Here is a 57671-nt window from a genome sequence, read left to right as displayed (position 1 = left end):
TCGTCGAGGACACCGCGGGCGAGCAGTACGAAAAGCTCCTCACCGGCGGCGACTTCGGCTTCGTCCCGAAGAACTGCCCCCACGCCTACCGCATCGAGCGCCACGGCAGCCGGATCGTCGGCGTCGCCGCCGGCCCGGGCGGCACGTTCGAGCGCTTCTTCGAGAACCTCGGCACGCCCGTCGAGGGCCCCGGCCTGCCCGCGTCGCCGTACGTCCCGGAACGGAGCAAGTTCGCCACCGTGCCCCAGCAGTACGACGTGCGGTTCCTGCCCGGCCACCAGTGGCGCACCCCGTGACCGCGCGTCCCGGCCTGCTCGCCGTCATCGCCGCCCCCCACCCGGACCGGGCCCCGCTGCCGCCGGCCGCACACCTGGAGGGCGGGGTCCGCCTCCTGCGCGGCGTCCCCTACGCGGACGTGCCGGGGACGCGGCCGCTCGAACTCGACCTGTGGCTTCCGGAGCACCGCCCCGGCGGGCCGTGCGTCCCGCTCGTGCTGTTCGTGCACGGCGGGGCCTGGCGCCGGGGGAGACGCGAGGACATGGGGTACCGGACACGGGACTGGGAGCCCGGCCCCTTCGCCCGGATCGCCGCCGCCGGACTGGCCGTCGCCTCCGTCGACTACCGGCTCAGCGGCGAGGCCGTCTTCCCCGCCCCGCTGGACGACCTGCGCGCCGCCCTGCGCTGGCTCGCCCTGCGCGCCCCCGAACTCGGCACGGACGCCGGCCGGACGGCCGTGTGGGGCGAATCGGCCGGCGGGCATCTCGCCGCCCTGCTCGCCCTGTCCGAAGGGGCGTCCCGGCTGAAGGGCGCCGTCGCCTGGTACGCGCCCAGCGACCTGACCCGGCAGGGCGCGGACTCGCCGGAGGCGCTGCTCCTCGGGGCGGCCCCCGCCGACGTGCCGCAACTCGCCCGCGAGGCGAGTCCCTTGGCCCGGGTCCGGCCCGGTGCGCCGCCCTTCCTGCTGGTCCACGGCGAGGACGACTCCATGGTCGACTGCGACCACAGCCGCGCCCTGGCCGCCCGGCTGGCGGAGGCGGGCGTCCCGGTCGACCTGTGGACGGTCCCCGGTGCCGACCACGTCTGGCACGGCCTGCCCGACGAGCGGGTCGACGACCTCTTCGTCCGCACGCTGAACTGGGTTCGGACGGTGACCCGGTAGCGCCCCGGCGGAGGACCGCGCCCGAGGGTCCCCGGGGCAGCCGGCCGTGTCCGACCTCTTGACCTGGTCCGAACGGCCGGTTTAGCGTTCCCGCGTCGATCACGATTGAAACGATTCAATCGTGAGTTGTTCTCCCGGACTCGAGGCGCACCATGGATGAAAGCATGACGCAGAGCGGCGGCATACCCCGGCGGACGGCCCTGGCCGCGGGACTGGCGGCGGGGGCCGGGGCGACGGTCCTCGGCGCCCTGCCCGGCGTGGCGGCCGCCGCCCCCGCGGCTGCGGTCCCCGCGACCGAAGCCACGGGGACCGCGGCCGCGGAGGCCGGCCCCGGTGCCGACTGGTTCGCCAGGCCCCCGCGGTCCGTGCGCCCCAAGTTCCGCTGGTGGTGGCCGGACGGACTGGTCGACCCCGACGAGATCGCCCGCGAGATCGACCAGATCGCGGACGCCGGCTTCGGCGGCATGGAGATCGCCGCCGTCCACCACAGCATCAAGGACAAGTCCGTCCTGGACACCGCCCGGCACGGCTGGGGCGGCGGAGCCTGGCGGGACGGCGTCGAGGCGGCCCTGAGCAGAGCCGCCAGACGCGGCGTCACCATCGACCTCACCCTGGGCCCCAGCTGGCCCGTCGCGGTCCCCGGCGTCACTCCCGACGACGGGGCGGCCGCGCAGGAACTCGCCCACGGCCGGGCCGCGGTGGCCGGCGGAGCGGTGTACGAGGGCCCGGTGCCCCCGCCCGTCCACGCGCCCGCCTCCGGCGTCACCCGGCAGCGGCTCCTCGCCGTGCAGGCGGCCCGCGTCGACATCGCCAACTCCACCCGCAAGGAGACCGGCCTCGACCCCGCCAGCGTCCGCGACCTGACCTCCCTGGTCACCGACGGCGCCCTGTCCTGGACGGCGCCGGGGGGCGGCGACTGGGTGCTGATCTCCTACTGGCAGCGCGGCTCGGGACAGCAGCCCGAGTCCGGGCCGCACTCCGCGCCGGCGGCCTACGTCGTCGACCACTTCAGTGCCGCGGGCACGGCGGCCGTCACCGGCCACTGGGACCGCGAGATCCTGACGCCCCAGCTGCGCAGGCTGCTGAAGGCGGCCGGCGGCGCCTTCTTCGAGGACTCCGTGGAACTGGAGACCGACGGCCTGTGCTGGACCTCCGCGCTGCCGGAGGCCTTCGAGAAGCGCACCGGACGGCCGCTCCTGCCGTACCTGCCGGCGGTCGTGCTCGACAACAGCAACCAGGTCTTCGCGTTCGAGGCCCAGCTCACCCGGCAGATCCGGCACGACTTCTGGGCGACCGTGTCCGACCTGTTCAACCGGCACCACATCCGCGCCCTGCGGGACTGGGCGCACTCCCTCGGCATGGAACTGCGCTCACAGCCCTACGGCCTGCAGACCGACGCCATCGCCTCGGCCGCCCTGCTCGACATCGCCGAGGGCGAGTCCCTCGGCTTCAAGAACCTCGACGACTACCGCTGCCTGGCCGGCGGCCGGGACATGGCCGGGCACACCGTCCTGTCCTGCGAGGCGGGCGCCTACAACGGGTCCGCGTACAGCACCACCTGGGACCGCTTCCTGCGCACCATGGGCGGCGCCTACGCGGCGGGCGTCAACCAGACGGTCCTGCACGGCTTCTCCTACGCCACCGCGCCCCAGGTGAGCTGGCCCGGCTTCGCCGCGTTCAGCCCGTACAACGGCGCCTCCGGCTACGGCGAGTCCTGGGGTCCGCGGCAGCCGACCTGGCGGCACGTGGCCGACATCGCCGGCTACCTCGGCCGGGTGCACCGGGTGCTCCAGTCGGGCACCGTCCGGGCCGACGTGGCGATCCTGCGGCAGACCGGCTACACCGCCACCGGCATCGGCGCCTCCTGGTTCACCGCGACGGGCGTCCCGCTCGGCTGGACCCACCAGTTCCTCAGCGGCCCGCTGCTCGACCTGCCCTCCGCCACCGTGCGCGACGGCCGCCTGGCGCCCGACGGCCCGGCGTACAAGGCCCTCTTCGTCGAGGGCGACTTCTTCTACGGCTCCACGCCCACTCTCGCCGTCGACGACGCCGGCAAGGTGCTCGCCCTCGCCGAGGCCGGGCTGCCCGTGGTGCTGCTCGGCGCCTTCGACCAGGCCCTGACGCCGGGTGTGCCCGCGGACGGCGAGACCGACCGGCTGCGGGACGTCCTCGCCCGGCTGCTCGCCCTGCCGAACGTCGTCCGCGTCACCGACAAGGCCCTCGTGGGCGACGCCCTGAACCGGCTCGGCGTCACACCGGACGTCCGCCACAGCACCCCCTCCACCCTCCTCAACGCCCACCGGGCGACCTCCGAGGCGGACTTCTACTACCTCTGCAACGGCAAGCACGCGGAGACCGTCAAGCCGGCCGTCGCGGCGATCGACCACGAGGTGACGCTGCGCCGCACCGGGTCCGGCCAGGCGGTGCCCTACCTCCTGGACGCCTGGTCGGGCGAGGCCGTCCGGCTCGCCCGGTACACCCGCGACGGCGACGACTTCACCCTGCGGATCACCCTCCAGCCGGGGGAGACGGCCGTCGTGGCGCTGGGCCGGCCCGGACTCTTCGGGGACCGCCACGGCTCCCGCCCCCACGTCGTCGCCACCGACGCCGACGAGGCCCTGTTCACCGGCGAGGGGCTCGTCGTACGGGCGAGCGCACCCGGCACGTACACGACCCGGACGGACCGGGGGCGGCCGGTCACCACGACGGTCCGTGCCGTCCCCGCGGTGATCACCCCGGGCAGCTGGCGGCTCGACGTCGAGGACTGGCGGCCCGGCACCGGTGCGACGCGCACCGAACGCGTCGAGGTCACCGTGACGCTGGACACGCTGCTGCCCTGGTCGCGCATCCCCGAACTGGCGGACAGCGCGGGGATCGGCCGCTACCGCACGACTCTCGACCTGCCCGCCGACTGGACCGCCTCCCACGGCGCCCGTCTGGAGCTCGGCCGGGTCAGCGACACGTGCCGGGTGAGCGTCAACGGCGTACGGCTCGACCCGGTGGACCGGCTGCACCCCGTCGTCGACCTCGGCACCGCGCTGCTGCGACCCGGTGCCAACGTCGTGGAGGTGGAGGTGGCGACCCCGCTGATCAACCGTCTCCGGGTGGCGCAGCCCACCGTGTTCGGCGGCGTCGCCCGCCAGGACCACGGCCTGGTCGGACCGGTACGCCTGGTGCCGTACGTGCAGGCACGCGTGTCCTGACCCGGTTCCGGGACGGCGGGCTCCGGCACCGCCGTCCCGGCCTCCCGGGCGGGGGCCGGCCTCACGCCTGCCCGGTCGTCTCCCGTCAGTTCGTACGGACCAGGTGGACGGCCGTGCTCGACCAGTCGCCGCGCGGCAGGTCGAGGTGGAGGCCGTACTCGGCGAGGACGGCGGCGTGGTGCACGGTGCCGGTGCGGGTGTCCCGGTAGCGGGCGCCGGGCGTGAGCGCCGGCAGGCGCACGGGCAGGCGCGGGCTGCCGTGCCGGGGCCCGCGCTGCCAGGCCAGCACGAGCAGCTCGGCGGCGTCCTCGGCGACGTACTGCACCACCGTCGGACGGTCGCCCAGCGGCTCGGACAGCCGGTACAGCGCACCGTGCTGCACGAGGTGGCGCACCTTCTTGTACTCGGCCACCAGCGCCGCGCCCTCGGCCAGTTCCTCCTCCGACCAGTGGGTCAGGTCGCCGCCGATGCCCAGCAGCCCGGCCATGGCGGAGTGGAAGCGGAACCGCAACGGCACCGTGCGGCCGGTGACCTGGTTCGGCACGTCGGTCACCCAGGCGGACATCGTGCGGGCGGGGTAGACCTGGCCGAAGCCGTGCTGGATGGCCAGGCGGTCGACGGCGTCGGTGTTGTCCGACGCCCAGGCCTGGTCGGTGCGCGCGAGGATACCGAGGTCGACGCGCCCGCCGCCCCCGCTGCACGTCTCGATCCGCAGTCCCGGATGGTCGGCGCGCAGCCGGTCCAGGACGCCGTACAGGTTGGTGACGTACGCGCTCCACAGCCGGTCGCCGTCCGGGGCGGCGCCGGGCCAGCCCGCCTCGCTGAAGGCGCGGTTCATGTCCCACTTCAGGAAGTCGACGGCGTGGTCGCCGACCAGCCGGGTCAGCCACCGGTACGCCCAGTCGGCCACGTCGTCGCGGGCGAAGTTGAGGACGAGCTGGTTGCGCAGCTCGCTGCGGACCCGGCCGGGGATGTGCAGGACCCAGTCGGGGTGTTCGCGGTACAGGTCGCTGTCGGGGTTGACCATCTCCGGCTCCACCCAGATGCCGAACCGCATGCCGAGCCCGCGCACGGCGTCGGACAGCGGGCCGAGGCCGCCGGGGAAGCGGTCGGGTGCCGGCGTCCAGTCGCCGAGACCGGCGCGGTCGCTGCGGCGCGAGCCGAACCAGCCGTCGTCGACGACGTACAGTTCGACGCCCAGTGCGGCGGCCCGTTCGGCGAGGGCCTTCTGGCTCGCCTCGTCGACGTCGAAGCCGGTGGCCTCCCACGAGTTGTAGAGCACCGGCGCGGTCTCCCGGCCGTGCGGCAGGACGTGGGCGAGCGTGTACGCGTGCCAGGCGCGGCTCGCGGCGCCGAACCCGCCGTCGGTGCACAGGCCGGCGAACACGGGGGTGGCGTGCTCCTCGCCGGGAGCGAGCGGCAGGCTCGTGCCCTCGTGACCGGCGCCGCCGGTCCAGCCGGCCCGCCCGTCGGGGGTGCGCTGCACGGTGACGCGCCAGGTTCCGGACCAGGCGAGGGCGGCGCTCCACACCCGTCCGTGGTCCTCGGTGGCGTCGCCCGCGTCGAGCATCACCCACGGGTTGGCGTGGTGGCTGGTGATGCCGCGCCTGCTGGTCAGCACGGTCTCGCCGTACGGAAGGGTGTCCCGGCGCAGCTGGCTCTCGGCGGACCACTGCCCGGTGACGTGGCTGAGCCGGTAGTCGGGCAGCACGGGCAGCGTCCAGGCGGCGGAGTCGGCCCGCACGAGTTCGACGCGCCGGTCCCCGGCGTTGCGCAGCACGGTCCGGCGTTCGATGACGTCGGTGTCCTCGTGCACCCGGTAGTGGAGCGCCACGTGCAGGGGGTAGAGGCGGTCGCGGAACTCCAGGACGAGTTCGGTGCTGCCGGGCGCGGGCTCGTGCACCCGGTGTCCGACGGGCTCCCACTCGAAGGCGCGGGAGCCGTCGGCGTGGCGGACCTGGAGGGAGGGCGGGCCGAAGCGGGTGCCGCCGTCGACGGGGAGTTCCTCGCCCACCGCCGGTCGCCCCTCGAAGCTGTCGCCCGCCGACCCGGCGGGGACGAGGAGCCCCGCCGCCTCCGGGAGGGTCAGCCGCGGCCCCCACGCCAGATGGCAGGGAGCGCCCGTCTCGTCGACCCGCAGGGCGTACGACGTCCGCGGGGTGGTCAGCAGCCAGATCCCGGTGTCCGGGGAGAAGGAGATCATCGGTGTCGGGCCTCACGTGGATGAACGGACGAAGGAGTGGCGAAGTGACGCAAAGCCAAACGTGACCTTCGATCACATGTCAAGACTCCACCCTCATCGGGGCTTCCAAAGGAGATCACAGGTCCTGGTGGCCTTTCAAGGGTTACCGGGTTCTTTCATTGACAGCAGAAAATAAGAGCCCTAGGTTCCCGGCCATGCCCTCGCCCACCGACGCCGAGACGTTCCCCGCCGCCACCCCGGCCGCCTCGCACGTCTTCACCACCGTCCTCTCCCACGGCCCCCTCACCCGGCGGGAGGTGGCCCGGCGGGCCGGTCTGTCCCCGGCCGCGGTCACCAAGGCCGTCCGTCCCCTGATCGCGTCGGGCTATCTGGTGGAGGACACGGACACAGAGGCCCGTCCGGCGCTCGGACGGCCCGCCAACCCGGTGCGCGTCGACGGTGGCCGCGCGCTCTTCATCGGCGTGAAGCTCACCGCTGACGAGATCATCGGCGTGCTCACCGACCTGCGCTGCCGCAGCCTCGTCGACCGTCGCGTACCGCTGGCCGGCCGCGCTCCCGAGGCGGTCCTCGCCGCGACCGCGGACCTCGTGCAGGAACTGCTCACCGAGGCCGAGGGCTACGGCGTCCGGGTGGCCGGCCTCGGCATCGCCGTCTCCGGTGACGTCGACCGCGCCGAGGGCGTGGTGCGGTACTCGCCGTTCCTGGAGTGGCGCGAGATCCCGCTGGCCGAACTCGCCGCCGCCGTCACCGGGTTGCCGGTGACGGTCGACAACGACGTACGGGCCCTCACCGTCGCCGAGCAGTGGTTCGGCGCCGGCGTGGGCCTGTCGGACTTCGCGGTGGTCACCGTCGGCGCGGGCATCGGGTGCGGCCTGGTCGTGCACGGCCGGGTGGTCGCGGGAGCACACGGCGTGGCCGGCGAGATCGGCCACGTGACCGTCGACCCGGACGGGCCGCCCTGCCACTGCGGCAACCGCGGCTGTGTGGAGGCCATCGCCGCGGACGCGGCGATCCTCGCCCGCATCCGCGAGACGGGCGGAACCGAGATCGCGGGCACCGCCGAGGCCGTGGACCGGGCGCGGCACGGGGACACCGGGGCGCGCGAGGCCTACGCCAGGGCCGGCAACGCCATCGGCCGCGGCATCGCCACCGTCGCCAACCTGCTCGGACCCTCCCGCGTGATCATCTCCGGCGAGGGCCTGGCCGCCTACGACCTGTTCGCCGAGCACATCCGTGAGGCGTTCACGGCTGCCGCGTTCGGCTCGGCCGCGCGGTGCGACGTACGCACCAGGCCGCTGCCCTTCGAGGAGTGGGCGCGTGGCGCGGCGGCCACGGCGATCCAGTCCTTCATCACCGCACGCAATTGACAGGAAGTCGTTCCAAGCCTCAGGAATCGGTTGTGAACATTCCAAACCGGTCGAAGCCGGGCGGATTCGATCGAGGGTCGGAGTGCGTGACCGAAGGCCGGGTACCCGGAGCCGCGTGATACCTCCGACCTCCTGCATCCCCGCGACAGGGGAGCGCGTGTCCGTACAGCCCCGGCCGCCGGTGGCGGAACGCTCCCGCGAGGGGCGGGTGCTGGCGGGTCGTTACCGGCTGGGCTCCCTGGTCGGGCGGGGCGGCGCCGCCGACGTCCACGCGGGCTTCGACCTCCGGCTCAGGCGGCGGGTCGCGGTCAAGGTGTTCCGGGGCGGTGCGGCACAGTCGGAGAAGGGTTTCACCGACGAGGCCGTACTGCTCGCCGGACTCCAGCACCCCGGCCTCGTCACCGTCTACGACTCCGGCCGGGACGAAGACCTGCCCTTCCTGGTCATGCAGTTCCTCGACGGGCTGACGTTGCGCGCACGGATAGGGGCCGGGGCCTTGCCCCCGGCCACCGTTCGCGAACTCGGCTCCGCCCTCGCCGAAGCACTCGCGTACGTGCACGCCGCGGGCGTGGTGCACCGCGACGTCAAACCGTCCAACATCCTCCTGGACACCGCCGGCGCGCCCCACTTGTCCGACTTCGGCATCTCGCGCCCGGCCGACGGCACCGGGCAGACGGCCCCCGACGTGCTGGAGGGCACCGCGGCCTACCTGGCACCCGAACAGGTCATGTCCCGTCAGGCCGGGCCCGCCGCCGACGTCTACGCCCTCGGCCTGACCCTGCTGGAGTGCGTCAAGGGCGAACTGGAGTACCCGGGCGCCCCGCTGCAGGCGGCGATCGCCCGGCTGCACCGTCCGCCGGTCCTGCCCCGCTTCCTCGACGACGAACTGACCGGCCTGCTGGCGGCCATGACGGCCGAGGACCCGGAGGCCCGCCCCGGCGCCGCCTCGTGCGCCCGTGCGCTGGCCGCCATGAGCGGGCGCGACCTCACCGGCGCGGCCGGGACGCCCGGCATCAGGGGCGCGTTCTTCGGCCGCACCGGAGAGTCCCGCGCCGCCGCGCGCCGGGCGGCGGGCCCCGCCGCTCCCCGCCGGCCGGGCGGGCGCACCCTGGCGGTGGCGGGTGCCGCGCTGGCCGCCGTGCTCGGCGTCACCCTGACCGGGTCGATCGGAGCGGCGCCCGACGACAGCGCCTCGCGGGCGAAGGACTCCGGTGCCGGTGCGCCGCCCGCCACCGGGCCGGTGAACCCGCCCGCGACCACTGCGGACACGCCGGCCGGTCCGGCCTCCGACGCCCCCTCCGCAGCCGCGGACGGGACCGTGGCCGCGGACGGGACCGTGGCCGCGACCCCCGCGACCCGTGCCCCGTCGTCCGGGCGGGACGGCGAGGCCGGCGACCGGGCGCAGGAACCCCCGGCGGCCGACGGTCCCCGCACGCGCGGCAAGCCCGACAAGACCCGGGCACCGGCCGGGGCGGCCAAGGGCAAGGAACAGGCCACGGGCAAACAGAACCGGGCCGCGGGCCGGTGACGGCCGACCGGCCCCTCACCGAGCGGCCGGCACGACGTGAGCGTCCCCTGCCCCGAGGGCACCGTCGACGGTTTGTCGCGGCACCACGTTCTTCCAGCCTTCCAGCCCGTCGATCCCCTTCCGAGCCGGTACGGGCCGACCCCGAAGACCGCGGGCGAGGCCGTGACGCCCGCTCCGCAGCCGGGCGCCTCCACCGACACCTGGGCCCCGGCCGGGTCCACGAGGTCTGGATCGCGCCGGTCCGGCGGCGGAACGGATTCCGCCGCCGGACCCGCCCGTCTCGTCCCCGCCCGTCCCGTCCCCGCGCGTCTCGTCCCTGCGCGTCTCGTCCCTGCGCGTCGTCTCCGCGCGAGGAGCGCGTGGGCGGCGGCCACGAACGGGCCGTGGGCCGGAACCGGAGGGTGCACGACCCCACCAGCGCCGTGCCCGTGCCCGTGCCCGTGCCCGTGCCCGGGCCCGGGCCGGGAGCCCGGGAAGCCTGCCGGCCCGGTCTCGCCCCGCCGGGGAGGCACATCGACCCCCGGTCGGTGGGGTGACGGAGCCGGCCCGCCGTGTGCACGTGCCGGTGGACGGGGCCGCGTCGCAGGACGGGGCGCGGCCGTCCTTGCCCCGGGCGTCGAGGCGGTGGGCGGTCGAGCGCCGGAGGGCCTGGACGTCGACAGGTGCACCGGGCCGGCACGGGACAGCGGTCCGACGATCCGCCGCCCAGGAAGACGATGCGTCCCTCGGCGTCGAGGACCACCGCCGCCACGCTCAGCATGTCCAGCAGGCCGGTGGTGCGGGGCGGCTCGAGGCCGTACGGGTCGTTGCCGGACCGGAAGGAATCGGACGTCGTCCCCGAGCCTCCTCCACCGGTCGGCGGAACGGGGCGGCGACGGCCGGTACCGCCGCACGTCCGGGTCGCGGGCACCGGCCCCTCCATGCTTCCTCCGCACGGCGGATCCGGGAAGCCTGGTCGCCGTCGGCACCGGCCGACCCGGCCGGTGCCGTGCGCATCGGCCGGACTAGCAGGACCATGGTCGTGAAGAGGATGGCAGCCATGGAATCTGCTCGAGGTACTCCCAAGGGTCCGCCGCCCGACGGACCCGGACGCTTCCCCGGCGGGCCGACGCCCGGCGGCCCCGACGACGTGCCCGGCCGCCTGCTGCGCGGCGGGGCCGGGGAGGTCTCCGGCGGCCCGCCGGCCGCGGGACCGGCGGAGGTTCCCGACGGGCCGCTGCGCGACGAATCCGGGAAGGTCTCCGGCGCGCCGCTGCACGGTGGACCGGCGGAGGCCCCCGGTGGGCCGGCGTTCGGCGAACCGGGCGCGGTTCAGGACGGGGCGGTGCCCGGTGCGCCCGGTGACGTGCCGGGCGGGCCGCTGCACGGCGGGACCGGGGAGGTCTCCGGCGCGTCGCTGCCCGCCGAGCCGGGCCGGAGCCCTGGTGGGCCGGCACCCGGTCGCGCCGACGGCGGTCCCGGTGTGCCGGCGGCCGGTGAGCGCGATCGTCTTCCCGGTGGACCGGCGGGCGGTGCGCCCGGTGGCGGTCCGGGCGGGGCGCCGGCCGGGGGATCCGGTGAGCCGGCGGCCGACGGGGCCGACGGGGTTCTCGACGCGTCCACCGACGCGGCGGCCGTCGTCACCGTCGGTGGCGTCGTCGTGGGCTGGACCCGGGCGGCCGAAGCGCTGCTCGGCCGCCCGGCGGGCGAGGTGGTCGGCGGTTCCGCCGCGCGTCTGGTGGCGATGCCCGCGGACCCGGCGCGGGTGGCCGGCGTCGCCGAGCGCTGCCGCGCCGGAATGGGGTGGAACGGACGCATCTCCGTACGCCATCACGACGGCCGGCCCCTGGACGTGGACCTGCGCGTCTCCGCGTCCTTCCGCCTGGGCGACGAGGAGTGCTTCCTGCTCTCTGCCCGTGAGCGGCGGACGCGGTGGACGGTCGGCCAGTCCGTCCTCGACGGGTTCCTGACCCGCTCGCCGATCGGCATGGCGGTGATGGACCTGGACCTGCGCTACGTGTGGCTGAACGACACCCTGGAGCGCTTCGGCGGCGTCCCCCGCGAGCAGCGGCTGGGACACCGGCTGAGCGAGTTGCTCCCCGGCCTCCAGGCGGAGACGCTCGAAGGCCTGATGCGCAAGGTCCTGGAGACGGGCGCCCCGGTCACCGACTACGAGTACGTGGGATGGAGCTGGGCCGACCCGCACCGGCAGCACGCCTACTCGACCTCGTTCTTCCCGCTGGTGGACGCCCACGACGCCGTCGCCGGGGTCTGCTACATGGTCCTGGACGTCACCGAGCGGTGGAACGCGCGCCGCCTGCTGTCGATGGTCAACGAGGCCGGAACCTGCGTCGGCACCACCCTGGACGTGATGCGGACGGCCCAGGAACTCGCCGACTTCGCCGTTCCGGGCTTCGCCGACTTCGTCATCGTCGATCTCCTGGAGCCGGTCCTCAGCACCGAGGGGCACGGCGCCTGGCTGACCGACGCGGGCCCGGCGCCCGCCAGACCGGTGATGCGCCGCGCCGCGCTGAGGTCGGTGCGCGAGGGCTGCCCGGAGGCGGTGGCGCAGATCGGTGACCGTGTGGGCTTCCTCCCGCCCCCGCACGGTATGCGTCTGCTCATGGCGGGGGACGCGATCCTCATCCCGGTCCTCGACCCCTCCGAGGGCCTGTGGGTGGCGGAGGAGCCCGCGCGCGCGGAGCGGATCCGGGAGTTCGGACTGCACTCGCTGATCTCCGTGCCGATGCGGGCGCGGAACACCGTCCTGGGGGTCACCACGTTCATCCGCTCGCTCAACCCGGTCTCCTTCCAGTCCGACGACGTGCTGCTGGCCCGGGAACTGGTCGCGCGGGCGGCCCTGTGCGTCGACAACGCGCGGCGCTACACGCGGGAGCACACGGCCGCCGTCACCTTGCAGCGCAGCCTGCTGCCGGACGTCCTGACCGGCGGTTCGGCGCTGGAGGTCGCCTCCAGCTATCTGCCGGCCGACCCGACGGACGGCGTGGGCGGCGACTGGTTCGACGTCATCCCGCTCTCCGGGGCCCGCGTGGGCCTGGTGGTCGGGGACGTGGTGGGGCACGGCATCACCGCCGCGGCGACGATGGGCCGGCTGCGCACCGCCGTGCAGACCCTCGCCGACATGGAGATGCCCCCCGACGAACTGCTGGCCCACCTGGACGACCTCGTGCTCCGGCTGAGCGCGGAGGACAGCGACGACGAGGCGGCCCGCACCACGGCGGCCACCTTCCTCGGCGCAACGTGTCTCTACGCCGTCTACGATCCCGTCACCCGGCGGTGCTCGATCGCCCGGGCCGGGCATCCGCCCCCCGTCGTGGTCTCGCCCGACGGGCGGGTCACCTTCCCGGAGGTTCCCGCCGGGCCTCCGCTCGGGCTCGGCGGCATGGGCTTCGAGACCACCGAGATCGAACTCGCCGAGAACAGCCTTCTGGGCCTCTACACCGACGGTCTCATCGAGGGGGCCGACCGCGACATGGAACGGGGCATGGCCCGGCTCGGCGAACTGCTGGCCCACCCGGACGGCGATCTCGACACGCTGTGCTCGACGGCGGTACGGCACCTCGTGCCCGCGCCCCGGCCCGACGACGTCGCCCTGCTCCTGGTCCGCACCCGCGCCCTGGACGCCGACGACGTCGTGTCCTGGGAGGTCCCCGTGGATCCGGCCGCCGTCGCCGACGCACGGGCCCGCGCGATCCGCCAGGTGGAGGCCTGGGGGCTGGGGGACCTCGCGATGACGACCGAACTCGTCGTGAGCGAGCTGGTCACCAACGCGATCCGGCACGCCGTTCCCCCCATCCGGCTCCGCCTGCTCCGCGACGCCCGGCTGACCTGCGAGGTCTGCGACGCCAGCAGTACGGCCCCCCGGCTCCGGCACGCCCGCAGCACGGACGAGGGGGGCCGGGGCCTGTTCCTCGTCGCCCAGCTCGCGCATCGCTGGGGAGCGCGCTACACGCCCGACGGCAAGATCATCTGGGCCGAGCAGGAGATCCCGGTGCCCCCGTAGAAGGGGGCACCGGGAGGTTCACGCGGCGGCGTTCACGCACAGCCCCAGGCGTTCATGCCCTGCATCGCCGCGAGCCTGCGGGCGACGGCGATCTGCGACCTCCTGCTCGCCAGGTCGGCTCGCGGCGCGTGTCTGAGTCCGCCCGCGGCGACCCAGCTGCGCTGTGAGAACTGGAGGCCGCCGTAGTAGCCGTTTCCGGTGTTGGCCCGCCAGTTGCCGCCGGACTCACAGCGGGCGATGGCGTCCCAGTCGGCTCCCGCGGGGAGGCCCGGGGCCGCCCCGGCGGCGGGGGTCATGACGGTCAGGAGGGCGGCGACGGGCAGGCCGAGCCACAGGGCGGGGCGGGCCGACCGGAGCGGTCCGCGCGCATGACGGCGCATCAGGTGTTTCTGAAGTGAAAACATGACAAGTGACATTAAGCGTATGAATTCGCCACCGCCTGTCGTCACGCCCGCGCGCGGCCTCTTGTACGGCCTTCCGGGTGACGGGCCGTCACCCCCACCCGCCTGCGGCGGCCGGTCCTCGCCGCCCGCCCCGACGGCAGCACCGGCGGCAGCACCGGCGGGTGCACCGGCGGGTACACATCGGCCTCACCGTCGTCCCCGCCGTGCGCGCGTTGCGCGGGTGCCGGGCCGACGCCGCCGTGCGCACGCTCCACCTCGCGTGGAACGACGCCCCCGTGGCGCTGCTCGAACACCGGGTGGACGCGGTGGCGACCCGGTGCCCGACCGCCCCGCGCCGCCCGCGGGCGGTCCCCCGGAACGACACCTGCCGATCGGGGAGGGCGGCGCAAGCTCTCCCCCCGCACCCGTCTACGATGTCCTGGCCCCTGCCCGACCGGCGTGGGAGCGAGTCGGCGCCCGGTGACCCGGTCCGACTCGGTGGACAGGGGTCGACACCGGCGTTGACCCGCCTCGTCGACCGTGCCTGTCCGCCGGCCCAACTGGCCCTGTCGTGGCCGCCGTCTGCCGAAAGTGACGTCCGTACGTGTTCCAGGAAACGCCGATCTTCCATCGTCTCGTCGCCGAGCGGGGCGACATCCCGACCCAGGTGCGGGGCGAGGCCGAGCGGATCCAGCGCGATCTCGCCTCGGTCATCCCGTCCCCGTCCGCCGCCGGCAACCTGCCCGCGCAGCACTTCCTCGCCGTGCGGGGCCGCCCCGAGTGAACCGCTCCCGCCGGCCGCACCGCCGGACCGGCTGACAGAACGTGCAGACCTCGTGCCCGCGCCGAGCAGTCACTTTGCTCGACGTCCGGACGGCGTCTGAGAACACCTTCGTCTCTTTGCGCAAGAGGTGAGGGGCCGTGGGACGGCGCGTCAGGACGCCCCACCGCCGGCCGTCCGTCCGCCCTCACCTCTTGAGGAAGAGCAGTGCCGCGTCTCCTTGCACGGGCCGCGGCCATGACCGCCGCCGCGCCCGCCGTCCTGCTGACGAGCCCGGCGGCTTCCCGCGCCGCGATCGCCGGCCCGCCCGCGACACCGGCCCCCGACCGTGCGCACCGCGACACCGGCCCCCGACCGTGCGCACCACTACGCCTGCCGGCGCTGCACCACCGTCGTCAACGACCGCGACACCACCGTGAGCGTGACCGTCGACCACGCCGACGGCCGGTGGGCCCCGTGCCGCACCCTCGCACCGCACGACATCGCCGCCTCCGCCGGACGCGGCTCCGGCGAGAATCGTGTCATCTGTTTCAGCACCTGCCTGGCCGAGGCCGCCCGACCGCACCCGCGCCGCCCGACCGCACCCGCGCCGCCCGACCGGTCCGCGCCACCTGACCGGTCCGCGGCGCGCTCCCGGCCGTGCTCCCGGCCGTGCTCCCCGGCCCCGCAGCCCGCCGAGCGCGAGGCCGGGGAGCGCCGTGCCCGCGCCGATCACGGCGGGCCTCCGCTTCGCCCGGGGCCCCGTGGCCGGCTCCGGCCGGTGCGGGCTGCCGCAGCGGCGCACCCACCGCCGAGCGGACGGACGGATGGGCGACCGGGTGGACCAGTGGCACCGTCCACGACGGCGGCTCCCGGCGGACGCCCGGCGGTGGCCGGAAGCCGCCGTGTGTGCGTCGCGGGCATCGGGTACTCGGCCCGCGATCTGTTCGACGTGCGCGGAAGGGACGGCCGTGATGACGGTGCCGGAAGAGAACCGGAAGAGAACCGGGAGAAGACCGACACGACCGACGAGGTGACCGGCGCGGGCACCGGCTCCGGGGGCTCCTCCCGTCCGGGTGCGGCGTCGGGCCGCACGATGCGCGAGGCGGGGGAGGAGGCCGGTGTCCGCTCCGAGGGCCACCGGGCCTCCGCGGGACCGAAGGGGTCGCGGCGCCGCGCCCGCCCGGTTCGTCCGGCCGCGGCGCGCGACCCGTTCCGGGTCTGCCCGGATCCCGCTGCCGCCGGTCACCCGGCTGGTGGACGAGCCACTGCGACGGACTCCCGACCGTGCCAGATTGATGCACGGAACCACCTTTTCGTAGGCCTTTGTGTGCCTTTGACGCCGTGGTCCCCGCGGCCCCCCGCCACCCGCGAGCAGGTGCGGAGGAGGCCGTACGCCCTCCGCTGCCGTCGGCAGCCGGACCGCCACGCGGCCCCGGCACACATCCGCGCCACGAGTGAGAAGCGAAGGAAGCGATGAGCGAGAGCAATCCCATCAAGCGGGCGGCGGAGAAGGTCGTCGACACCTTGCGCGCCGACGGAGCGGGGCCGGAGGACGGGATCCCCGGGAAGCCGGGCACCCAGTCCCCTCCGGTCGCCGAGCCGACCCGGCCGACGGACCCCCTGCCGCCCAAGCCGGACCAGAGCGGGCCCGACACCGTGTCCCCGACGGGACAGCCCACGGGAGCCGACCAGGCCCGCGTCGCGCAGTCCGGCAGCTACCTGACGAACGCCCAGGGGACCCGCCTCCACGACACCGACCACTCGCTCAAGGCCGGACCCCGCGGCCCCGTACTGCTCCAGGACCACCATCTGCGCGAGAAGGTCATGCACTTCGACCACGAGCGCATCCCGGAGCGGGTGGTGCACGCCCGGGGCGCGGCGGCCCACGGGGTGTTCCAGAGCTACGGCACGGCGGCCTCCGTGACCAGGGCCGACTTCCTCGCGGAGGACGAGGAGACACCCGTCTTCGTGCGGTTCTCCACGGTGCTGGGCTCGCGCGGTTCGTCCGACACCGTGCGGGACACCCGCGGTTTCGCGACGAAGTTCTACACCAGCGAGGGCGTCTTCGACCTGGTCGGGAACAACATGCCCGTCTTCTTCATCCAGGACGCCATCAAGTTCCCGGACGTCATCCACGCGGGCAAACCGCACCCGGACCGCGAGATCCCGCAGGCCCAGAGCGCGCACGACACCTTCTGGGACTTCGTCACCCTGCACACCGAGGCCACCCACCACACCCTGTGGAACATGTCCGACCGGGGCATCCCGCGCTCGTACCGCACGATGGAGGGCTTCGGCGTCCACACCTTCCGCCTGGTCGACGCCGACGGCGGCACGACGCTGGTGAAGTTCCACTGGAAGCCCAGGCTGGGTGTGCACTCCCTGGTGTGGGAGGAGGCGCAGATCATCAACGGCGTCGACCCGGACTTCCACCGCCGGGACCTCGCCGACGCCATCGAGGCGGGCGCGTACCCTCAGTGGGAGCTGGGCATCCAGACCTTCCCCGACACCCCGGACCAGACCTTCGAGGGCATCGACCTGCTGGATCCGACCAACCTCGTCCCCGAGGAACTGGCCCCCGTGCGGCCGGTCGGGCTGCTGACCCTCACCCGCAACCCCTCGAACTTCTTCGCCGAGACCGAGCAGGTCGCCTTCCACGTCGGCCACCTCGTGCCGGGCATCGACATCACCGACGACCCGCTGCTGGCCGGGCGCCTGTTCTCCTACCTCGACACCCAGATCACCCGGCTCGGCGGCCCCAACTTCCCCCAGCTGCCCATCAACCGGCCGCACGCGCCGGTCAACGACATGCTGCGCGACGGCATGCACCAGACGGCCGTGCACCGGGGTGTCGCCCCCTACCGGCCCAACTCCCTCGACGGCGGCTGCCCGTTCACCGCCGGCGCGGACACCGGTGCCTACATCGAGTCGCCGGTGCCGGTGCCCGAGGCCACCAAGGTGCGTGAGGCACCCGAGTCGTTCGCGGACCACTTCAGCCAGCCGCGCCGGTTCTGGCTCAGCATGAGCCCGGTGGAGCGCGAGCACATCATCGGCGCCTACACCTTCGAACTCTCCAAGTGCTACGAACAGGCCATCAGGGAGCGGGCGTTGCAGGTCCTGGCCAACATCGACCCGGAGCTGTGCGGCGAGGTGGCGACGGGCCTCGGCCTGCCGGCGCCGCAGCCGACCGTGCCGCTCGCGGACGTCGAGCCCAGTCCGGCCCTGTCGCAGGTGGGCCGCACCTGGCCCACGGACGGCCGGGTCATCGGCATCGTCGCGGGCCCGGACGGCGACCTCGACGGGGTACGCGCCGTACGCGACGCCGTCCTCGAAGGCGGCATGGTCCCCCTGGTGATCGGCCCGGTCGGCGGCACCCTGGGCTCCCTGACGGTGCAGCGCACCTACGCAGGCGCGCGGTCCGTCGAGTTCGACGCGCTGCTGCTGGCGGGAACCCCCGCCGTGGGCGGCGACGCCTACGGCGCCCGTGACGCCAAGGGGCTCCCCGCCGCCGTGGGCCCGGCGCCCGTGGACCCGCGCGTCAGCCTGCTGGTGTCGGAGGCCTTCCGGCACGGCAAGGCCCTCGGCGCCTGGGCGGGCGGCGAGGCCGTCCTCGACGCGTCCGGGGTGCCCGCCGGCGCACCGGGCGTCGTCGCCGGCGCCTCGGGTACGGCCGTCCTGGAGCAGCTCACCCGTCTCCTGGGCGGGCACCGCGCGTGGGACAGGTTCGCCGCGGCCTGACCGGCCGAGCCGCGGCCTGACCGGCCGAGCCGCGGCCTGACCGGCCGAGCCGCGGCCTGACCGGCCTGCCGGTCCACGACGGCCCGCCCATCCGCCCATCCGCCCGGCCGCCGGCCGCGCACTTCCGCAGCGTGCGGCCGGCGGCTCCCCGTTCTCCCGCCGGGGGCGGCCCGTGCGGACCTTCCTTCCCCGCGCCGGCTTCACCGGCAGCCGCGGCGAAACCGGCGTCCGCACCCGGCGGGAGCCGGCCGACGCCGGTGAACTGCCGCCGTGGCCGGGCGACCCGGAATCCCACCGCGGCCACCGGTCCGCGCTCGTGCGCAAGGGCCCGGACCTCTACGGCCGTCTCTTCCCGGACGTGCCCGACGACCTGCCCCACGTGCGGCCCGCCTCGGACCGGACGCCCGACGGCGCCACGCCCGACGTGGTGTCGGGCGTGGCGCCGGGGCATCATCGGTCGCACGGCGGACGTGCCCGACGCGGTACGTCAGTTGTTCACGTCCCGGTCGAAGTCCTTGGCGCACTGATCGCGTTCGGCCTGCGTCTCGGCGTGCTCGACACAGTCGGAGTAGCTCTTGAACTCGTCCGAGTCGAGCAGCGACACGCCCGCAGCGAGGATGACCGACGAACCGATCAGGCCGAGGGCTCCCGTCACCGCGCCGACGATGGCCATGACGCCGTTGGTGGCGACGCCACGCCTCGCGCGGCGGTGTCCCAGGACGCCGAAGACCAGGGCGAGCAGCCCGAGGACGATGCCGCCGAAGACGGTCCAGAAGAGCACGACGGCCACGATGCCCAGCACGAGCGCCGCGATCCCGAATCCGTTGCGGTGCTCGGGCGTCGTGCCGTACGGGGGCCGGGGCTGTCCGTACGGGCCTTGGGCCGAGGTCATGGTGGTGACTCCCTCCGGTACGGGGATCGCGGGTGCGGTGCCGGCGGCCTCCGCGAAGTCGCGGACCGCGGTGCAGGTCGGTTGCCCCCTCCTCCCCGGCCCATGCCCGCGGCCGGCGCGCCACCTCGCGACGGCCGAACTCGCCGGACGATCAAGGATTTTGGGCCTGATCGGCGCCCGGCCGGGTAGGCGGACGAGGACAGCGACCGATCCGACCCGAGGAGGACGACGATGGCCACCGTCATCCAGCGCATCAAGGAGTTCAGCAGGAGCCCTCAGGGCCGCCGCACCATGGAGCAGGTGCGCCGTACGGCGTCCGATCCGCGCCGGCGGGCCCAGGCGCGCCGGCTGCTGGACCGGCTGCGCACGCGGCGGTAGCCGGGCGAGCGCGCCGGTGACCGACTGTTCTAAAGTGACTGCCGTCAGTCAGTTCCGGATGACCTGGGACGGAGAGGTAGTCGCCCATCATGCCGACCGAAACGTTTGAGTTCCGCGTAGAGGCCCGTCAGCTCCTGCAGCTGATGATCCACTCGATCTACTCGAACAAGGATGTCTTCCTGCGTGAACTCGTCTCCAACGCCTCGGACGCGTTGGACAAGCTGCGCCTGGCGGCGCTGCGCGACGACACGTTGGACGCCGACGTGTCCGACCTGCACATCGGCATCGAGGCCGACGGCGAGGCCCGCACCCTGACCGTGCGGGACAACGGCATCGGCATGTCGTACGACGAGGTGGCGGAGCTGATCGGCACCATCGCCAACTCCGGCACGGCGAAGTTCCTCGAGCAGTTGCGGCAGGCCGACGACGAGGCCGGCGCCGAGAACCTCATCGGGCAGTTCGGCGTCGGCTTCTACTCCAGCTTCATGGTGGCCGACGAGGTCACCCTGGTGACCCGGCGGGCCGGCGAGGCGCAGGGCACGCGCTGGTCGTCGCGCGGCGAGGGCACCTACACGCTGGAGACCGTCGACGGGGCGCCGCAGGGCACCACCATCACCCTCCACCTCAAGCCGGCCGACCCGGAGAACCAGCTCCACGACTACACCTCGCCGTGGAAGCTCCGGGAGATCGTCAAGCGGTACTCGGACTTCATCACCTGGCCGATCCGGATGACCCCGCAGGCCCCGGCCGGCGACGGCGGGGAGAGCGACGGCGCCGCGCCCGAACCCGAGACGCTGAACTCGATGAAGGCGCTCTGGGCGCGGTCGCGCGACGAGGTCGAGGACGCGGAGTACCACGAGCTCTACAAGCACATCAGCCACGACTGGAACGACCCGCTGGAGACCATCCGGCTCCAGGCCGAAGGCACCTTCGAGTACCAGGCGCTGCTGTTCATCCCCTCGCACGCCCCGCACGACCTGTTCACCCAGGGCCACAAGCGCGGCGTCCAGCTCTACGTCAAGCGCGTCTTCATCATGGACGACTGCGAGGCCCTCCTCCCGCCGTACCTGCGGTTCGTCAAGGGCGTCGTCGACGCCCAGGACCTCTCGCTCAACGTGTCCCGTGAGATCCTCCAGCAGGACCGCCACATCCAGCTGATGCACCGGCGGCTGGCGAAGAAGGTCCTGTCCTCGGTGAAGGACATGGCGAACGCCGCCCCCGACCGGTACGCCACGTTCTGGCGGGAGTTCGGCCCCGTCCTGAAGGAGGGGCTGGTGACCGACGCGGACAACCGTGAGGCCCTCCTCGCCGTCTCGTCGTTCGCCACCACGCACGACGCCTCGGAGCCGACGACGCTCAAGCAGTACGTGGAGCGGATGAAGGACGGGCAGGACGCCGTCTACTACATGACCGGCGACTCCCGCGACGCCATCGAGAACTCGCCGCACATGGAGGCCTTCCGGGACCGCGGCATCGAGGTCCTGCTGCTGACCGACCCGGTCGACGAGGTGTGGACCGACGCGGTCGCCGAGTTCGACGGCAAGCCGCTGCGGTCCGTGGCCAAGGGCGAGCTCCCCCTCGACGGCGACGGTGACGAGGAGAAGCCCGAGGAGAGCCGGGAGAAGCAGAACGAGGAGTACGCCGACCTGCTCGCCTGGATGAAGGAGCAGCTCGGGGAGGACGTCAAGGAGGTCCGGCTGTCCTCCCGGCTCACGGTCTCCCCGGCCTGCCTGGTCTCCGACACCGACGACCTGACCCCGGCGCTGGAGAACCTCTACCGCGCGATGGGCCAGGACGTCCCCCGCGCCCGGCGCATCCTCGAACTCAACCCCGACCACACCCTCGTGAAGGGCCTCAACCGGGCCCTGCGCGACCGGGCGGACCGGGCCGCGCTCGCCGAGGACGCACAACTCCTCCACGGCCTCGCGGTACTCGCGGAAGGCGGTCGGCCGAAGGAGCCCGCCCGCTTCACACAACTCCTCGCCGAACGCCTGGAACGCGCCCTTTAGCAGGATTTCCGAAGGGGTGGCGCCGCGCCCAAGGTGCCACCCCTCGACGAATTGTCAGCGGTGTGCTGAAGAATACGCGGAAGCGAGATCAACTCCGGGCAAGACGGGGTAGGCGGTCTCGAGTCCCTGCCCTGAAAGAGGTCACCGCTGATGCCGCTCACCGCGATCCGGCCGCAGTCCGCCGACACGCCTCGAACCCCGGCCACGGCCGACATCCTGCGCATCGTCTCGGACGCCCGCACCCCGGTCTTCGTCACCGTGCACGCCAACGGCCGCCGCAGGTACAGCTATTGGCGCCCGCTGGACTCCACCACCGGCAGAGGCGGCTGCTACGTCGCCCTCCCCACCGCCGAGTGCGACGAACTGCAGGCCGCCGGCCGCATCACCCTCGGCGACCCCCTCACCGACCCCACGAAGACCACCTACCGGGTCCGGCCGCTGCGCACCGCCCCGGCCCCCACCCGCATACCCCCGGCCCCCCACCGCCCCTATGCGGCCCCGGTCCCGGCCCGCACCCGGGACCGCATCCGGGCGGCGTGAGGCGGCACGCGCGGCACCACCCCGTCAGACCGGCGGCGCGACCACCGCACGCCGGGTCGGCATCATCGCCCAGCGGATCGCCGCCGTCATCGCGGCCCCCAGCGGCCGCACGCACAGGGTGTCGACGACGGCGAACCGGGGGAGGCGCAGCTCGGCGGCGGCCCAGCCGGGGAGCAGCGACACGGCGTTGGCGGCCAGTACGCCGTAGGGCAGGCGAGCCACGAGGGGGACCGGCGGGTTCAGCAGGAGGAAGCGGGCGGTGTCCCGGGCCTCGGGTGTGGCGCGCAGCTCCGGGCGGTACGCCGACAACCGCGCCGCGAGCGACTCCCTGCTGCGCGGCGGATCGGGGATGCCGAGGGCGACGGCGATCCGGGCCGTGTCCTCGACGTACCCGTCGCACTCCTCGTCCGACAGGGGGCGCAGGCCGTAGCGCTGGTGCGCGCGGAGGAAGCTGTCGACCTCGGCGACGTGCACCCAGGCCAGCAGGTGCGGGTCCGACGCGCGGTACGGCTCCCCGCTCGCGGTGACCCCGCGGACGCGTTCGTGGACGGTGCGGACCTGGTCGCAGGCCTGCTGGGCGTGCTCGGCGGTGCCGTACGTCGTCGTCGCGAGAAAGGTGCTGGTGCGCTGGAGCCGGCCCCACGGGTCGCCCCGGAAACCCGAGTGCGCGGCCACGGCGGCCATGGCGAGCGGATGCAGCGACTGGAGCAGCAGGGCGGACAGGCCGCCGACGAACATCGAGGCGTCGCCGTGCACCTGGCGGACGGGACGCTCCGGTCCGAACCAGCGCGGGCCCGGCGTGCCGTGGATGCGGGCGCGGTTGCGCACCCCGTCGGGCCCGGCGACGCGCGCGAAGAGGCCCTGCCCCAGCCGCTCGCGCGGACTCGGGCCGTTCGTTCCGATCGTCCTCATGGCTGCCGTGGCCTCCTCTCGGCCCACCGGGAAGCGCAGGCTCGCGGCGTCCGTCCTTTTCTGCCGCTCCTGCGGGCCGAGCAGGAGTGACACCTCTCAGTCGTGCGTCCCGAACGATTCCGGGAGGCCGTTCCCTCACGGCCTGGCCGGACGGGTACGGCCGGAGGCCACGGGGAGGGCCCGGACCACCACTGCGGTGGAGCGGGGCCCCGCACGCCGATGCCGTACCCGGCGTCGCAGGTTGCACCATCACCGTAGCCCGAACGGCCCAGGACGCCACAAGTCCGGGAGCCGACCATCACACGATCGAGTCAGACCGACCCCGTGCACACTCCTCGGCGAGCAGCCGGCCCCCCCCAGGGGCGCGCGAGGCGACGCGCCGACGGCGGCAGCGGTGGCGGACGGATGTCAGGAGCAGGCGGTCAGGAGCAGTCGTACACGAACCGTGCCTCGGCCGACCGCCGCTCGGGCGACAGCACCCGCAGCTCCGCCACCGCCTCGTGCCGGCCGGGCCCCCGGAAGGTCCACAGCAACTGGAGCCGCACGTGCCGCTGTCCCCGCGCGACCGTGGCGTGCCGTACGGCGGAGGAGGTGCCGTCGCTGCGCACCCACCGGTAGGAGAGCGTGCCCGGCCGGCCGTCGGTGCGGATGACCCCGACCACGCCGGCGGTCGTGTCACAGCCCTGGAGCTCCCGCGCGACCGACACCGACACCTCGCGCACACCCACCGTGGATGCCGTGTGCTGACGCCAGAACAGGAACAGGACGGCGGCGACCAGCACCAGCGCGGGCAGCGCGTGGCGCCGCAGCCGGCGGTGCGCCGGCGTGGGCGGCACGGGCGTGGGCGGCGTCGGACGTGGCTGCCGGGTCAGGGCCGCCGTCACGCCGGGACCGAAGCGCAGGACGGTCCCGTCACCGGGAACGGCCACCGTGCCGGCCACGAGGGTCGGAGCGGGTTCCGCGGCGGGGCCGGAATCGGGGTCGGGGCCGGGGTCGGGCAGCTGGACCCAGTGGCTGGCCAGCACGGTCGCGCTGTAGTCGTCGTCCCCGGCCCCGGGTTTCGCCGGGGGGAGGGAACCGGGTGCGGGCGTCGCGCCGTCGGGGATGGTCATCGGAGTTCACACTGCCTGGTCAGGAGCTGCTGGGAGGCGTCGCCGCCGGCGGCGACGGGGCTGGTGCCGACCTGGACCGTCCAGTAGCAGCCGCTGCCCTGGAAGGCGTGGTCGACGGTGAAGGAGTACTGCGTGGCACCGCTGCGCTGCTGCGTCGTCGGTGCCCCGTCGCCGGTCCCCGGCCGGCCGCTGACGTTCCCGGTGAACCAGCCGACGGTGACGGAGAACGGGCCGGTGCCGTCCGTCGTGACGGTGACCGTCGCCGTGGCCGTGCCGGGCCCGGTCTGCCGGAACCCGGTCACGGTGACGTCCTTGACCGCGGGCGGGCCCGGGGGAGCGGAGGTGCCGGCCGTGGAGCCGGGAGACGCCGGCAGCGAGGGCTCCGCGGTGGTCGGCCCCGCGCTCGGGGTGGCCGGCGCCGCGGAGGGCGAGGGGGCCAGGGACGCGGACGGGGGAGCCGGGCTGCCGGACGAGGCGGTGGCGGACGGCGCTTCGGAGGGCGTCGTCGTCGGCGTCGGCGACGCGGCGCTCGGCGCGACCGTGCCCGTGGGCGCGGCGGGCACGGCGGGCACGGCGCTCGTGGTGGCCAGGGCCTGCGCGGCCTGCCGGGAGTCGGCGACGGTGTCCGCGCCGACGCCGCGCGCCGCCAGGATCGCCACGAGCACGACGGCCACGGACACCGCGAGCCCCGGCCAGGTGGGCCGCCACGGGCGCAGCCCGCTGCCCGCTCCCCGGCCGAACACCGTACGGGCCGTGTCGGTGGCGGTCGTCGGCATCTCCTGGCCGGTCGGACGGGGGAACAGGAACAGCGCGACCAGCGCGGCCAGCCGGCCGCGTCCCCGCTCCTCCCAGTCGCTCCCGTACGCCGCCGCGGCGACCCCTTCCAGCTCCGCGACGAACGCCGCCGCGTCCGAGGGCCGGTGCTCCGGAGACTTGGCCAGACCCCGGCCGACCAGCGACCGCACCGCCTCGGGCACCTCCGCGACCGGGACGGTGCCCTCGACGTGCTGCAGCGCCAGTTCGGCCAGGTTGTCGCCCGTGTAGGGCCGGTGCCCGGTGAGGCACTCGAAGAAGGTGGCCGTGGCGGCGTACACGTCACCGGCGGGCGAGGCCGGGGCGCCGGTCCACTGCTCCGGGGCCATGTAGGCGGGCGTTCCCGCGGCACCGGCCCGCACACCGGCGTCCACGGCGATGCCGAAGTCGACCAGCTTGGACACGCCCTCGGGGGAGACCAGGACGTTCTCCGGTTTGTAGTCGCGGTGGACCACGCCGACCCGGTGCGCGTCGGCGAGACCGAGCAGCGAGCCCTTGAGGACGACCAGCGCGGCCTCGGGCGACAGCGGGCCCTGCCTGGCCAGCGCGGCCCGCAGGGAGACGCCGTCCACCAGTTCCATCACGATGGCGGCGCCGTTCGTGGCCTCGACGTACTCGTAGAGACCGGCCACGTGCGGGCTGCTCAGTCCGGCGAGCAGCTGCGCCTCCGCGCGGAACCCGTGCACGAAGCCCGGCCGCGTCCGCAGCGACTCGCTGAGGTACTTCACCGCGACCGGCACACCCGTCGGCTCGTGGACGGCCAGCACCACCCGCCCGCTCGCCCCGGACCCGAGTTCGAGCGACTCGGAGTACCCCGGTACCGCCCATGTGTTCATCGCCGTCCCCCAAGCCCGCACTACGCCCGTGACACCCGCGCCCGGCACATCGGGCCACGCGGACGAAGACACGTTTTCGGCCAGAACGGTTGCGGTCCGGCCGATGGTGCCACGCCCGGCCGCAGACGTCACGCCCGGCCGCGGACGTCGGGCGGCGGACGTCAGGCCGCGGCGGCCAGCTGCCAGAAGTCACGCATCAGGGCGGGCGGGGTCGGCCCGGTCATCGCCATCTGGGTGAGCAGGACGGTCACCGTCCCGTCGGCGGGGACCAGATGTGCCGACGTGCCGGAGCCGCCGACCCAGCCGTAGCGGCCGGGCACGTTCCACGGGCGGACCCGTTCGACGTCCACCGAACCGCCGTAACCCCAGCCCTGGCCCTCCAGGAACAGTCCGCACGAGGCACGCTGTCCGGGGGTGAGGTGGTCGGTCGTCATCCGGCGCACGGACTCCTCCGACAGCACCCGCCGGCCCTCCGCCGTGCCGCCGGCCAGCAGCATCCGGGCGAAGGCGAGCCAGTCCCGCGCGGTGGACACGAGTCCGCCGGCGCCCGAGGGGAAGGCGGGCGGCCCGCTCCACTGGCCGCCGGGCGGGTCCATCACCTCGGGCACGCCTTCCGCGCCCGGCCGGTAGAAGGTGGGCAGCCGGGCGAGCCGGTCGGCCGGCACCCAGAAGGCGGTGTCGGTCATCCTGAGCGGTTCGAGGACGCGTTCCGCCAGGAACTCCGGCAGCGGCTGCCCCGACACGCGCGCCGCCAGCACCCCCTGGACGTCGGAGGCGGTGTTGTACAGCCATGCCTCGCCCGGCTGGCGCACCATCGGGATGCGGGAGAGGCGGTCCATCCACTCGTCGGGCGCGGGCGTGTACCGCGGGTCCAGGCCGGACTTCTGGAGCGTCCCGAAGAGCTGCCGGACGGCCGGGAGCGAGAAGTCCTCGGGGAAGCCGTGGCCGGCCCGGAAGGTGAGCAGGTCCTCCACGGTGACGTCCCGCCGCGCCGGGACCACGTCGTCGAGAACCGCGTCCGGGGTGCGCACCACCCGGGGGGCGGCGAGTTCCGGCAGCCAGCCCTTCACCGGTTCGTCCAGCGCCAGCCGGCCCTCGTCGACCAGCGTCAGCAGCGCCGCGGCCATCACCGGTTTGGTGATCGAGGCGAGGCGGAACAGGGTGTCCTCCCGCATCGGGGAGCCGCCGCCGAACTCGAACGTCCCGGCGGCCACCGTCTCGGTCCGGCCGCCCCGCGCCACGAGGGCCACCGCCCCGGGGACCGTGCCGTCGTCGACGTACCGCCGCAGGAGGTCGTACAGGCCGCTCATGGTGTTCCGCCTTCCGTCCGCCGGCCCGCCGGTGCGCGGGGCGGCCGTGCACAGGGGAGACCGGGCCGTCCGCCGGAACTCATCGGTCCTCGCCGGAACGCGCGGCGGGGACCGGTCGGTGGTACGCCGGCCGGGCGTCTCGGCGCCGGCGCCGCGTCCCCGGGGTCAGCGGGGCCGCAGGGCGGCCGGCCGGCGCCGGTCCTCTCCGGTGCCCCTCTCCTGACGGGGTCCTGCGCGGCGCGCGGCGGCGAGCCCGCCGGCGACGAGGAGGGCGCTCAGGGCGGTGAGGATCGTGCCCCGCCAGCCGAGCAGGTCGAGGAGGGGCCCGGTGACGGCCGCGCCCAGCGCGCCGACGGCGAAGTAGAGCACGAGGTAGACGCCGGTGAGGCTGCCGGCGCGGTGGGGGTCGACGGCGACGACGACGCTCTGGTTGGCGGCCTGCGCGGCGAAACAGCCCGCGTCGAACAGGGCCAGCCCCGCCACGGTCGCCGCCGGGTGCGGGAAACCGGCGGCCAGGACCGCCGTGCCGAGGGCGGCGGCCGTCACGGCCCCGACGGTGACCCGGCCCGGCGTGTACCGGTCGACCAGGCGGCCGGTGAACGGCAGCGCCACGAACCCGAGGAGACCGGCCAGGCTGTACAGACCGATGGCGGTGGCGTCGAGCGAGTGGGGCGGACGCGCCAGCGTGAGGGTGAGGGCCACCCAGACGACGTTGAAGGCGAAGTACCACAGGCCGCCCAGGGTCACGGCGCGGCGCAGCGGGCGGTGCCGGAGCAGCAGTGGCCCCATGGCCGCGAGCGCGGCGGGATAACCCTCCTCGGGACGCGGGCGTTCGCGGGGCAGGAGCCGCGAGGTGGCGAGCGCGCCGAGGAGGGCGAGACCGGCGAAGACGAGCAGCATGCGGCGCCAGCCGAGCAGGTCGGCCAGGCTTCCGCCGGCCCAGCGGCTCAGCAGGATGCCGGCGGACAGGCCGGTGGCGACCGTGGCCATGGCCCTGCCGCGCCGGCCGGGTGCGGCGTACCGGCCCGCGATGGCACCGGCCTGCGCCGCGACCCCGGCCATCGCGCCGATGAGCAGACAGGCGGTCAGCAGGACCGGCGCGTTCGGTGCGGCGGCGGCCAGCACGAGCCCCGCGGCCAGCCCGCACAGCTGGACGCCGACCAGCCGGTGCGGGGCGACCCGGTCGGTGAGGGGAAGCAGCAGCGCGAACCCCGTCGTGCAGCCGGCGAGGGTGGCCGTCGGGACCAGCCCCGCCGTGGCGGAGGACAGCCCGAGGTCGGCGGCCACGTCGGTGAGGGAGGGCTGGAGGACGTAGTTGTCGGCGATCGCCGTCGCCGCGGTGCCCGCGAGCAGCAGGGTGCCGTGCCGGGGGAGGGCCGGGCCGCTCACGGCCGGTCGGCCTGGGCGCGGATGACGACGTACCGGCACTCGGCGTCGCCGTCGTTGGCGAAGGTGCAGGGTGCGGGCTCGCCGAGTTCCACGGTGTCGCCGGGGCCGAGGTCGTGGACGGTGCTCCCCTCGTGGAAGGTCAGCCGTCCGTCCAGCACCCACACCACCTGCCGGGCGAACGCGAAGGACGCCGCCGGGTACGACACCGCCGCCCCGGCGGGCAGCCGGATCTCCGCCGTCTCCACGGGGAAGCGCGGTCCGGTGATCTGACGGCGCCGGTAGCCGGTGTCCGGATCACGCCACTCGGTCGCGTCGCCGTGCCGCCGCACCCCGGCCGTGCCGTCGGGCCCGTGCGCCTCGGCCTCGGCGAGCGCCAGGAGCGAGGAGACGCTGAGCCGGAAGGCGGCGGACAGCTTGCCGAGCACGACGGCCGTGGGACTGCTCTCGCCCCGTTCGATCCGGTGGATCATCGCGCGGGAGACCCCTGAGGCCCCGGCCAGCTCGTTGAGGGTCCAGCCGCGTCGCTCGCGCTCGGCGCGGACACGGACGGCGATCCGCTCCACCAGGGGATCTACTATGTTGGACATGGTGACAATATATGAGAAGCGTGAGGTGGTGCGGGTCCGTCCGGCGACCGCGGCCGACGGCGAGGCCATCCGCGTCATCCGCAACCACGCCGTCGCCACCTCGACGGCCCTGTGGACCGACACCCGGCAGTCGCCGGCCGACGCCGCGGTCTGGCTCGCCGCGCACCTCGCGCGGGGCTCGGCGCTCGTCGCGGAGTCCGGCGGCGAGGTCGTCGGGTTCGCGGTCTACGGCCCCTGGCGCGACCTCGACGGCTACCGCCACACCGTGGAGAACTCCGTCTACGTCCGTGAGGGCAGCCAGGGCCTGGGGGTCGGCGGCGCGCTGCTGGGCGCCCTTGTCGAGGCGGCGCGCGGGGCCGGGCACCACAGCATGATCGCCGGGATCGAGTCGGGCAACGCCACGTCGATCCGGCTGCACCGGCGGTTCGGGTTCACGGAGGTGGGCACGGTGCGCGAGGCGGGACTGAAGTTCGGCCGGTGGTTCGACCTCACGATCATGCGGCTGGCGCTGGAGGACTGACCCCGCGGCGACCGGGGCGAGCGCCGCAATGCCGCGGTGCGGACCCGGGACGCGGACCCGGGGTACGACCGGCCCGCCGGCCGGGGCTCCCGGGTCCGCCGCGGATCAGGCCGTGTGCAGGGTCAGCCCGTAGCGGTTGAGGATCTCGTTGACCGGCTGGAACCAGGTCTCCCCGCCGCTGCCGCAGTTGCCCCAGCCGCCCGAGGTGACGCCCTGCGCCTGGTCACCGCTGAGGAACGAACCGCCCGAGTCGCCGGGTTCCGCGCACACGCTGGTCTTCGTCATCTGGTGCACCGCGCCCTGGCTGTAGTTCACCGTCTCGTTCTTGGCCAGCACGCTGCCGCAGTGCCAGTGCGTCGTGGAGCCCGACCGGCAGATCGAGCTGCCGACCGGCGCCTCGGCCGAACCGCGCACCAGCTGGTCGGGGATGGTCCCCCAGCCGAGCACGACCGGTACGGTCCACCAGCCGCTGCCGACGCTCACCCAGGCGTAGTCGTTGTCCGGGAACGACGAGCCCTGGAAGGCGCCGACGTAGGAGCCGTCCCAGCCGCTGACACCGGCGCCCGCCCGGCCGCAGTGCCCCGCGGTGACGAACCCGCCGTGCACCGAGAAGCCTATGGAGCAGCGGACGTTGCCCGTGTAGTACGGGTCACCGCCGACCGTGCCCGCCGCGAAGGTCCGTGGCGCGGCGGCGACCGTCTCGACGCTGACGGGCCCGGCCGCGCGGGCCCGTGAGACGAACCGGCGGACATCGTTGTCGGCGGCCCTGTCCCGGACCACCTCGACCACCAGTGCGTTGGCCTCGGGATCGACGTGCCAGCTGCTCACCCCCCGCGGGGCGGGCAGCCGGTCCACCCGTTCCTTGGCCGCGTCGAGTTCGCGCGCGCTGTGTTCGACGGTGCGCACGGCGGCGCCGGTGGAGCGGACCGCGCGCAGCGTCGCGGGTGAGGCGTCGGAGGTGACGGCCACGGTCAGCCGCCCCTCCGCCGCGTCGAACCACGCGCCGCCGTAGGAGGCTCCGGCGGCGCTGCGGGCCCGCGGCTCCACTGCGGTGGCGGTGCGCTCGGCCGAGAGCCGCTCCTCGGCCTGACGCTTCGACAGGCCGAGGTCGCGCTGCATCGCGGCCAGCAGTCCGGTGGAGACCGGCCGGGAGTCCGCGGCGGCCGGTGCGGGGGAGTCGTTCGCCGCCGCGGGCAGGGCGGAGGCGGTGGTCCAGCTGCCGGCCAGGAGCAGGACGGCGAGTCCGGCGTACTTGAGTCTGCGGTGTCTCAAGGGAGTTGCCCCTTCGTCGTTCCAGCAAGGTGGGGGTGGAACAACCGCGTCTGAGAGCGCTCTCGTACGGATGAGTAGAGGGTAGCCATCCGTCGTGGACAGGTCCATGCCAATGACGGACTTCGGTTTCCCGGTGGCCTCGTGACGCACGCCTCGGCGCACGCACGCCTCGGCGCACGCACGCCTGGACGCACGCACGCCTGGACGCACGCACGCCTGGACGCACGCACGCCTCGGCGCACGCCGGGTCGGCGCGCGCCGAGGCGCTGGGCTGGTGTGTGCGGAGTCGCGGGTCGGTGTCCTTCCGGTGACCGGCCCGGTGGGGTGCCTCAGCGGCTGCGCATGGCGCTGGTGGCGAAGAAGCCGGTGGCGGCCGCGGTGATCAGGGCGCAGACGGCGAGGAGGATCGTACGTCGCATCGAAGTGCCTTTCCCGGTGACGGTGGTTGGGCCCTGCACAACGCCGCCCGGCCCCATGGCGCTTCGCCGTCCGGCCGATGCCACCCGTACGGATGCGCCCGGAGGGGCGTGCGGAGGGGGCGTGCGGAGCGTGTTCCGCCCCGGGAGGCAGCGCGCGGTGCCGCTGATCCTCGTCGTGGTCGTCGTGCTCGTCGTGGTCGTCGTCTTCGTCGTCCTCGTCGCGCCCGCCGCCTTCGGGCAGGACGTCGCGGACGTGGTGGACGGCTCGTCAACGGCCGTACGGCGGCGGGCCGTCGAGTCGGGTGGCGGCCCGGTGTGACCCTCCCCATTGCGGTGGCGGGGCGGTGCGGTGAACATCGCACCACACGAATTTCCGAATAACTGTTATCCGAGGCGGCCGCAGAGATCTCCCTTGTCACGGACAGCAACGTTCGGCATCGACGACAGGGAAGCTGCAATGAGTACTCAGCACACGATGGAGCCGGCGGCACTGGTGACCGCTGCCCGAAAGGGCGACCCGGCGGCACAGGACGCTCTGGTCAGCGCGTACCTTCCGCTGGTCTACAACATCGTGGGCCGGGCGCTGAACGGCTCCGTGGACGTGGACGACGTGGTCCAGGAGACGATGCTCCGCGCCCTGGACTCGCTGGCCGCGCTGCGCGACCCCGGGAGCTTCCGGTCGTGGCTGGTGGCCATCACCATGAACCAGATCCGCGCGCACTGGCAGCAGAGGCAGTTCACCCAGGGCCCCGTGGAGGAGGCCGGTGACCTGGCCGACCCGGGCGCCGACTTCGTCGATCTCACCATGGTGCGGCTTCAGTTGTCGGGGCAGCGCCAGGAGACCGCGCGCGCCACGCGCTGGCTCGAGCCCGACGACCGGAGCCTGCTGTCCCTCTGGTGGCTCGAGTGCGCCGGCGCACTGACGCGCGCCGAGGTGGCCGAGGCCCTGGAACTGTCCCCGCAGCACACCGCCGTCCGCGTGCAGCGCATGAAGGCGCAACTGGAGGCCGCACGCGTGGTCGTACGGGCGCTCGACGCCCAGCCGCCCTGCGAGGAACTGTGGGGCGTACTGGCGAGCTGGGACGGACGGCCGTCGGCGCTGTGGCGCAAGCGGACAGCCCGGCACGCACGCGGTTGCACGCGTTGTTCGGGCCTGTGGAGCGGGCTGTTGCCCGCGGAGGGACTGCTCGCCGGTCTGGCACTGGTGGCCGCGTCCCCCGCTCTCGCGGCCAGGATCCGCTCGGCCTGGGACCCGTCGGCCGTGGCCGCGGCGGGAGCGGCCTCCCCGCTCGGCGCCGGCCACGACCTCGGTGGCGGGAGCGCTGCCGACGGCCCCGGCGCCGGCGAGAGTGTCGGCGACGGCCTTGATGACGGCCTCGGAGCGGGCGAGAGCGTCGCGGGGACCGTCCCGTCCGGCGGCCACCGCTCACCGGGAGGGCGGACCACCGCCCGCGGCGCGGCGCGGCGCAGGCGCCGCGTCCGGCGGCGGGCGGCCGGCGCGGCGGTCGTGGCCGCCTGTGTGGCGGGCGGCGGCCTCTACTGGTTCGGCACCCGGCCGGGCGACGAGCCCGGTGGGGGCACCGCGGTACGGACCGCCGACGAGGTGCTCCTGACGGATCCCACCACGCCCGGCACCACCCCCGGGAACTCCCCGTCCACCTCGCCCTCCCCGTCGGCTTCCGCGTCCGCCTCGGCGTCGCCCGGCCCGAGCGCCTCCCCGAGTCCCCGGGCGAGCAAGAACACGCCGCCGGCCACGGTGAAGGCCCCCGCGCCGCGGCCTGAGGCCTCGCGCGCACCGGTCGCGCAGTCGGCCCCGTCCGGCATGGCCGCACAGGTGATCGCCCTGGTCAACGAGGAGCGGGCGGCGGCCGGTTGCGGCCCGCTGACCGATGACGCGAAACTGCGGGACGCCGCGCAGGGCCACTCCGACGACATGGCCGCCCGCGACTTCTTCGACCACACCGATCCGGACGGCGCAGACCCCGGCAAGCGCATCACCGCCGCGGGCTACCGCTGGTCCACCTACGGGGAGAACATAGCCAAGGGCCAGCAGACCGCCGAGTCCGTGATGACGTCCTGGATGAACAGCCCCGGACACCGCGCCAACATCCTCAACTGCGCCTTCAAGAACATCGGCGTGGGCATCCACGACGGAAGCGGCGGCCCCTGGTGGACGCAGAACTTCGGCGCCAAGCTGTGAGCGGACGCCGTACCGCGCCCGCTCCGGCCGCCTCGGCCGCTCCGCGCAGGCCCGGGCACAGCCCGCCGTCCTGAGGCCGGGGGTGCGTCCGCGGCGGTACCGCCCGGTCGCGGGACCGCTGGACGGTGACGCTCTTCGACCGGTCGGCGCCGGTCGTCCGGACGTCCCCGTCGGTCTGGCACAGGTCCGGCGCGCGCACGGGACAAATCCGGGAGTGACCCACGGCCACGGCCCACGGCCACGGCCCACGGCCCACGGCCACGGCCCACGGCCCACGGCCACGGCCCACGGCCACGGCCCACGGCCACGGCCCACGGCCATGGGCCGTGGGCCGCGACCGCGTACGCGGCACACTCCGCGACCCCGCAGGGACGAACCCCCGCGGGCACGTCCCGCCCGGACACCCGGGCGGGACGTGCCCGCGCGCGGGTGTCCGCGGAACGTGACGGGCCCCGTATGGGCCGCCCGACCGTGGGACGGCCCAGGGGGCACCGGATCAGAGCTGGCCGGAGGCCGCGATGGTGATCTTCGCGGAGGTGGTGCCGCTCTGCGAGCCGAGGGACTCGATCTTCCGCACGAGCTCCATGCTCGTGTCGTCGGCGACCTCGCCGAACACCACGTGCTTGCCGTCCAGCCAGCCGGTCACGACCGTGGTGATGAAGAACTGCGAGCCGTTGGTGTTCGGACCGGCGTTGGCCATGGACAGCAGGCCGGGCCGGTCGTGCTTGAGGGTGAAGTTCTCGTCGGCGAACTTCTCGCCGTAGATGCTCTTGCCGCCCGTGCCGTTGCCGCGCGTGAAGTCGCCGCCCTGGAGCATGAAGGAGGGGATCACGCGGTGGAAGGAGGAGCCGGCGTAGCCGAAGCCCTTCTCGCCGGTGGCCAGCGCGCGGAAGTTCTCCGCGGTCTTCGGCACGACGTCGTCGAACAGGTTGAAGGTGATGCGCCCGGCGGGCTCGTCATTGATGGTGATGTCGAAATAGACCTTGGTCGTCATGCCCCCATCCTGCACGTTCCGGCGACCGCTGCCGAATCCAGCCCCCACGTGTCGGGGAGTACGGGCCGGCACAGGCGCGCGCCGGGGCCCCGCCGGGCGTCCCCGGGCCGCCCGGCCGGCAGGGCCTAGCAGCCGTAGTCGGGCGGCGCAACCCGTCCGGATGCGCCCGGTGCCCGGCAGGCTGTGGTGCCCGCGGCCATACCGTTGCCCGTCGTACGACCCCTACGGTGCCGGACACCGGACCGCTCAGCGGACCGGTGTCCCCCCAGGTCACCGAGGGAGCCGCCATGCAGCAACCGTCACTGCGCAGAGCCGTCGCACCGCTGTCCCGCTTCCTGGCCGCCATGGCCCTGGCGCTCGTCGCCGCCCTGGCCGGCCCCGCGCCGGCCGCCCACGCCGCCGTCGGCCTGAGCAAGGTCACCGACTTCGGCGCCAACCCCGGTCAGCTGACCATGTACGTCTACCGGCCCGCGTCCCCGACCGCGAACCCCGCCGTGGTGATCGCGCTGCACGGCTGCACCCAGAACGCCCAGGGCTACGCCGACAACTCGGGGCTGCCCCGGCTCGCCGACCGGTACGGCTTCCTGGTCGTCCTCGCCGAGACCACGTCCTCGAACAACCCGAACAAGTGCTTCAACTGGTTCCAGACCACCGACAACCGCAGGGGCCAGGGCGAAGCGGCCTCGATCAGGCAGATGGCCGCGCACGCCGTCTCCGCCTACGGCGCGGACCCCCGCCGGATCCACGTCACCGGTCTGTCCGCCGGCGGCGCCATGACGTCGGTGATGCTCGCCACCTACCCGGACGTCTTCCGCGCCGGCGCGGTCGTCGCCGGGCTGCCGTACGACTGCACCAAGGACACCGGCCCCTACACCTGCATGAACCCCGGTGCCGACCTGACCCCGGCCCAGTGGGCACAGCGGGTCCGCGACGCCCACCCCTCGTGGACCGGCCCGTGGCCGCGCCTGGCCGTCTGGCACGGCGACCAGGACACCACCGTCGCGCCGCGCAACGCCGACGAACTGCGCGACCAGTGGACCGCGCTGCACGGACTGTCCCAGGTGCCGAGCCGCACCTCGCCGATCGGACCCGACGGGACACGGCACGAGGAGTACGCGGCGGCGGACGGTTCGGTGGCCGTCGAGGTGAACCGGGTGCCCGGCATCGGGCACGGCACGCCGGTCGATCCCGGCAGCGGCGCCGAACAGTGCGGCAGCACCGGCGCCCCCTACTTCCTGGACTCGATCTGCTCCAGCTACTGGATCGCCGGCTTCTTCGGGCTGGCGGAGTCCGCCCCGCCGCCCGGTTCGCTGCCCGCCCCGACCGCCCTGGCCGCGACCGGTGCCACCGACACCGGCGTCACCCTGAGCTGGAACCCGGTCGACGGTGCCGCCGGTTACGTCCTCCACCGCGACGGTGCGCCGGTCGCCACGACCACCTCGACGTCGTACACCGACACCGGCCTGTTGCCCGGCTCGACCCACACCTACGCCGTCGCCGCCCGCGACGCCGACGGCGGCACGGGAGCCCTGTCCGCCGCGGTCACCGCGCGGACCACGGGTGCCACCGCAGCGTGCTGGACGTCGAGCAACCACGCCCACGTCCAGGCGGGTCGTGCCACGACCGCCGGCGGCTACACCTACGCCAAGGGCTCCGGTCAGAACATGGGCCTGTACAACACCTTCGTCACCCACACCCTGAAGGAGTCGCCCGTCGGCCACTTCACCGTCGCCGACACCGTCTGCCCCTGACCCCGGGGCGCGGCTGCCGGCGCCGTCCACGGACCGGCAGCCGCGCACGGCGTCAGCAGTGGCCGGCGCGGGCCTGACGGGGCGTGACCGGCGTGGGCCGGCCTGGCGTGACCGGTGCGGGCCTGGCATGGGGGCAGCCCACTCGAAGCAGGCGGTGAGCATGGCGGGCGCACACATGTCCGGCACCCTCCGTCGCCGCCTAGCCTCCAGCCGTCAAGTCCGCTGCCGCTGGAGGTCGTTCATGGCTCCGCTCCCCACCGCCGCCCCGCCGACGAGACGGCGTGCCGTCCTCGGCGCCGTCGCCCTGGCCGCGGCCGCGGCCCTGCTGCCCTCACCCGCGGACGCCGGTCCGGCCCCCGGCACCGCCGGCGGTCACTGCGCGAACCTCTCCCGTCTGCGGGTACCGGGCGCCGCGCACCAGCAGGCGGACTGCCTGGCCGAGCTGACCACGGCCGGAACCGTCGCCTCCGGGCACACCGACCCGGCCGACTGGGCCGGACTGACCCCGAAGGACCTGACCGTCCCCACCGGGGTGCCGGGGATCCAGATCGACGGCTACTTCCCCGACACCTCGACCACCAACACCAACCACGGCTGGCACCACGACGCCCAGTTCGTCGTCCGGCTGCCCGACCGGTGGAACGGCGGCCTCGTCGTGGCCGGCACCCCCGGCAACCGGGAGCAGTACGCCAACGACCGGGCCGTCGCCGACTGGGTGCTCGCCCGCGGCTACGCCTACGCCGCCACCGACAAGGGCAACACCGGGCTCGCCTTCCACCGCGACGGCGCCCGCCCCGGCGACGCCGTCGCCGAATGGAACGCCCGCCTCACCCAGCTCACCCGCGCCGCCCGCACGGTGGTGACCCGGCGCTACCACCGGCCGCCCACCCGCACCCTCGCCACCGGCATGTCCAACGGCGGCTATCTGGTCCGCTGGCAGTTGGAGAACCACCCGGAGCTGTACGACGGGGGAGTGGACTGGGAGGGCACGCTCTGGCGCTCCGAGGGGCCCAACCTGTTCACGTTCCTGCCGTCGGCCCTGCGCCATTACCCCGTCCACGCCGCCGGCGGCCCCGCCGCCGAACAGGCGCGGACGGAACTGCACCGGGCGGGTTTCCCGGCCGGCTCGGAGTTCCTGTGGCCGTTCCACCACCAGGTCTACTGGGACCTGACCCAGCGCGTCCACCGCGAGGAGTTCGACCCCGCCTTCGACGGCCCCGTCGAGGCCGGCACGCCGTACTGCGCCCCGGGTTCGGTTCCGGGCTGCGACGCCGACTACGACTACCCGGCCCGTCCCGCCGACGTGCACGCGGCGGTCGACCGCGTCGCGCTGACCGGCCGCATCGGCAAGCCGCTGATCACGCTCCACGGCACCCTGGACGTCCTGCTGCCCATCAGCCGGGACTCCGACGTGTACGCCCGGATGGTCCGGCAGGCGGGACGCGGCGGCCTGCTGCGCTACTACCGCATCGAGGACGGCACGCACACCGACGCCCTGGTCGACGGCTTCCCCGACCGGCTGCGCCCCCTGCTGCCCTGCCACCGCTCGGCCTTCACCGCACTGGAGACCTGGCTCGCCACCGGTCACCGCCCGCCCGCGAGCCGCACCGTCGCCCGCCCCGCGGACGCCGACCCGGCCACCCTGCTCAGGGACTGCCCCCTCACCGGCTGACCGCGCCGCCGGCCGCGGCGGTCAGGCCTGCTCCGGCGAGATGGCGTACAGCCGGGGCAGGTTGACCACGATCGCCTCCTGGGTGCTGCGGGCGATGACCACCACGGCCTCCTCCGAGGGATCGGGGTTCTCCTCCCGGTGCGGCACGAACGGGGGCACGAAGACGTAGTCGCCCGGTGCCGTGCGCAGCCTCACCTCCCGGGGCCCCTCGCCCGAGTCGTCGAGGAACACGAACTCGGGGTGGCCGCCGACCACGTAGATCGCGGTCTCGGACGCGCCGTGGTGGTGGTCGGAGGAGGAGGTCGCGGGGGCCACGTGGGTCTGCCCCATCCACAGTTTCTCCGACCCGACGGCTCTGCCGCTGACGGCGGCGAACCGGCGCATGCCGCCGGTCTGCGCGGTGCCGCCGTCGAGGGAGTCGGCGCGGATGTGGTGCAGACGCGTGTGCAGCGGCTGCACCGGGCCCTGCGGGGTGTCGTCGTGCAGGTGCGGGTGGAATCCCCCGCCGGGGGTGGTCAGCGGCTCGCTCATGGCGGGGACGCTAGGACCCGGCCGAAAAGGATGTCAAGAGGTATCCATTGGGCTTCACCTGCGGCAATGTTGCCGCAATGCGGAAGGTGAACCGGCGGATCCGCCCGTCGGCGGACCGTCCTCGGGCATGATGGGCGCATGCATATCTCCGCGAAGGCGGACTACGCCGCACGGGCCCTGCTCGAACTCGCATGCGATCCGTCCCGTCCGCTCACCTGTGAGGCCATCGCCTCCTCCCAGGAGATCCCGTTCCGCTTCCTGAAGTCCGTGGTGGGCGAACTGCGCCGGGCCGGCCTGGTGCGCAGCCAGCGGGGCTGCGAAGGCGGTTACTGGCTCGGCAGGCCCGCCGGGGAGATCTCCCTCCTGGACGTGGTGCGCGCCGTCGACGGCGAGGTGATCACCCTGCGCGGCGAGCCGCTCGCCGGGCTCGGCTATCCCGGCCCCGCCGGGCGGCTGCCCGGAGTCTGGCGGCAGGTCGAGGCCGACGCGACCGCGCTGCTGGGCGCCCTCACGCTGGCCTCCATGCTGCCCGCCGGGCCCGCTGCGCGGCAGGCCCGGAGCGACGCCGCGTGACGGGCGTCCCCGGCCCGCCCGAGCCCGTCGAGGGGGTGGAGGGGGTGGAGGTGGTGGAGTACACCGACCCGCTGTGCCCCTGGGCCTGGGGGTCGGAGCCCGTGTTCCGCAAGCTGCGGGCGTCCCTGCCCGGATCCGTGCGCGTGCGGCGGGTGTTCGCCGGCCTCTTCGACCACGACGACGACCCGCCGCCCGACCCGGCGGCCGAGACGGCCTGGTACGCCCGCTACGTTGAGGAGATCAGCGCCCACACCCGGGCGCCCCGCGCGGTACGGCTCAGCCGGGTCGCGGCCGGCTCCCGGCCGTCCTCGCTCGTCGCCGCGGCCGCCGAGGCCCAGGGCGCCGACGTGGCGGAGCGGGTGCTGCGACGGCTGCGCGAGAGCGTCTTCGTGCGGGGCGAACCGGCGGACACCATCGGTATCGCGCTGGCCTCCGTACGCGGGGTGCCGGGCCTGGACGCGGGGCGGCTGGCGGCCGACGCCGCGTCCGGCCCGGTGCTGGAGCGGATCCGCGCCGACCGTGCCGAGGCCCGTCGTCCCGTGGCCGACGTCTTCTCCCCGCCGGGCGGATCACCGCATCCCGGCGCGGCCAAGGAGACCCCCGACGGGGAGTACCGCTATGCCCTGCCGACGGTGCTCGTGCGGGCCGGCGGACACTGTTGCGCGGTGCCGGGCCTGCGGCCCTTCGACGCGTACGCGACCGCCCTGGAGGAGCTGTGCCCGGGCGTGGTGAACGTCCCCGGCCCGCTCTCCCCGGCAGCGGCACTGGAGCACTACCGGAGCCTGAGCGAAACGGAGTTGGAGCTGCTGACGGGCTGCGCCGAGCCGCCGTCGCACGCGGTCCGGGTCGACACCGGGAACGGCCCGCTGTGGCTCCACCCCGACGAGGCGGCCGTCCACCCGGCGCTCACCGCGCCGACTGCCGCAGGCCGCTGAGCTGCGGTCGGCCACCGTCCAGCGAATGAGACACCAAATGGTGTCCATTGACAGCCGTCGACGGCTGCCCCCAGGATGTGGACATGCTCACGACGCACCCCGGTGTGGTGTGCCGCTACGTGGACCTGCGGCGCACCTCCAGCGCTCTCTGTCGCTGACCGCCCGCCGCCCACGGCCCGCCGGCGCCTGACCGCTTCCCGCGGTCCCCGCCTTCGGCAGGGCCGCCCGCGCCTCCGCACGCCGTCGTCCCGCGCCGTACGGTCTCCCCTTCCCCGTGTCCCGGTCCGCTTCGCGTAGCCGGTGCCACCCCCTTCCCCGAGCGCGCCCTGCCCACGCTCGTGCCACAGCCCCGGTGATCCGGCCGCCCCGCCCCGCGGGGTGCTCGGCACCCCCTTGTCTCCCGGCCCGTCCGCCATCGCCCGACGGGCCGGGACCAGCAGAGAAAGACAGACATGCCCGGACGAATCACACCCCGCCGCCCCGGACTGCCCCTGCGGCCCGCCCGACGGACCGGCCGGCTGCGCGCCGCCGCCCTGGGAACCGCCCTCCTCACCGTGCTCGTCCCCGCCCTCGGCGCCTGCGGCGGTGAGGCGTCCGGCGCGGGCGCCCCGGCCACCCTGAAGTGGACGTCCTCCTACTTCCCGGCCCACTGGGACCCGGTGGTCAGCGGCAGCGGCGCACAGTTCCGCGAACTTTCCCTCGTCTACGCCTCGTTGACGCGCACCGACGAGACCGGCAACGCGGTGCCGGATCTCGCCGAGAGCTGGCGGTACAACGACAAGGGCGACGAGATCACCTTCCACCTGCGGCCCGGCCTGAAGTTCAGCGACGGCGAACCGGTCGACGCCGCGGCGGTCAAGGCGGCCGTGGAACGCGCCAAGGAGCAGAAGAACTCCGCCCTCTTCGGCGACCTCACCTCCGTCAAGTCCGTCGAGGCCAAGGGGCTGGACGCGGTCGTCCACCTCACCCAGGTCGACCACCAGATCCCGCAGCTGTTCGGCCAGCGCGTCCTCCAGGTCGCCAGCCCCAAGGCGGCGAAGTCGCCCGAGAAGCTGGATCAGGCCCCGGTCGGCGCCGGACCCTTCGTCGTCACACAGCTCGTACCGGGCACCAAGGCGGTCCTGAAGAAGAATCCCGACTACTGGGACGCGAAGAACATCCACATCGACAACGTCGAACTGACCTCGGCCCCCGACGCCTCCACCGTCGTCTCCGGCCTGCAGACCGGCGTCTACAACTTCGCCGACATCGACCCCAGTCAGGCCGACGCCGCCGAGAAGGCGGGCCTCGACGTCTTCGTCCAGCCCGGCTTCAACGCCTCCAACCTCAGCCTCAACATCAACAAGGCGCCCTTCGACAACGACAAGGTCGTCGACGCCGTACGCCACGCGATCGACCGTCAGGAGTTCGTCGACAAGCTGACCTTCGGCTACGGCGAGGCGACCGACCAGCCCTTCCCCAAGGGGTACGTGGCCTACGACCCTCAATCGGAGAACGCCTACCCCTACGACCCGGCGAAGTCGAAGAAGCTCCTCGCCGAGGCCGGCTACGAGGCCGGTGACATCAAGCTCGACCTCGTCATCCCCGCCGAGGACCCCCAGGCCGAGATCGTCCAGTCGCAGCTGGCGAAGGTCGGCATCAACGTCACCATCAAGATCGACAAGAACTGGGCCACCCCGTTCTTCGCCAAGGACCTCACCTTCTCCCTCTACGGCACCACCGGACGTGACTCCGCGGCCCAGACCCTCACCGCCCACTTCGGCCCCAACGGCCCGCTCAACCTCAGCTCCCCCTACGAACCGGCCGGCTTCGAGGCGGCCGTCGCGAAGGTCCGTCAGACCCCGCTGGACGCCCCGGACTACGCGACGGTCCTCCAGGCGGCCACCCGGGCCGGCCTGCAGAGCAGGGCACTCGTCTTCACCCACTCCTCGCCCAACCTCATCGCCAAGAGCAGGTCGATCTCGGACCTGCCGAAGAACCCCGCCCACATCGACTGGACCGGCGTGACCATCGACGGCAGCTGAGCCTCCGTCCACCCGCACGAAAACCCACCCACACCGGTTCGTCCACCCACCCACACAGAGAGAGGGGGCACCCCCATGACGACATCCCTGGGAGAGGCCGCGCCCGCCCGCCGCCGCGGGGGCGCCGCGACCAGGACACGGCACACGCTGGGCCGTGTCCTGGTCACCCTCGCCCGGTCGGTCGCGATCTTCGTGCCCGTGTTCCTCGTCGCCACGTTCGTGACGTTCGCACTGCGCTCGCTGAGCGGACTGAGTCCCGCGCGGATCCAGCTGGGCGAGGAGGCCACACCCGAGGCGATCGCCAGGGTCGAGGCCCAATGGGGCCTGGACCGGCCCTTCCTGGTCCAGTACGGGGACTGGCTCGGCAACGTCCTGCACGGGCAGCTGGGCACGAGCTGGACCAACGGCGCCGACATCTCCACCCTCATCGTCCTCGGCCTCGGCGTGAGCCTTTCGGTCGCGACGTTCGCGCTGGTCATCGGCGTCGTCGTCGGATTCCTCCTCGGCACGATCGCCGCGCTGCGCCGCACCACCTGGATCGACCGGGCCGTCACCGCCTTCGTCACGGTGGTCTCGGTGATGCCCGCGTTCGTCGTCGGCATCCTGCTGGTCACCGTGTTCGCCGTCGGCCTGCACCTCTTCCCGTCCGCCGGGTACGTCCCCGCCGACCAGGGGTTCGGCCCCTGGCTCGCGCACATCACCCTGCCGGCGCTCGCCCTGAGCTGCGACGTCATCGCCGACGTGGCCCGCCAGCTGCGCGGCGGCCTCGTCGCGGCCTACCGCGAGAACTACGTGACCGGCGCGGTGGTGCGGGGACTGGGCCCACGCCGGATCTTCTTCGGCCACGTGCTGCGCAACGGACTCGGGCCGACGCTCGCCACCCTGGGGCTGAAGTTCCCCGCGCTGGTCGGCGCCTCCGTGGTCACCGAGTGGATCTTCGGCCTGCAGGGCTTCGGCCGGTTCGCCAACGACTCCGCCCAGGCCGGCGACGTACCCGCGGTCCAAGGAGTCCTCGTGGTGTCGATCGTCCTGGTCGTCGCCTTCAACCTCGTCGTCAACCTGGTGCTGGCACGCGTCACGCCGGCCGCACAGAGAGGCATGTGAACCATGGTGCGCCGCGTCCTCGCGCTGACGGCCGGCCGGTTCGCCGTCACCGTCCTCGCCGTGATCGCCCTGCTGGCCGTCCTCGGCCCGCTGATCGCCCCTCACGACCCCTTGGCCACCAGCGAGAACACCCTCGCCGGCGCTTCGGGCGCCCACTGGCTCGGCACCGACCACCTCGGCCGCGACGTGCTGAGCCGCCTCCTCGACGGCTCCCGCGTCAGCGTGCTCGGCTCCCTCGAGGTGGCCCTGACGGCCCTGGTCGTCGGCACCGTCCCCGGCATCCTGTCGGTCTACCTGGGCCGGGTCTTCGAGTGGATCACCCTGCGGCTGGCCGACACCCTGGTCGCGCTGCCGTTCCTGCTGTTCGCGGTCGCCGTGATCGCCCTGCTCGGCAACGGCCTCACCCAGGCCATGCTCGTCACGGGCGTCCTGGTGTCACCGCTGTTCTACCGGGTGTCGCGCGCCGCCACGCTCGCCGTGGCCCGCTCGAGTTACGTCGAGGCCGCACTGATCTCCGGCGCCTCCCTCGGCATGGTGATCCGCCGGCACGTCTGGGTCAAGGTCCTCCCGCCGATCGCGGTTGCCCTCGCGCAGACCGTCGGCGTCGGCTTCGTCATCGTCTCGAGCCTGACGTTCCTCGGCATCGGCGTCCAGCCGCCCGAACCCACCTGGGGCGGCCTGCTCGCCTCCGACCTCGGCTACCTGAGCCACCGGCCCTGGGCGCCCGTCGTCCCCGCCCTGCTGATCATGGCCACGGTCTGGGCGAGCAACCTGCTCGCCGACGCCGTCCGTGACGTCTCCGGCGAGGCGGGACGCGCCCTGACCGACCGGCGCGGGGCCCGCGCCGACCGTTTCGACCCGCCCGACCCCGCTCCCGCCGGAGGCGCCCGATGACGACCCTGTCCGACGAGCTGGCCCCCCAGGACACCCGGGCCGACGCCTTCGCCGCAGAGGACCGCCCGCCCCTGCTGGCCGTCCGTGACGTGCGTATCGGCGACCGGACCGGCGACCGCGAGATCGTCCACGGAGTGACCTTCACGCTCACCCCCGGCAAGGCCGTCTGCATCGTCGGCGAGTCCGGCAGCGGCAAGACGCTCACCTGCCGCGCCGCCCTGGGCATCCTCCCCGAGCACATCGAGGTCACCGGGGGCTCGATCGCCCTCGACGGCACCGACATCGCCACCCTCACCCCGCAGCGCTGGACCGCCCTGCGCGGCGCCACCATCAGCGCCGTCTTCCAGGACCCGGCGTCCTACCTCAACCCCTCGATCAGGGTGGGCGCACAGATCGCCGAGGTCGTCCGGGTCAAGAAGGGGGCGAACCGGCGCGCGGCACGCCACCGGACCCTGGAACTGCTGCGGGCGGTGCACCTGCGCGACCCCGAACTGGTCTACGGCCAGTACCCCCACGAACTGTCCGGAGGCATGCTCCAGCGCGTCCTCATCGCGGCCGCCGTCGCCGCCGACCCACGGATCCTCATCGCCGACGAGGCCACCACGGCACTCGACGTCACCGTGCAGGCCGAGATCCTCGACCTCCTCGCCGACCTGCGCGACCGGCTCGGTCTGGCGCTCGTCCTCGTCTCCCACGACCTGGCCGTCGTCGCCCAGCTGTGCGACGAGGTCCTCGTCATGCGCCGGGGCGAGGTCGTCGAACAAGGACCCACCCGTTCCGTCCTGCACGAACCGCGGCACGCCTACACCCGGCTCCTCGTCGACGAGCACGAGCAGTACGGCCTCGACAGGTTCCTCACCGCCAAGGAGGCATCGTGACCAGCCGGACACCCGACGCCCGGCCCACCGGGGAGCCCCGGCCCACCGGGGAGCCCCGGCCCGTGCTGCGCGTCACCGGCCTCGACGTCCGCTACGGCTCGCGCCGACGTGGCCGGCACGCCCTGCGGGGCGTCTCGCTGAGCGTCGCGCCCGGCGAGACGGTGGGTGTCATCGGAGAGACCGGCTCGGGCAAGTCCACGCTGGCCCGCGCCGTCCTCGGCCTCGTCCGCCCGTCGGCCGGATCGATCGTCGTCGACGGGGAGGAGACCACCACCCACGGCCCCCGCCGGTGGCGTGCCCTGCGCCGGCGCGGTGTCGTCCAGTACGTCTTCCAGGACCCCCTGCGCAGCCTCGACCCCGACCTCACCGTCGAGGACTCCCTCACCGAACCGCTGCTCGTCCAGGGCGTGTCCCGCCAGGAGGCCGCCGCCCGGGCCCGCGTCCTCCTCACCCGCGTCCACCTCACCGAGGACCTCCTCGACCGGCTCCCCGGTCAGCTCTCCGGGGGCCAGCGCCAACGGGTCGCCGTGGCCCGCGCGCTGATCACCGAGCCACGCCTGGTCATCCTCGACGAGCCGGTCAGCGCCCTGGACTCCGCCAACCGGGTCCAGATCCTGGAGATCCTCAAAGAACTGCGCGCCGCCGGAGTCGCCCTCGTCTTCATCTCCCACGACCTCGGCTCGGTCGCCGGGATCGCCGACCGCGTGGCGGTGCTGTACCGGGGCGAGCTGGTCGAGTCCGGCCCGGCCCGCCAGGTCGTCGGCGCGCCACGGCACCCCTACACCCGCCTCCTCGTCAGCTCCGCGCCCACCCTGCACACCGCCTCGGCGGACCGCGCCGAACGCGCGGCCCTGCGCGCCCTGCTGCACGGCTGAGTCCCTTCACAGACAGGAAACACCATGTCCCGCAAGATCCACCTCGCGCTCCACCCGTACGGCGTCGGCGGCCCCGGCCAGCACGGTCTGTGGAAGGACCCGCGCGTCGCGAAGAACGCCAGCATCGACATCGACTACTACATCCGCCAGGCCCAGGCCGCCGAACACGCCCTGTTCGACGCCCTGTTCATCGTCGACAGCCAGTTCATCAACGCCACCTACCCCGCCCACTACCTCAACCGCCTCGAACCGCTCACCCTGTTGTCGGCGGTCGCCACCCACACCCGGCACATCGGGCTGGTCGGCACCGCGAGTTCGACGTACAACTCGCCCTTCAACCTCGCCCGCCGCTTCGCCTCCCTCGACCACATCAGCGGCGGCCGGGCCGGCTGGAACGTGGTGACCAGCTTCGACACCGGGACCTCGAGGAACTTCGGGCTCGACGAGCACCTCGACTACGCCACCCGCTACGGCCGGGCCCTGGAGTTCGTGGAGGTCGCCCGCGGGCTGTGGGACTCCTACGAGGACGACGCCTTCCCGGCCGACGTCGAGCGCGACGTCTTCCTCGACCCGTCGAAGCTGCACGAACTCCACCACGTCGGCGAGCACTTCAAGGTGGCGGGCCCGCTCAACCTCTCCCGCTCCCCGCAGGGCCAGCCGGTGATCTTCCAGGCAGGGGTCTCCGAGGAGGGCCGCGACCTGGCCGCGCGGGTCGCCGAGGGCATCTACGCCCCCGGCGGCTCCCTCGACCAGGCACGGGAGTACTACGCCGACATCAAGCGGCGCACGGCCTCCTACGGCCGCGACCCCGAGCACGTCAAGATCTTCATCCACGGCGGCCCCGTCGTCGCCGGCACGGACGAGGCGGCCCGGCGCCGCGAGCGGGAGATCTTCGAGGAGGACAACGACCTCGAACGCAATCTCGCCCTCCTGGGCCGCTCCTTCGGCGCCTACGACTTCGGCGGCCACGACCTGGACGCGCCGTTCCCCGACGTCGCCCACCTCGCCGAGAAGGGCGGCCGCACGGCGGCGACGAACATCATCGAACGGGCCAGGACCGAGAACCTCACTCTGCGTCAGGTCGCCGAGCAGGCGAACGAGTTCCGCCGCTCACCGTTCGTCGGAGCCCCGGAGACCGTCGCCGACGCCGTCGAGCGGTGGTTCGAGGCCGGCACCTTCGACGGCATCAACCTCGCCTTCCGCACCACCGACGAACTCGACCTCTTCGTCGACGGCGTGGTCCCGCTCCTGCAGAAGCGCGGACTGTTCCGCACCGAGTACGAGGCCGACACCCTGCGCGGCAACCTCGGTCTGCCGATCCCCGTCAACCGGCACACCCGCGACCGTGCGCACGGCTGACACCCCCGCTCCCCGCCACGAGCGCGGCAGCAGGGCAGAGCGCCCGACCGAAAGGCCGTCCACCCCATGACCACCGGCACACCGGGCTTCCGGCTCGGCTTCCTCACCCATGTCCAGGGCCGCGACGACGACGTGGCCCGCACCTACCGCAACGCCCAGGAACTCCTCGTCGCCGCCGACGAACTCGGCTTCGACACCGGCTGGGTCGCCCAGCACCACGAACCCCTCGGCGGGGGTGGGCTGTCCGCACCGTGGCCCTTCCTCGCCCACGCGGCGGCCCGGACCACCCGCATCCGCCTCGGCACCGCCGTCACCGTGCTGCCCCTGGAGGACCCGGTCCGCCTCGCCGAGGACATCGCCACCGTCGACACCCTCAGCGGCGGCCGGGTCGAGATCGGCGTCGGCAGCGGCTCCAGCAGCCTGGAGTACGCCGTGTTCGGCCAGGACGCCGCCCGCAAGCGCGAGCTGACGAGCGAACACCTCGCGGTCCTGCGCCGAGCCCTGGCCCACGAGGAGGTCCGCACCCCGGGTTTCCGGATCCAGCCCCGGCCCGGCGACTTCACCGACCGCGTCTGGCAGGGTGTCTTCAGCGCCGAGGGAGCGGTCCACGCCGCGACGGCCGGCTCCCACCTGCTGCTCAACCGGGCCGCGTACGGACACGACGCTCCGACCGACGAGGTCCAGCGTCCCTGGGCGGAGGCGTTCCTCGCCGCCTGGGACCAACCCCGCCGCCCCCGCATCGGCCTGTCCCGCTTCGTCTTCCCCGCCAAGGACCGGCGTACGGCGCTGCGGCACATCGCCGACGACGTCCACCGGGCCGCGCTGCGCATGGCCGGGGGCGGAGCCTTCCCCCAGGGCCTGGACACCGAGGAGGCACTGCGCCGGTTCCACGCCTTCCACGGCTCCCCGGAGGAGATCGTGACGGCACTGCGCCAGGAGAAGACCCTGCCCCTCGCGACCGACCTCATCACCCAGTTCAACCCCGCCGTGCCCGACCTCGACGCCGCGATCCGCGCTCTGGAGCTGATCGCCACCGAGGTGGCACCCGCCCTGGGCTGGAAGCCCGCGGCCCCGACCCCGCCCGCAGGAGCATGAGATGACCGAGCACACGCAGCACCTGGCGCCCGCCGAAAGCGCCGCACGCGCCGGCTACACCGACCACTTCGGTCCCGAGGGCCTGCTCGTGCGCGGCACGGTCGTCGTGGTGCCCGGCCGGGGCGAGACCCGCGCCACCTACGACCGCTTCGGCCGCCGGCTCGCGGCCGACGCCTACCGCGTCCGCGTGGTCGACGCCCCGCAACTCGACGACGGCGACCTCGCCGTCGCCCTGGCCCGCTTCGGCGCCGGGCTCGCCGAGGCCGTCGACGGCACGGCCGGCGACGACGGCCCCGCCCGCCCCGTCGTCCTCGTGGGCGCCGACACCGGTGCCGCCGCGATCGCCGCGCTGCCCGGCGGCACGGGATCCGCCGTCCCGCCCGCCGACGCCGTCGTCCTCGCCGGGCTCCCGGGCCGCGCGACGACCACCTCCGGCACCTGGGACGACGAACTCGATGTCCGCACCTCCTGCCCCACCCACCGCACCACGCTCACCGCGGACCCCGGACTGCGGCGGGGCGCGCTCCACGACGCGGTACCGCAGGCGCTGCTCACGGCGGCCCACGACGGCGAAGTGCCCGTGCCCGCCCTGCTGCTCGTCGGTGACACCGACCCCCTCGCGGACCGCGACGCCCTCGCGCACACCGCGAAGTCGCTGGACCGGGCCCGGCTCGCCGTCGTCCGCGGCGCCCGCCACGACGTCCTGAACGACCTCCAGCACCGCTCCGTCGCGGCCGAGGTCGTCACCTTCCTGGAGACCCTGCGCAACGACCTCGTACCGCAGGTCGCGGTCGAGTCCAGCGCCTGGTGACCGCGTCCTTTGGCACCGCCGGCATCCCGTCCCGCACCTCCGATCCGGAAGGTCCCCGCATGGCCACCATCCTGTCCGTCTCCGGCAGCCCCTCAGTGACCTCCCGCACCGCACGCCTGGTCCGTCACCTGGACGACCGGCTTCGCGGGCAGGGGCACGACGTCACCTCGCTGCACGTGCGCACGCTGCCCGCCCAGGCGCTGCTCGGCGCCGACTCCGGGCACCCGACGATCGTCGAGGCGGCCGCCGTGTTCGAGCGGGCGGACGGCGTGGTGATCGCCACCCCCGTCCACAAGGCCGCCTACTCGGGGCTGCTGAAGGCGCTGCTCGACCTCCTTCCGCAGTACGCGCTGAGCGGCAGGACCGTGCTGCCGCTGGCCACCGGCGGCAGCACGGCCCATGTCCTGGCCCTGGACCACGCCCTGCGCCCGGTCCTCAGCTCCATGGGAGCCGCGCACGTCGTGCCGGGCTGGTTCACCCTCGACCGGGACCTGACCGTCGGTGAGGACGGCACGCTGACCGTCGCCCCGCAGGCCGACGGGGCTCTGGCGGAGGTCACCGACCGCTTCTCGGCCCTGCTGGGCGGCCGCACGGGCGCACTGGCCCGGAGCGCCTGAGCGGGGAGGCCGGTTCGGCCCGCGAACACCCGGCCGTCCTTCACCACGTAGTGCGCGGGGTCGGAGCAGCCGAGGGACGGGGTCAGGAGCAGGCTCACCGTGAGTGGTGCGGGCTCGGTGCTCGCCGTCGAGAACTCGCAGACGGCGCCCCTGCCGGTGAGCGGGTACCAGAACCAGCCGTCCGCATCACCCACGGTGACGCGGTCGGTCTCCTTCCAGGCGCCGCCGATGGGCGTGTACACCTGGAGGCGCACGGACGCGGCGTACCCGTCCTCGGCCGAGCGCAGGGCGGTCAGGGTGATCCTGTAGTCACCGCCGAGCACCGAGGAGGCCAGCTGCCGTGCCTGCGGCGCGGCGGTGCCGGCGGCCGACGCCCCGGCGGTGCCGAGCACGGTCGTCGCGGACAGCGCGACAAGGGAGGCGGCCACGCCGAGGCGCGTGCGGGTCCCGGTGCGGTGGTGGTCGTGGCGGCGAGTCGGTTCCATGTGTTCCCCCCCGCGTGTTCCCCCGCGGAACGTTTTGAGGTGGATGACCAGGATCCCCCGTTCTGCCGGAGAAGGCTCGTGGAACGGCTCGACGGTTGCACGAGGCCTCCCTCACACCCGTGGTCGTCGGCCGGTCCGTCGGTGAACCCGTCCGCAGCCGGTGCCGCATCTGCCCGCCCGGGTCCCCGGGGAGAAGTCGCCCCACCGGCGAGCGTGACAAACAGGGCCGAGCGGGCGTTGAACCTCCCATGGAACATGCCCTCACCGCAGCTGCCCCGCCGACGCCGAGCGACCGTGCGAGCTCGTGGTCCCGTGCTCGTCACGACCGCGGCCCGACGGCCGGACGGAGCCGCCGATGACCGGGCGCAGGCGTGAACACCGGCTGCAGTTCGAGGGGTTCACCTACTTCTGCCGGGTGGCCGAGGCGCCCGCCCCGGTCACCGGGCCGCTCGTCGTGATCGGCGGCATGATGCAGGACCGCGGTTCCTGGGCCAACTACGAGAAACTGCTGCTCGGACACGCCTCACTGGTGACCGTCGAACTCCCCGGCTTCGGCGCGGCCGACCCGCTCCCGGCCGCCCACGGGTACGACTTCCTCGCCGCCGCCCTGCGCCACCTGCTCGTCGAACTCGACCTCCGCGACGCGAACCTGCTCGGCACCTGCTACGGCGGCGCGATCGCCCTGCGCTGTGCCCAGCGGTACCCCCGGCACGTGTCCCGGCTGCTGCTCGGCGCGATGACCGGACGGCTGCCGCAGCCCTATCTCGGCATGATCCCGCGCTGGCGGGCGATGGTCGCGGAGGACCGGCGCGACGAACTCGCCGACAGCCTGCTGGCGACGTTCATGAAGCCGCCCGACCGCCGCATCCCGCGGCACTCGGCCGTCTGGCGGATGCTCAGCCACCAGTTCCGCACCCAGAGCGGCCAGGACCTCGCCAAGGCCTGCGACCACAACGCCCGGATGCTGCTGCACGAGTGGTACGAGCCGATCCCGCTCGATGTTCCCGCCGTGGTCTACACGGGCGAGCAGGACCACCTCACCACCCCGGCCCAGGGACGGCGGCTGGCCCGCGAACTGCGTGCCCCGTTCGCGACGTTCCGCGACGCCGACCACATGTTCACCCTGGAACAGGACGTCGCCCACGCCGACCTCGTCGTCCGGTTCTGCACCGGCGAGCCCTTGACGGACCTGCCCTACCTGAGCTTCCTGGAGCACCCCGCCGACGCGGCCGCGGTCTGACGCGCCGCCGCCTCCCGCTCCGTGCCGGTACCGGGAGGCGGCGGTCGGCCACCGCGTCGCCCCCTGGGCCCGGCCGCCGCGCACCGGGCGTCTAGGGTGCGGTCATGACCTCGCGCGACCACCTCTTCGACATGTTCTCGCTGGACGGCCTGACCGCCCTGGTCACGGGCGGCAGCTCCGGCATCGGCAGGGGCATCGCCGGGGCGCTCGCGCGAGCGGGGGCGAGCGTGGTCGTCGTGGCGCGCAAGGAACGGGAACTCGCCGCCACCGTCGACGAGCTGACGGCGGACGGCTGCCGCGCGGGACGGGTGGCCGCCGACCTGAGCACCCGCGACGGGGTGCGTACGGCGGCGGAGCGGGCCGTCGCGCTGTTCGGCGAGCCCGACATCCTCGTCAACAGCGCCGGGATCAACCTGCGTCCGCCCCTGGGCGAGCTGGACGACGACGTGTGGGACGCGACGATGGCGGTGAACCTGGAGGCCCCCCACCTGCTGGGGCGGCGGTTCGGACCCGGCATGGCCGAGCGGGGCTACGGGCGGATCATCCACGTCACCTCCCAGCAGGCCCACCGGGCGTTCGCCGACAGCGGCGCCTACGGCGTCTCCAAGGGGGCGCTGGAGTCGCTGGCCCGCTCCCAGGCCGAGGCGTGGTCGCCGCACGGCGTCACCTGCAACACGCTGGTGCCCGGGTTCGTCATGACGCCGCTGAACGCACGGCTGTCCTCCGACCCGGAGAAGGTGGCGGCGCTGGCCGCGCGCACGATGGTCGGCCGCAACGGGCTGGCCGAGGACTTCGCCGGGGCCGCCGTGTTCCTGGCCGGCCGCTCCTCCGGTTATGTCACCGGCCAGTCGCTCTTCGTGGACGGCGGCTTCTCCGTCCACTGAGCATCCGGCCACGGGACCGGCTCGTTCCCGCCCGGTGGCCCGGTGGCCCGGTGGCCCGGTGGCCCGGTGGCCCGGTGGCCCGGTGGCCCGGTGGCCCGGTGGCCCGGTGGCCCGGTGGCCCGGTGCCCGCCGGCGCTGCGGCGGCACGGGACGAACGCGAAGGGCGGTCCCGCACCCACGGGTGCCGGACCGCCCTTCGCGTGCCGGGACGTCAGTCCGTGCCGAACTCCATGGCGGCGCGGTCCAGCAGCTCGTCGTCCCCGGTGACCTCGCCGCGCGAGGCGATGGCCTCGGCGCCGCCCTGCGGCATCTCCGGCATGGTGCCGATGAGGCCGGTCGCGGCCGCCTGCGCGGCACCGATGGCCGGGCTGCCGGTGCCGATCAGACCGAGTCCGACGTACTGCTCCAGCTTGGCGCGCGAGTCGGCGATGTCCAGGTTGCGCATGGTGAGCTGGCCGATCCGGTCCACCGGACCGAACGCGGAGTCCTCGGTGCGCTCCATCGACAGCTTGTCCGGGTGGTAGCTGAACGCCGGGCCCGTGGTGTCGAGGATCGAGTAGTCCTCACCGCGCCGCAGCCGCAGGGTGACCTGGCCGGTGACCGCCGAGCCGACCCACCGCTGCAGCGATTCCCGGATCATCAGCGCCTGCGGGTCCAGCCAGCGGCCCTCGTACATCAGGCGGCCCAGCCGGCGGCCCTCGGTGTGGTACTGGGCGAGGGTGTCCTCGTTGTGGATGGCGTTGACGAGGCGTTCGTACGCCGCGTGCAGCAGGGCCATGCCGGGGGCCTCGTAGATGCCGCGGCTCTTGGCCTCGATGATCCGGTTCTCGATCTGGTCCGACATGCCGAGGCCGTGCCGGCCGCCGATGGCGTTCGCCTCGATCACCAGGTCCACGGCGGAGGCGAACTCCTTGCCGTTGATCGTCACCGGGCGGCCCTGGTCGAAGCCGATGGTCACGTCCTCGGTGGGGATCTCGACCGACGGGTCCCAGAACCGCACGCCCATGATCGGCTCCACGGTCTCCACGCCCGTGTCGAGGTGCTCCAGGGTCTTGGCCTCGTGGGTGGCGCCCCAGATGTTGGCGTCGGTGGAGTACGCCTTCTCCGTGCTGTCGCGGTAGGGCAGGTCGTGGGCGACCAGCCACTCCGACATCTCCTTGCGGCCCCCCAGCTCGGTCACGAAGTCCGCGTCCAGCCAGGGCTTGTAGATCCGCAGGTGCGGGTTGGCGAGCAGCCCGTACCGGTAGAACCGCTCGATGTCGTTGCCCTTGAACGTCGAGCCGTCGCCCCAGATCTGGACGTCGTCCTCGAGCATCGCCCGGACCAGCAGGGTGCCCGTGACCGCGCGGCCGAGGGGCGTCGTGTTGAAGTAGGCGCGCCCGCCGGAGCGGATGTGGAACGCCCCGCAGGTGAGTGCGGCCAGGCCCTCCTCGACCAGCGCCGCGCGGCAGTCGACGAGACGCGCGACCTCGGCGCCGTACGTCTTGGCACGGCCGGGCACCGACGCGATGTCGGGCTCGTCGTACTGGCCGATGTCGGCGGTGTAGGTGCAGGGGACGGCGCCCTTGTCGCGCATCCACGCGACCGCGACGGACGTGTCGAGGCCGCCCGAGAAGGCGATGCCGACGCGCTCGCCGGCGGGAAGGGAGGTGAGGACCTTGGACATAGGAAGAGTATGCAGCATCTCGCATGATCATGCAAAGGCGGTTGTTCGCACCGGTGCGCGGCGCCGCGCCGGACCCGTCGGTACGGCGCCGGATCAGTGCCCGGCCCCGGCGTCGGACGTCGATCCGGCGCGGGTCCGGCGCGGTGGGTGCGGGCGGCGACGATCCTGCACTCCGACGGCGACGCCATGGACATCACGGTGCTGGACGGCCGCACGGTCGGCGTGCGCGGCAGGGCGGACGACCGGGTCGGCCACGGGCGGCTGGGGCCGAAGGACCTCTTCGGCCGGCGGGCCAACGCCTCCCCGGACCGGCTGACCACCCCGCTGATCCGCCGCGACGGACGCCTCGTCGAGTGCGACCGGGACACCGCGCCGGACCGGATCGTCACCGGCCGCACAGGCCGGCCGCGACGACGGCCTCCTCGCCCTGACCGCCGTGTGCCACCCGCAGACCCTGCGGCAGATGCGCTGGACCAACACCATGATCAAGATCTTCTCGCCCCAGGTCCTGACAAGTCCGTGAGGCGGCGACGGCCGGGCAGCAGGGCACACCCGCTGCCCGGCGGGAGTGCGAGCGGGCCGCCGGTCCCCGCCCGGTAACCTGGCCTCGTGCAGGCCCCCCGTCTCCGTCGTGTCGCCGTCCTCGTTCTCGAAGGGGCGAAACCGCTGGACGTGGGCATTCCCGCACAGGTGTTCACGACGCGGGCGAGCATGCCGTACGAGGTACGGGTCTGCGGCGCGGCGCCGGGGCCGGTGACCGGCGGCGACGGTCTCTCCTACCACGTCGCGGACGGGCTCGACGCCCTCACCTGGGCCGACATCGTCTTCATCCCCGGCTACCGCTTCCCCGACCGCGACGACCCCCCGCCGGCCGTCGTGGACGCGCTGGTCACCGCCCACGGCCTCGGCGCCCGCCTCGCCGCCATCTCCACGGGCGCCTTCGCGCTCGCCGCCACCGGCCTCCTCGACGGCAGGCGCGCCACCACGCACTGGCACTACACCCGGGCCCTGGCGGCCCGGCACCCGCTGGTGCGGGTCGACGAGAACGTCCTCTTCGTCGACGAGGGCAGCGTGCTGACCTCGGCCGGCGCCGCCTCCGGCATCGACCTGTGCCTGCACATCCTGCGCGGCGACCTCGGGGTGGCCGCGTCCAACCACACCGCCCGGCGCCTCGTCGCGGCCCCCTACCGCAGCGGCGGCCAGGCGCAGTACGTGCCGCGCAGTGTGCCCGAGCCGCTCGGCGAGCGGTTCGCCGCCACCCGCGAATGGGCACTGCGCCGCCTCGACGCCGCCCTCACCCTGACGGTGCTCGCCCGCCACGCGGCGGTCTCGCCCCGCACCTTCTCGCGGCGATTCGTCGAGGACACCGGATACACGCCCATGCAGTGGGTGATGCGCGCCCGTATCGACGCGGCCCGGGAACTGCTCGAACGGTCCGAACGGAGCGTCGAGCAGATCGCCGCCGACGTCGGCCTCGGCACCGGCGCCAATCTGCGGACGCACTTCCAGCGCATCCTCGGCACCACCCCGAGCGAGTACCGGCGCACCTTCACCCAGGGCGGTTAGCGACCCGACCGAGCCTCCCCAGGGCTGGCGCGATCCTTTCGAACCGTGGCGTTCTCGCCGCTGTCCGGCCCCGGGACGGCGCGCGAACCTGGGGGAGCGAACGGAAGGGACACCACACATGACTCGCATCGCCATCAACGGATTCGGCCGTATCGGACGCAACGTGCTGCGTGCGCTGCTGGAACGCGACACCGGCCTCGAGGTCGTCGCCGTCAACGACCTCACCGAGCCCGCCGCCCTCGCCCGGCTGCTCGCCTTCGACTCGACGTCCGGCCGCCTCGGCCGCCCGGTGAGCGCCGAAGGGGACACCCTCGTCGTCGACGGCCGCCGCATCAAGGTGCTCGCCGAGCGCGAGCCGGCCCGGCTGCCCTGGGCCGAGCTGGGCGTCGACATCGTGCTGGAGGCGACCGGCCGCTTCACGTCGGCGAAGGCCGCGCGCGCCCACCTCGACGCGGGCGCGAGGAAGGTGCTCGTCAGCGCGCCCTCCGACGGCGCCGACGTCACGCTCGCGTTCGGCGTCAACACCGACGCGTACGACGCGGACCTGCACACGATCGTCTCGAACGCCTCCTGCACCACCAACGCGCTCGCGCCGCTGGCCGCGGTCCTCGACGACCTCGCGGGCATCGAGCACGGCTTCATGACCACCGTGCACGCCTACACCCAGGAGCAGAACCTCCAGGACGGCCCGCACCGCGACCCGCGCCGCGCCCGCGCCGCCGGTGTCAACATCGTGCCGACCACCACGGGCGCCGCCAAGGCGATCGGCCTGGTCCTGCCGAACCTCGAGGGCAAGCTGTCGGGCGACTCGATCCGCGTGCCCGTCCCGGTGGGCTCGATCGTCGAACTCAACACGACCGTGGCCCGCGACGTGACCCGCGACGAGGTGCTGGCGGCCTACCGCGCCGCCGCCGAAGGCCCCCTCGCCGGGGTCCTGGAGTACTCCGAGGACGCGCTCGTGTCGGCCGACATCGTCGGCAACCCGGCCTCGTCGATCTTCGACTCGGCCCTCACCCGTGTCGACGGCCGCCACATCAAGGTCGTCGCCTGGTACGACAACGAGTGGGGCTTCTCGAACCGCGTCATCGACACGCTCGGACTCCTCGCCGCCGGCTGACCGGCCACGCTCGTCCCGCGCCTTCGCCGGCGGGTCCTGGCCCGCGTCACCAGCCTGTCCTCAGCAGGTGGTTGAGCAGCAGGGCCAGGACCGCCTGGGCGGCCTGCCAGCCACGCGGACGGGGCAGGAACGCGCAGGCCGGGAGCAGCCACAGCGCGAACGGCAGCCAGATGCGCTCCGTCTCCGCCTTGCTCATGCCGGACAGGTCGGCCGCCAGCAGCGCCAGGAACGCCGACGCCGCCAGGAGCGACAGTCGCGCCGCGGCGCCGGGAGGTTCCGGGGCGCCGGGGGCGGTGAGAACCGCGCGCGGGTGCCGCAGCAGCACCCCACCGGCCCGTCCCAGGCCCGCCGCCGAGGCCGGGCCGACGACGAGGACGGTGCAGGCGAGGTTGGCCCACACCCAGTAGCCGTAGGGTCGGACCCCGCCCGCGCCCTGGCGGTAACGGGTCACGAGCAGGCGGTACGCCTCCCACCAGTCGAACCCGGCGAGCGTGAACACCGCCGGCACCACCGCGAACCCGGCGAGCAGTGGCAGGAGGAGTGCCGCGGGACGCTCCCGCACGCGCCGCCGGCCCAGCAGCAGCACCGCCGCGCCGACGACGGCGAACAGGGTGAGGCCGTAGGAGAGATAGCAGGTCAGGCCGAACAGCAGGCCGGAACCGGCCGCCCGTCCGATCGAACGCCGGGCCGACCGGGCGGTGACGGCGAGGACCAGCAGGGTCACGGACCAGGCGGCGACGGCCGCGAAGTACGCGTCGGCCGACGTGCCCATCCACACCGCCGCCGGCGCCACCACGAGGAACGGGGCCGCCCGCCGCGCGAGTTCCTCGCCCGCCAGGGCCCGCACCGCCACCAGCACGGCCACGCAGGCCGTCGCGCCGACCGTGACGCACCAGGCCCCGGCCCAGCCCCCGCCCTGCAGACCGGCCCGGTCGAGCAGTACGAAGGTGAGCGTGGCGGCCGGGGGGTGACCGGCGACGTGGGCGGGCCAGTTGTCGGGCGCGTCGATGAGGATGTGCCCGTCGAAGCCGCGCAGCGCGGCCGGGATGTCGGCGAAGCGGTCG

Annotated in this window: 47 protein-coding genes and 1 pseudogene (2 of these 48 only partly in view); 34 read left to right on the top strand and 14 right to left on the bottom strand. The window is 74.1% G+C overall.

What is annotated here, in order from left to right:
• The 3 genes from ACIP5W_RS17840 to ACIP5W_RS17830 form a co-directional block, all read left to right on the top strand.
• Positions 1–296: the 3' portion of a quercetin 2,3-dioxygenase gene (locus tag ACIP5W_RS17840; protein WP_401473744.1), read on the top strand. Its footprint begins 262 nt before the window's first position; only the last 296 of its 558 coding nucleotides appear in the window; the start codon falls outside the window, past its left edge; its stop codon occupies positions 294–296.
• A complete protein-coding gene (locus tag ACIP5W_RS17835) occupies positions 293–1159 on the top strand; it encodes an alpha/beta hydrolase fold domain-containing protein (RefSeq protein WP_401473742.1) in 867 nt (288 codons plus the stop codon). The genes ACIP5W_RS17840 and ACIP5W_RS17835 overlap by 4 nt, the downstream gene beginning before the upstream one ends.
• A 152-nt stretch (positions 1160–1311) precedes the next feature.
• The gene (locus ACIP5W_RS17830; protein WP_401473740.1) at positions 1312–4362 is read left to right on the top strand and encodes a glycosyl hydrolase; all 3051 of its coding nucleotides are present in this window, start codon (positions 1312–1314) and stop codon (positions 4360–4362) included.
• A gap of 85 nt (positions 4363–4447) precedes the next feature.
• Here ACIP5W_RS17830 and ACIP5W_RS17825 read toward each other — a convergent pair whose 3' ends face one another.
• Entirely contained in the window at positions 4448–6565 is a 2118-nt protein-coding gene (locus ACIP5W_RS17825) for an alpha-galactosidase (protein ID WP_401473738.1), read from the bottom strand.
• A 194-nt stretch (positions 6566–6759) separates the two neighbouring features.
• Between ACIP5W_RS17825 and ACIP5W_RS17820 the strand changes: the two genes are divergently transcribed.
• The 3 genes from ACIP5W_RS17820 to ACIP5W_RS17810 all read left to right on the top strand — a co-directional run bounded on the left by ACIP5W_RS17820 (position 6760) and on the right by ACIP5W_RS17810 (position 13463).
• Entirely contained in the window at positions 6760–7932 is a 1173-nt protein-coding gene (locus ACIP5W_RS17820; protein ID WP_401473735.1) for an ROK family protein, read from the top strand.
• 157 nt (positions 7933–8089) lie between these two features.
• The gene (locus ACIP5W_RS17815) at positions 8090–9460 is read left to right on the top strand and encodes a serine/threonine-protein kinase (RefSeq protein ID WP_401473732.1); all 1371 of its coding nucleotides are present in this window, start codon (positions 8090–8092) and stop codon (positions 9458–9460) included.
• Positions 9461–10499: 1039 nt separating this feature from the next.
• Complete coding sequence (locus ACIP5W_RS17810) at positions 10500–13463, top strand: SpoIIE family protein phosphatase (RefSeq protein ID WP_401473729.1); 2964 nt, start codon at positions 10500–10502, stop codon at positions 13461–13463.
• Between the two features lie 32 nt (positions 13464–13495).
• Here ACIP5W_RS17810 and ACIP5W_RS17805 read toward each other — a convergent pair whose 3' ends face one another.
• Positions 13496–13759: a transglycosylase family protein gene (locus ACIP5W_RS17805; protein ID WP_401473967.1), complete on the bottom strand. Its 264-nt coding sequence runs from the start codon at positions 13757–13759 to the stop codon at positions 13496–13498.
• A 691-nt stretch (positions 13760–14450) separates the two neighbouring features.
• Between ACIP5W_RS17805 and ACIP5W_RS17800 the strand changes: the two genes are divergently transcribed.
• The 3 genes from ACIP5W_RS17800 (at position 14451) to ACIP5W_RS17790 (ending at position 18347) form a co-directional block, all read left to right on the top strand.
• Complete coding sequence (locus ACIP5W_RS17800; protein WP_363089620.1) at positions 14451–14630, top strand: hypothetical protein; 180 nt, start codon at positions 14451–14453, stop codon at positions 14628–14630.
• 325 nt (positions 14631–14955) lie between these two features.
• Entirely contained in the window at positions 14956–16086 is a 1131-nt protein-coding gene (locus ACIP5W_RS17795) for a hypothetical protein (RefSeq protein WP_401473726.1), read from the top strand.
• Positions 16083–18347: a catalase gene (locus ACIP5W_RS17790; protein WP_401473723.1), complete on the top strand. Its 2265-nt coding sequence runs from the start codon at positions 16083–16085 to the stop codon at positions 18345–18347. Before ACIP5W_RS17795 ends, ACIP5W_RS17790 begins: the two co-directional genes overlap by 4 nt.
• 487 nt (positions 18348–18834) lie before the next feature.
• Here the strand turns inward: ACIP5W_RS17790 and ACIP5W_RS17785 are convergent, their stop codons facing one another.
• Entirely contained in the window at positions 18835–19239 is a 405-nt protein-coding gene (locus ACIP5W_RS17785; RefSeq protein ID WP_401473720.1) for a DUF4190 domain-containing protein, read from the bottom strand.
• A 231-nt stretch (positions 19240–19470) separates the two neighbouring features.
• On the opposite strand from ACIP5W_RS17785, the gene ACIP5W_RS17780 reads away from it, so the two are divergent.
• The 3 genes from ACIP5W_RS17780 (at position 19471) to ACIP5W_RS17770 (ending at position 22166) form a co-directional block, all read left to right on the top strand.
• Positions 19471–19617 carry a hypothetical protein gene (locus ACIP5W_RS17780; protein ID WP_366060574.1) on the top strand — a complete coding sequence of 49 codons (147 nt, stop codon included), beginning with the start codon at positions 19471–19473 and terminating at the stop codon, positions 19615–19617.
• Positions 19618–19706: 89 nt separating this feature from the next.
• On the top strand, positions 19707–21626 hold the full coding sequence (gene htpG, locus ACIP5W_RS17775; protein ID WP_401473717.1) for a molecular chaperone HtpG: 1920 nt from the start codon (positions 19707–19709) through the stop codon (positions 21624–21626).
• Between the two features lie 150 nt (positions 21627–21776).
• A complete protein-coding gene (locus ACIP5W_RS17770; protein ID WP_401473714.1) occupies positions 21777–22166 on the top strand; it encodes a hypothetical protein in 390 nt (129 codons plus the stop codon).
• Positions 22167–22190: 24 nt separating this feature from the next.
• Here ACIP5W_RS17770 and ACIP5W_RS17765 read toward each other — a convergent pair whose 3' ends face one another.
• The 6 genes from ACIP5W_RS17765 to ACIP5W_RS17740 all read right to left on the bottom strand — a co-directional run bounded on the left by ACIP5W_RS17765 (position 22191) and on the right by ACIP5W_RS17740 (position 29125).
• Entirely contained in the window at positions 22191–23078 is an 888-nt protein-coding gene (locus ACIP5W_RS17765; protein WP_401473711.1) for an oxygenase MpaB family protein, read from the bottom strand.
• Positions 23079–23500: 422 nt separating this feature from the next.
• A complete protein-coding gene (locus tag ACIP5W_RS17760; protein WP_401473708.1) occupies positions 23501–24190 on the bottom strand; it encodes a hypothetical protein in 690 nt (229 codons plus the stop codon).
• Positions 24187–25839, bottom strand: a complete 1653-nt coding sequence (locus tag ACIP5W_RS17755) for a protein kinase (protein ID WP_401473705.1) — start codon at positions 25837–25839, stop codon at positions 24187–24189. The genes ACIP5W_RS17760 and ACIP5W_RS17755 overlap by 4 nt, the downstream gene beginning before the upstream one ends.
• Positions 25840–26000: 161 nt before the next feature.
• On the bottom strand, positions 26001–27149 hold the full coding sequence (locus ACIP5W_RS17750; RefSeq protein ID WP_401473702.1) for a serine hydrolase domain-containing protein: 1149 nt from the start codon (positions 27147–27149) through the stop codon (positions 26001–26003).
• A 165-nt stretch (positions 27150–27314) separates the two neighbouring features.
• On the bottom strand, positions 27315–28538 hold the full coding sequence (locus ACIP5W_RS17745; protein ID WP_401473699.1) for an MFS transporter: 1224 nt from the start codon (positions 28536–28538) through the stop codon (positions 27315–27317).
• Positions 28535–29125: a helix-turn-helix domain-containing protein gene (locus ACIP5W_RS17740; protein WP_401473696.1), complete on the bottom strand. Its 591-nt coding sequence runs from the start codon at positions 29123–29125 to the stop codon at positions 28535–28537. Before ACIP5W_RS17740 ends, ACIP5W_RS17745 begins: the two co-directional genes overlap by 4 nt.
• Here ACIP5W_RS17740 and ACIP5W_RS17735 point away from each other — a divergent pair.
• On the top strand, positions 29124–29645 hold the full coding sequence (locus ACIP5W_RS17735; RefSeq protein ID WP_401473693.1) for a GNAT family N-acetyltransferase: 522 nt from the start codon (positions 29124–29126) through the stop codon (positions 29643–29645). The genes ACIP5W_RS17740 and ACIP5W_RS17735 overlap by 2 nt on opposite strands.
• Before the next feature lie 105 nt (positions 29646–29750).
• On the opposite strand, the gene ACIP5W_RS17730 is transcribed toward ACIP5W_RS17735, so the two are convergent.
• On the bottom strand, positions 29751–30917 hold the full coding sequence (locus ACIP5W_RS17730) for an alpha-lytic protease prodomain-containing protein (RefSeq protein ID WP_401473690.1): 1167 nt from the start codon (positions 30915–30917) through the stop codon (positions 29751–29753).
• Between the two features lie 540 nt (positions 30918–31457).
• Between ACIP5W_RS17730 and ACIP5W_RS17725 the strand changes: the two genes are divergently transcribed.
• Positions 31458–31655: a hypothetical protein gene (locus tag ACIP5W_RS17725; RefSeq protein WP_401473687.1), complete on the top strand. Its 198-nt coding sequence runs from the start codon at positions 31458–31460 to the stop codon at positions 31653–31655.
• Between the two features lie 138 nt (positions 31656–31793).
• On the top strand, positions 31794–33536 hold the full coding sequence (locus tag ACIP5W_RS17720) for a sigma-70 family RNA polymerase sigma factor (protein WP_401473684.1): 1743 nt from the start codon (positions 31794–31796) through the stop codon (positions 33534–33536).
• A gap of 496 nt (positions 33537–34032) precedes the next feature.
• On the opposite strand, the gene ACIP5W_RS17715 is transcribed toward ACIP5W_RS17720, so the two are convergent.
• The gene (locus tag ACIP5W_RS17715; protein ID WP_401473681.1) at positions 34033–34530 is read right to left on the bottom strand and encodes a peptidylprolyl isomerase; all 498 of its coding nucleotides are present in this window, start codon (positions 34528–34530) and stop codon (positions 34033–34035) included.
• 287 nt (positions 34531–34817) lie between these two features.
• Here ACIP5W_RS17715 and ACIP5W_RS17710 point away from each other — a divergent pair, with 287 nt between their 5' ends.
• Entirely contained in the window at positions 34818–36281 is a 1464-nt protein-coding gene (locus ACIP5W_RS17710) for a PHB depolymerase family esterase (RefSeq protein ID WP_401473678.1), read from the top strand.
• Positions 36282–36522: 241 nt separating this feature from the next.
• Entirely contained in the window at positions 36523–37953 is a 1431-nt protein-coding gene (locus ACIP5W_RS17705) for a 3-hydroxybutyrate oligomer hydrolase family protein (protein ID WP_401473675.1), read from the top strand.
• 21 nt (positions 37954–37974) lie between these two features.
• On the opposite strand, the gene ACIP5W_RS17700 is transcribed toward ACIP5W_RS17705, so the two are convergent.
• Positions 37975–38484 carry a cupin domain-containing protein gene (locus ACIP5W_RS17700; protein ID WP_401473672.1) on the bottom strand — a complete coding sequence of 170 codons (510 nt, stop codon included), beginning with the start codon at positions 38482–38484 and terminating at the stop codon, positions 37975–37977.
• 138 nt (positions 38485–38622) lie between these two features.
• Here ACIP5W_RS17700 and ACIP5W_RS17695 point away from each other — a divergent pair, with 138 nt between their 5' ends.
• From ACIP5W_RS17695 to ACIP5W_RS17630, 14 genes are all read left to right on the top strand, one after another.
• Positions 38623–39057, top strand: a complete 435-nt coding sequence (locus ACIP5W_RS17695) for an RrF2 family transcriptional regulator (RefSeq protein WP_401473669.1) — start codon at positions 38623–38625, stop codon at positions 39055–39057.
• Positions 39054–39992 carry a DsbA family protein gene (locus ACIP5W_RS17690; RefSeq protein WP_401473666.1) on the top strand — a complete coding sequence of 313 codons (939 nt, stop codon included), beginning with the start codon at positions 39054–39056 and terminating at the stop codon, positions 39990–39992. Before ACIP5W_RS17695 ends, ACIP5W_RS17690 begins: the two co-directional genes overlap by 4 nt.
• Before the next feature lie 452 nt (positions 39993–40444).
• A complete protein-coding gene (locus ACIP5W_RS17685; protein ID WP_401473663.1) occupies positions 40445–42016 on the top strand; it encodes an ABC transporter substrate-binding protein in 1572 nt (523 codons plus the stop codon).
• A 75-nt stretch (positions 42017–42091) separates the two neighbouring features.
• A complete protein-coding gene (locus tag ACIP5W_RS17680; RefSeq protein ID WP_401473660.1) occupies positions 42092–43120 on the top strand; it encodes an ABC transporter permease in 1029 nt (342 codons plus the stop codon).
• A gap of 3 nt (positions 43121–43123) precedes the next feature.
• The gene (locus ACIP5W_RS17675; protein ID WP_401473657.1) at positions 43124–44014 is read left to right on the top strand and encodes an ABC transporter permease; all 891 of its coding nucleotides are present in this window, start codon (positions 43124–43126) and stop codon (positions 44012–44014) included.
• Positions 44011–44892, top strand: coding sequence for an ABC transporter ATP-binding protein (locus tag ACIP5W_RS17670; protein ID WP_401473654.1), 882 nt, complete (start codon positions 44011–44013; stop codon positions 44890–44892). The genes ACIP5W_RS17675 and ACIP5W_RS17670 overlap by 4 nt, the downstream gene beginning before the upstream one ends.
• Entirely contained in the window at positions 44889–45767 is an 879-nt protein-coding gene (locus tag ACIP5W_RS17665) for an ABC transporter ATP-binding protein (protein WP_401473651.1), read from the top strand. Before ACIP5W_RS17670 ends, ACIP5W_RS17665 begins: the two co-directional genes overlap by 4 nt.
• Before the next feature lie 24 nt (positions 45768–45791).
• The gene (locus ACIP5W_RS17660) at positions 45792–47126 is read left to right on the top strand and encodes an LLM class flavin-dependent oxidoreductase (protein WP_401473648.1); all 1335 of its coding nucleotides are present in this window, start codon (positions 45792–45794) and stop codon (positions 47124–47126) included.
• Between the two features lie 66 nt (positions 47127–47192).
• A complete protein-coding gene (locus ACIP5W_RS17655) occupies positions 47193–48221 on the top strand; it encodes an LLM class flavin-dependent oxidoreductase (RefSeq protein ID WP_401473646.1) in 1029 nt (342 codons plus the stop codon).
• Between the two features lies 1 nt (position 48222).
• Positions 48223–49032 carry an alpha/beta hydrolase gene (locus ACIP5W_RS17650; RefSeq protein WP_401473643.1) on the top strand — a complete coding sequence of 270 codons (810 nt, stop codon included), beginning with the start codon at positions 48223–48225 and terminating at the stop codon, positions 49030–49032.
• A gap of 59 nt (positions 49033–49091) precedes the next feature.
• Positions 49092–49649: an NADPH-dependent FMN reductase gene (ssuE, locus tag ACIP5W_RS17645; protein ID WP_401473640.1), complete on the top strand. Its 558-nt coding sequence runs from the start codon at positions 49092–49094 to the stop codon at positions 49647–49649.
• 99 nt (positions 49650–49748) lie between these two features.
• Positions 49749–49958 (top strand): hypothetical protein, encoded by a 210-nt coding sequence (locus tag ACIP5W_RS17640; RefSeq protein WP_401473638.1) that lies wholly within the window; start codon positions 49749–49751, stop codon positions 49956–49958.
• Between the two features lie 531 nt (positions 49959–50489).
• Positions 50490–51374: an alpha/beta fold hydrolase gene (locus tag ACIP5W_RS17635; RefSeq protein ID WP_401473635.1), complete on the top strand. Its 885-nt coding sequence runs from the start codon at positions 50490–50492 to the stop codon at positions 51372–51374.
• A gap of 104 nt (positions 51375–51478) precedes the next feature.
• On the top strand, positions 51479–52258 hold the full coding sequence (locus tag ACIP5W_RS17630; protein ID WP_401473632.1) for an SDR family NAD(P)-dependent oxidoreductase: 780 nt from the start codon (positions 51479–51481) through the stop codon (positions 52256–52258).
• Between the two features lie 211 nt (positions 52259–52469).
• On the opposite strand, the gene argG is transcribed toward ACIP5W_RS17630, so the two are convergent.
• A complete protein-coding gene (gene argG / locus ACIP5W_RS17625; RefSeq protein WP_401473629.1) occupies positions 52470–53924 on the bottom strand; it encodes an argininosuccinate synthase in 1455 nt (484 codons plus the stop codon).
• Positions 53925–54020: 96 nt separating this feature from the next.
• Between argG and ACIP5W_RS17620 the strand changes: the two are divergent.
• The 3 genes and pseudogenes from ACIP5W_RS17620 to gap all read left to right on the top strand — a co-directional run.
• Positions 54021–54311, top strand: a pseudogene (locus ACIP5W_RS17620) (nitrate reductase); the annotation flags it as partial.
• Between the two features lie 222 nt (positions 54312–54533).
• Positions 54534–55490: a GlxA family transcriptional regulator gene (locus tag ACIP5W_RS17615; RefSeq protein ID WP_401473626.1), complete on the top strand. Its 957-nt coding sequence runs from the start codon at positions 54534–54536 to the stop codon at positions 55488–55490.
• A 118-nt stretch (positions 55491–55608) separates the two neighbouring features.
• Positions 55609–56607, top strand: coding sequence for a type I glyceraldehyde-3-phosphate dehydrogenase (gene gap / locus ACIP5W_RS17610; RefSeq protein ID WP_401473623.1), 999 nt, complete (start codon positions 55609–55611; stop codon positions 56605–56607).
• Between the two features lie 46 nt (positions 56608–56653).
• On the opposite strand, the gene ACIP5W_RS17605 is transcribed toward gap, so the two are convergent.
• Positions 56654–57671, bottom strand: the 3' portion of a protein-coding gene (locus ACIP5W_RS17605) for a hypothetical protein (protein WP_401473620.1). The gene runs 422 nt beyond the window's last position; only the last 1018 of its 1440 coding nucleotides appear in the window; its start codon lies beyond the right edge, outside the window; it ends in the stop codon at positions 56654–56656.

This window comes from Streptomyces sp. NPDC088766 (assembly GCF_044750845.1).
Taxonomy (GTDB): domain Bacteria; phylum Actinomycetota; class Actinomycetes; order Streptomycetales; family Streptomycetaceae; genus Streptomyces.
This window is presented reverse-complemented; position numbering and strand designations above follow the sequence as displayed.

Coding starts and splice junctions, on each gene's coding strand:
- ACIP5W_RS17830 (WP_401473740.1), top strand. CDS start 1,312: ATGGATGAAAGCATGACGCAGAGCGGCGGCATACCCCGGCGGACGGCC.
- ACIP5W_RS17825 (WP_401473738.1), bottom strand. CDS start 6,565: ATGATCTCCTTCTCCCCGGACACCGGGATCTGGCTGCTGACCACCCCG.
- ACIP5W_RS17820 (WP_401473735.1), top strand. CDS start 6,760: ATGCCCTCGCCCACCGACGCCGAGACGTTCCCCGCCGCCACCCCGGCC.
- ACIP5W_RS17810 (WP_401473729.1), top strand. CDS start 10,500: ATGGAATCTGCTCGAGGTACTCCCAAGGGTCCGCCGCCCGACGGACCC.
- ACIP5W_RS17805 (WP_401473967.1), bottom strand. CDS start 13,759: ATGACCCCCGCCGCCGGGGCGGCCCCGGGCCTCCCCGCGGGAGCCGAC.
- ACIP5W_RS17790 (WP_401473723.1), top strand. CDS start 16,083: ATGAGCGAGAGCAATCCCATCAAGCGGGCGGCGGAGAAGGTCGTCGAC.
- ACIP5W_RS17785 (WP_401473720.1), bottom strand. CDS start 19,239: ATGACCTCGGCCCAAGGCCCGTACGGACAGCCCCGGCCCCCGTACGGC.
- ACIP5W_RS17780 (WP_366060574.1), top strand. CDS start 19,471: ATGGCCACCGTCATCCAGCGCATCAAGGAGTTCAGCAGGAGCCCTCAG.
- htpG (WP_401473717.1), top strand. CDS start 19,707: ATGCCGACCGAAACGTTTGAGTTCCGCGTAGAGGCCCGTCAGCTCCTG.
- ACIP5W_RS17770 (WP_401473714.1), top strand. CDS start 21,777: ATGCCGCTCACCGCGATCCGGCCGCAGTCCGCCGACACGCCTCGAACC.
- ACIP5W_RS17765 (WP_401473711.1), bottom strand. CDS start 23,078: ATGAGGACGATCGGAACGAACGGCCCGAGTCCGCGCGAGCGGCTGGGG.
- ACIP5W_RS17760 (WP_401473708.1), bottom strand. CDS start 24,190: ATGACCATCCCCGACGGCGCGACGCCCGCACCCGGTTCCCTCCCCCCG.
- ACIP5W_RS17755 (WP_401473705.1), bottom strand. CDS start 25,839: ATGAACACATGGGCGGTACCGGGGTACTCCGAGTCGCTCGAACTCGGG.
- ACIP5W_RS17750 (WP_401473702.1), bottom strand. CDS start 27,149: ATGAGCGGCCTGTACGACCTCCTGCGGCGGTACGTCGACGACGGCACG.
- ACIP5W_RS17735 (WP_401473693.1), top strand. CDS start 29,124: ATGGTGACAATATATGAGAAGCGTGAGGTGGTGCGGGTCCGTCCGGCG.
- ACIP5W_RS17740 (WP_401473696.1), bottom strand. CDS start 29,125: ATGTCCAACATAGTAGATCCCCTGGTGGAGCGGATCGCCGTCCGTGTC.
- ACIP5W_RS17720 (WP_401473684.1), top strand. CDS start 31,794: ATGAGTACTCAGCACACGATGGAGCCGGCGGCACTGGTGACCGCTGCC.
- ACIP5W_RS17715 (WP_401473681.1), bottom strand. CDS start 34,530: ATGACGACCAAGGTCTATTTCGACATCACCATCAATGACGAGCCCGCC.
- ACIP5W_RS17710 (WP_401473678.1), top strand. CDS start 34,818: ATGCAGCAACCGTCACTGCGCAGAGCCGTCGCACCGCTGTCCCGCTTC.
- ACIP5W_RS17705 (WP_401473675.1), top strand. CDS start 36,523: ATGGCTCCGCTCCCCACCGCCGCCCCGCCGACGAGACGGCGTGCCGTC.
- ACIP5W_RS17700 (WP_401473672.1), bottom strand. CDS start 38,484: ATGAGCGAGCCGCTGACCACCCCCGGCGGGGGATTCCACCCGCACCTG.
- ACIP5W_RS17695 (WP_401473669.1), top strand. CDS start 38,623: ATGCATATCTCCGCGAAGGCGGACTACGCCGCACGGGCCCTGCTCGAA.
- ACIP5W_RS17685 (WP_401473663.1), top strand. CDS start 40,445: ATGCCCGGACGAATCACACCCCGCCGCCCCGGACTGCCCCTGCGGCCC.
- ACIP5W_RS17680 (WP_401473660.1), top strand. CDS start 42,092: ATGACGACATCCCTGGGAGAGGCCGCGCCCGCCCGCCGCCGCGGGGGC.
- ACIP5W_RS17675 (WP_401473657.1), top strand. CDS start 43,124: ATGGTGCGCCGCGTCCTCGCGCTGACGGCCGGCCGGTTCGCCGTCACC.
- ACIP5W_RS17670 (WP_401473654.1), top strand. CDS start 44,011: ATGACGACCCTGTCCGACGAGCTGGCCCCCCAGGACACCCGGGCCGAC.
- ACIP5W_RS17660 (WP_401473648.1), top strand. CDS start 45,792: ATGTCCCGCAAGATCCACCTCGCGCTCCACCCGTACGGCGTCGGCGGC.
- ACIP5W_RS17655 (WP_401473646.1), top strand. CDS start 47,193: ATGACCACCGGCACACCGGGCTTCCGGCTCGGCTTCCTCACCCATGTC.
- ACIP5W_RS17650 (WP_401473643.1), top strand. CDS start 48,223: ATGACCGAGCACACGCAGCACCTGGCGCCCGCCGAAAGCGCCGCACGC.
- ssuE (WP_401473640.1), top strand. CDS start 49,092: ATGGCCACCATCCTGTCCGTCTCCGGCAGCCCCTCAGTGACCTCCCGC.
- ACIP5W_RS17635 (WP_401473635.1), top strand. CDS start 50,490: ATGACCGGGCGCAGGCGTGAACACCGGCTGCAGTTCGAGGGGTTCACC.
- ACIP5W_RS17630 (WP_401473632.1), top strand. CDS start 51,479: ATGACCTCGCGCGACCACCTCTTCGACATGTTCTCGCTGGACGGCCTG.
- argG (WP_401473629.1), bottom strand. CDS start 53,924: ATGTCCAAGGTCCTCACCTCCCTTCCCGCCGGCGAGCGCGTCGGCATC.
- gap (WP_401473623.1), top strand. CDS start 55,609: ATGACTCGCATCGCCATCAACGGATTCGGCCGTATCGGACGCAACGTG.